The following is a 57,671-nucleotide window of genomic DNA, read 5'->3' as shown; positions in this document are numbered from 1 at the left end:
CGCCTGGTGCGGAATGTTAATGATCAGCCCAAAGCCCAGCACCGCGACGTACGCTAAAATTAATTGTCCAATAATGTTCATGGGGGCCTCCTAAGACAGCGTGATGACAACGGCAATGCCGAATCCCAGGGCCGCCGCGCTGATCAGGGCTTCCACGCCCCGCGCCGGGCCGCTCACGAAGTTGCCCGCCAAGGTATCGCGGACCGCGTTAGTCAGCGGTACCCCGGGTACGAGGGGCATTAACGAGCCAATAATGATGTCGTTGACGTTGGTGCCCCAGCCGATTTGAACCGCCCATTCGGCCCCAAAACCGATGATCAGGGCCGCGACCAGTTCACTTAAAAATTTAATTTTTAAATAACGATTTAATAAGTAAAAGACGAGGTAACCAAGCGTCCCGATGACCACGGTCGGCCAGGTGTTAACGATTTCCTGCCGGAACATGATCATCAGCGGGCCGCTAACCAGGGCCGCCCCAACCAGCTGGAGCCACAGTGGAAACGAACGGGACGCCGCGTCCAGTGTGTTGAGCCGCTGGTGCAGGGTCGGCAGGTCAATGGCCGACGCCGCAAACTCCCGGGAAAGCTGGTTAACTTGGGCGACCTTTTCTAAGTCGATCGTCCGTTTATTGATCGCCATGATCTGCGTGGCGTTGCGCCCCTGAATCGACATCATGACCCCGGTGATCGTCACGTAGGTATTGGCGGAGATCACCCCCGCGTTTTGCGCAATGCGCATCATCGTATCGTCGACCCGGGAAATTTCTGACCCGTTTTCAACCATGATCTTCCCCGCCTTTAAGCAGGTCGCGATAATTAATTCGTCGGCCGTCACTTTTTCGCCCCCTACACTAATAAATCCTACTTTAATCAAAGTAGGATTCGAAGTAAAGGGTTATTTATCCGCGGGCAGTCAGGGCGCTTTGGTAAACCACCGGTGCGCACGGTAAAACCAGTTAAACGATTCTTGGTAAACTAACGTCGCCAGCATCAAAAACGCGGGTAAAAATTGAATCAGGTACCGGCTACGGCCGCCTTCAAAAATCAGCAGGTAGCTAAACCCACCGATAATGGTCAGTCGGAGCGCCTGCACAAAGGTTCGCTGGTCACGCCAGGCAAAGGCAATCAGCGCTAACCAAACGACCCACCAGACTTGGGACATAAACCGCAGATCACCGAGGCGGGTCCCGTACAAATAAACAAACGACCGCAACCAGCCGCTAAAGCCACCCCGTTTGGGAATTGGGTTTTCGTTAATAAAATGGCCCTCCTTGACCCAGGCAAAGGTGCCGTCCGCCGTGTTATTACGGTGTTTGGCAACTAAAAAGCGCGCGTAACCCCAAGCACCCCGGCGTTTTAAGCGCTGAATTAAGACGCGCTTGGAATAGGCCACCCGGGCTTGTTTATTTGGCAGTTCCGCCATTTTTAACGCGTCCTTAGCGTTGTAGCCCCCGTCACCGGACACACCCATACTAATAAAGTGGATCGCCGGGATCTCCCGACTTTGATCAACTTGAATGTAGGTCTGCCGTTTTAACAACTGGGCCGTTGCTGCGTAGCACCCCGCCGTTAAGCCAGCGGCCAGTAACAATACCAGCGCGGTTTGGCCGACTGAAGGCCATGCCAACCGCCGGGGCCGCAGGGCGAACAATCCCCCCACGATGACCAGGGCCACCATGGCAACGATGGCCGACGGTTTCAACCGGTAGGCACCCACTAGTCCCACGCTGAACAGTAACGCGCCTAACGCCCGCCACCCAAGGTTCAAGCGGGGTTTAACCATCACAACGGCGCCGAGCAGGTACAGTGACACCAGCGGTAATACCCAAGCGTCGGTGTACGGCACGATGATCGTGGGGAACAGGAGTAGCCAAACTGCGTGGATATTCATCCCCGCGACTAGTTTTCGCGGCTCAACCAGAACAATGCAAATTAAATTCAGCAGGGCCGATAAATCCACCAAAACCAACGTGACTAAGTCAAAAAACAGCCACGAGGTGGTGCCAAACCACTTCGCCAGTTGCACTTCCGCCAGTAACATCGGCAAGTTGTTATAGTTCAGGCTAAAGTAGGCCCGAATCTCCGCGCTAGTCGTATCGTGGAGGGCTTGGTGGATCGCCCCGGCATCAAAGCCAATTGGGGGGTGCACGGCTAATACAAAGACCAGTTGCCAGCCGACCGTTAGCGCTAATAACACCGTCGCCGTCGCCAGGGCGTGGGTCTTAAAGAGCCACTTCATTAGGCGCTTAACACGCCAGCTCGTTTGCCAGCTAATTAAAATGGCCGCGGCGGCGATCAAACAGCCGGTCGTCCACATCGTGGTTCCCGCGCCCGTCACCTTGTTATCCCCTAAGATCAAATTGGGCGACGTCACCGCGTCAAAAAGCGTCAGGAAAAACAGCCCGTTAAAGAGCGCGATCAGGGCCCAGTTGCCGATCCGAAATAGTCGTTTTCGCATACCGGTCCCCCTAACGTACCGTGATACAGTACGAGCGGGTCGGGGATTCCCCGACTTCGAGGCGGACCAGTTCGGCCCCGAGTTCTTCTAACGCCGGTGAAATCAGGTTAAATAACCAGACCGTCACGTTTTCAACGGTTGGGTTAACCGTTTTAAAGTATGGCAGGGTGTTTAAAAATTGCCCCGCGAACGTGTCAAAAATACCGTTTAACTGTTTTTCAATCTGATTAAAGACAATCATTTTATTGGATTTACTGTGCATTTCGCTAACAATTTCCCAAGTGTGGTTATGCTGCTTGCCCTCGCCACCGGCCCAGCGCATGGCGTGGCTGGCGTTAACGTACGATTTCATTTTGTAGGTATAGTATTTTTCCGTCATTTTAACGACTTCCATTTCCGTATAAATTCTTTCAAGTCCCGTTTCAACACGAACCGGACGCCGCGCGCTTCCGTGCCAAATTTAACCGAATTCCAGCTCGACGTTTGGGTCATGCTATTAATCAGGCCCACGAAACGGATCCACGCACAAATCAAGTTATAGACCGGCAGGGTCAGCGCGACCCACCACTGCCGGCGATAAAACTGACGCTCCTGCGGAAAGGTCCATAACAGCTGTAAGACGCAGACGTAGTTGAGTAGCCCCACCAGAATGTACAGCAGGTAAATAATGACGTAGGACATCGCCATCATGACCACGGAGTAACGGAGAAACAACAGCGCGATACTCGCGAACATCCAGATCATCCGCGGGAATAGGAAGGTGTGGTCGATCAACATTCGGCGAACCAGAAAGCTCTTGAAAAAATCCACAAACTTGAGTTCCGTAATTTGCTGGTGGACCACTTCGACTTCGCCCCGTTGCCAGCGCTGACGCTGCGTGTATAACTCCCCGAGGCCGGAGATTGGTTCAATGTAAAAGATCGCGTTGTCGCAAATGGCGACCTTGCGTTTTAATTTGTCCCGGATTTGAAACGTCATGTCGGTATCTTCACCGATCGTCGCGGTATTATATAGAAACGTGTTGAGGACCGCTTCCTTGCGAAAGGCCGAAAAGGCGCCCGACATGGTAAACAGGTGGTTGCTATTGGACTCGATCACCCGTCCGGACAAAAAGGCCTGGGCGTATTCAAAGTACTCGTTATGTTGTAACAGTCCCCGTTTTCCCCGGGCAATGAGTTGGTGCTGCGGCAAAATCGTGCCCGTTAGTGCGGACACTTCGTAATCATTTTCAAAGTTGAGGACCATGTTCATTAGCGCGTGCTTTTCTAGAACCCCGTCACTGTCAATGTTGATGATGTAAGTCCCGATGGCAGCGTATAACGCCGCGTTTAACGCCGACGCCTTCCCCTTTTCCGTGTGCATCAGTTGCATATTCATGTCCGCAAACTCATTTTGAGCGTGGTTAAACACCTCAAAACTATTGTCGGTACTGGCGTTGTCCGCCAAGATAACCTGCGTTAAGCGGTTCGGATACGTGGAATCGTGGATCGATTTAATGCACGCAAACAGGGTCGCTTCCGAGTTATAAACGGGCACGATCACCGAGATCATTGGCATTTTATCCGGCATTTCCAATTTCGGCCGGTGCAGGTTGCGAAAGAAGATCCGGATTCCGGAAACCAACGCCGGAATAATTTCGACAACGATCGGGACGAGTGCCCAGGTGATCCAAAATCCCATTTTGAATAGGGTTAAGTTTAACCAGTAAGTCACGACTTGGGTTCCTTTCTTCTCAATCGTTTAAGCTGTGCCTGAAAGTTGAGGTATAAACTGTGTGATATTTGTGAAAAAGTAAAAACGTTGTAATACAACACAATCACCAGAACGTAAAAAATTAGGCGGCCCAGGATCGAATGGGCTAAAAAGTATAGCTGCCCCCCGCCAAAGTGCACGATCACGATGACCGTCGCCAAGCGAATCACGTTCGCCGCGTAGATCCACAGGACCCCAAACACCGAAAAGAAGACCCGCTCGTACTGATTAAAGATTGGAAAAAAGACGACTAAGCTTAAAAACGCGGCCGTTTCAATAATCCCGGAGCACTCGTAGTCGATCACCATCGTTACCGGGACAGTCGCGTTATGGATGCTGACCATGCCGTACTTGGTCATCACACTGCTCCAACCGGTCAAATCGCCAAACCAGCGGACCCCGTTGATCACGGCGTGGGTGGCAAACCAGATCCAGTACGGATCCGCTAAGCTAATTAGGACGAAAAAGAGCCCGGCACTCCCCACGATAAATGCAAACGCGGGTAACTGAGCTCTTTTCAGTACTGATAACACGTACGCCCAAATCACTAGGCCAATCAGTAAATAAACGTTCATAAAATTAGTGACTCCACTTCTTCGGTTTTAAACCAACGACCCCGATGACCGACCCGATGGCAATCACAAAACCGACACTGGCTAAAACGACCGGACCCGTACTTCCACCGGAAGACTGAACGCTCCCGGTCCACAAGTTCTGGTTAGCGAGGGTGATCGTTTGACCACTCGTTTTTGAAACGCCGGTGAGTTTATCAAACGGGACCTTAAATTCAACACTGTAGGCCGTGCCATCGTAATCACTGTCGTTACCGTTCTTCTGGGTGATCTTTGAGCGGGTCACGTAGGCCATCCCGGTCAGATTCGTGCTTTGATTGTCACCATAAATGTTCATGGTGACCGCTTGTTTTTGACCCACCGCTAAGTTGACGGTGGTACCGTTGTTAAACGTAATGTAGTAGGTTTTACCGCCAATGTCGATCGTATAACCGGACGGCATGAAATTGGTATAGCCCCCGGCGAGTTTCGGGTGCATACCCACGTAGGCGTAAATGGCCTGGTCATCGGTCAACAACGCCACGTTTTTAACGTTATCGTTATCGCCCTTAGACGTCATGGCCTGTTTATCCTTGTCCGCCCAATCACTCATATCACCGTCAATGGTAATGCCTAAACTTCCATTAACGTTGTTATTGTTAGCTTGCGACGAACTGCTGCTGGCAACGTCGCTAGCGGCACCGTCGACCGCCTGCTTTGCCGGGTCACTGGTAGTCGAACTGCTTTTCGTGGCCGAACTGCTGCTACTGGTTGCCGTCGAAGAACTGCTGCTGCTTGTGGCCGAACTGGTTGCCGTCGAAGAACTACTACTAGTTGCCGCCGAACTCGTCTCCGTGCTAGAGCTGCTACTGGTCGCAGTCGAATCCGTTTCCGTGCTGGAGCCAGTCGTCGTACCGGTCGTTTGATCATCAAAGACGCCCTGAACCGCTTCACTTCCCAGCTCAGAGTTTCCCAGACTGACCGGAACCGTTTGCTCAGCGGCTAGTCCCAGCGCCTGATACGAAATGCTTCCAATCAACACACCCAAACCATTTTTAGTGGTCAGCGTCCCGCTGCCCACCGTACCTAAATCTTTCCAGGTATCCGTATTCATGGCAGAGAAAGTGACCGTGGACCCGGATTGCTCATAATGAACCGAATAATGGTGGTTCCCAACGGTCAAATCGTAATTATGCGTTGGAATGTTATACCACGCTGGGTTAGTCCCCGTATCCACGTAAAAACTAACTTGGTGACTATTCTGGGTCACCGCCACGTTGGTCGTGTAGTACCAGCCCAGCTTAGTTTTAGTGACGTTGTCCCAGTTGACCGTCGCGGCCTGGGCATTCACGCACACCCCCGTAGCCGTCAACCCAAACAGTAATCCCACACTTCCTAATAACAAAGCCATCTTTTTTTTCATCATAAATTCCCTCTCACATCAAACAACTAACTCAGCTTTCACTTGTAACCAATTATCAAATCTTGACAAATTTTCCGTAGCCATTAAATTCTTAATGGTAGTAAATATTAATGTAGGTAACGATTATTTCAACCTAAGTATAGGGCCATTCGAACAGTAAAGTAAAGAAATTAATTAACAATTATGTAAATTTAAATTAACCCAGTTATTTTCTAGACCAATCCTTTCCAGTCGCGTTTATGCGCACAAAAAAACGGTGATTGGATTTACATCCAACCACCGTTTTTAGCCGTTTAAGCTGTTAATTAGTCTTTAGTAACGTTAACTGCTTGTGGGCCACGATCGCTTTCTTCAACGTCGAAAGTAACTGCTTGGCCTTCGTCAAGTGACTTGAAGCCGTCTTCTTGGATAGCTGAGAAATGTACGAATACATCGCTACCGTTTTCGCGAGTAATAAAACCAAAACCTTTGTCGGCGTTAAACCATTTAACTGTTCCATGTTCCATAATAAAAAAATCCTCCTAGTGCGTTTTGCACGTATAAATTAATGTAAATCATGATTCGGTGCAAATGGGGATAGTTTATTGAAACGATCTGACCAAAATTACCTAACCAAGCTACATGCATAATTGTAGCATATTGCACTAAAAAAGGGTAGCCAATCCCGGAATTTCCTGAGATTCTTTATGCCGTGATAAATAAAACAGAATAACAAACGTCGTCCTGAAAATTTTGTTCAGGACGACGCGAAGATTACATGCTATTTAACAAAAACGTTGTGTGCGGCCTTGTAACTAACTGGAATCCGTTGGCCAGTCGCCTTAACCTCGATCGTGACCGGACCTTCAAACGGGTCGTGCTTGATCACCGTTACCTGCTGACCAATCTGCAACGCGATGTCGTGCAAGTACATCAATAGGTCGTGGTTATCAATAAACCGTTCGATGGACACGTCGCTACCGTCTTCCGTGTCGGCGAGACTCGTATGACTATCTTCCTGGTAATGACCATCCTTATCCGGAATGGCACCACCGTGCGGACAATGCGTCGGGTTGCCGAGGAACGCTTCCAGTGAATCAACTAACCGTTCACTGGTCACGTGTTCCAAAACTTCGGCCTCCGAATGAACGTCGGGCAAGTCGTAATTCAACTTATCAACTAAGAAGTCTTCCCAAATGCGGTGCTTGCGAACTAGGGTTTCCGCGTACCGAATCCCCTTTTTAGTCAGCGAGATCCCGGCATACGGGGTGTGCTTAGCCAAGCCTTCCTGCACTAATTTACCGACCATTTCCGTCACGGAACCGGCCGCGATGTCTAAGCTCAGTGCAATTTGCTTGTTGGACACCTTTTTCTTCGTACCACCAAGTTCGAAAATAATTTTTAAGTAATCTTCCTTCATGGGGGTCATGAATATACTTCACCTCAACTAAATATTGACGTTTTAATCCGTCTTTAACGTTAATTCCACTATCTTACTACAATTGGTGCGGGCCCGCCACTAGTAGGCCACTAAATCCCGACAAACTTTTGAAAAACCCGCCTAATCGTGCCATAATTAAATTGTAGCGCAAACCAAGCAATTTTGGTTACACTTACCGCAATTTATTTGGGACCGTGCTTCAATACTAAGGAGGAACCGCATCGTGAACAATGATGCTCAATTATCAATTACCCAACTTAACGAGTCGTTACAACAAAAAGCCGTCGAAGATTTTGCTAAATTCTACATTCCGCTTTTTGACGTTAACAACCTCGAACTCATGTCAAACTATGACGTGGCCAACTACATGACCGACATTAACGAACACCTGACCTATGGCCGCTACCTGACCAAGCAACAGCGGTTAGCCGACAGCGTTAGCTTCTCGTTTGCCGATTACATCGGCCTGATCAGCAACCTTGATCAAAAGTATTTCGAAAGCGGCAATCCCGCCGTTGCCTGGAATGAATGGTACGCCACCCATTTCTTACAAATCGCTAACTCATAATTGACCACCATTTATTGATCATTGAGCCTCGGCCTGCGCCGAAGCTTTTTTTGTGCTTTCAAACACAAACGTAGTCAACCTACTTTAGATGGCCGAAACGTGCAAATCAGGACAGCTTTCTCCGCTTGCTACGTCTAGCGACCGATTGGAAAAACCACCAATCACACTACCTGACCTTTGTAGCCGAAACGTGTAAATCGAGACTGCCCCTTCCGCTTAGCTACGTCACGACGTCAATTGACACAATTCGTCAATCAACGCCGTGACTAGGCTATGCTCAGTGGCAACCCGTCTCGCTTTACACTCTATAACAAAGGACCCAAGCTTTCCCGCATCACTTGGGCCCCACTGGTAAGTATCATCACCGGGCGATTGAATACTACTACTAGTTTCAATTACACGTTGTTTTTATGCACGATTTCTACCCGGTTATACCGGGCTTCTCTCAGCGCTGCTTCGCGCTCCGTTGTAAATCCTTTTGCAAAGTTAAACTTCAAAACACGACCAACATGACAACGGTCAATCCAGCCATAAGATCGATTGACGAGCGGGAAACTTGAATGCCCGAATGACTGACCGACACTTACCGTCTTAAATCTACCATTAATTAACCGTTTTCACAAGTTAGAAGTCAGGTCACCCCAACTTATTTCACCGGATAAACCCGGTAGTGCGGCTGATTGTCCTTAATATAGCAATATAATTCTTGGCGGTGGTCCTCGTCAAAATACCCTAAGTTGATCATGTGGTGACCATCCCGCTCTTCGATTCCCTGAAACGCGCTCATCACGAACACCCGCATCATTTCCATCTGCAAGCCGTGCTCCTCCGCCCGCTGCGTTGCCGCCGCCAGCGTGAAACCTTCGTCCAGCATCGTTTTGATAAAATGGACCCGCATCAGCGTCCCGTACGTGTAACGGTGCACCGTATTTTTTTCAGTCATTTTAATACTATGAATGTAGTTTTTTTGCTCCCAGTAGCGCAGTTGCGTCTGTGAGACCCCGGTCATCTTAGCAAGGTCACTGATGCCGATCGTAAACTGGTGCTTGTGAATCTGCGCCTTGAACTTTTTGAAAAAGGCTGCGTCTTGATTGTCCACTTTTTTACCTCTTTTCTAATAATTTCAATATTCAGTATATATTTTTTGATATTAATGTCAAGTTTGTTGACAAAAGTACCCAATCCGATTATATTAGACAACGTACATTTTTTAGAGAGAAGGGATCCACTTGTCAACAACTGTTGATACGCACGGCAAGCCGTATAAACGTGGCCTGCTGATTGCAATCTTACTTATCGGTACCTTTTGTACCGTCCTTAACCAAACGATCTTAACGACGGCCTTTCCGACTTTAATGAAGGATTTCGACATCACCACGTCGACGGTCCAATGGTTGACGACCGGCTTCATGCTCGTCAACGGGATCATGATTCCCGTTAGCGCCTGGCTGAGTTCCCGTTTTTCAACGAAGTGGCTTTACCTATCCGCGATGACGATTTTCGAAATCGGGACCATCACCGCCTGGGTCGCGCCAAACTTTCCAACCCTATTATCTGGCCGCCTGATTCAAGCGGTCGGGGTCGGCGTGACCATGCCGTTACTGCAAACCATCATGTTAACCATCTTCCCCGCTGACAAACGGGGGGCTGCCATGGGGATGGCCGGGATTGTTGTCGGCTTAGCCCCAGCGATTGGGCCAACCCTCTCCGGCTGGGTCATTGACAACTTATCGTGGCGGGACCTCTTCGGTTTGATCGTGCCCATCGTTGCCGTCGTGTTAATTTTAGGGTTCTTCTTCATGGCCGACGTGTTGGAAACGTCTAAACCAAAATTAGATTTTTGGTCCCTCGTCCTTTCAACCATCGGGTTTGGGAGCCTGCTGTACGGCTTCTCTTCCGTTGGGGATAACGGTTGGACTTCCACGGTCGTTTTATCCACGTTAATTGTCGGGGTCATCTTTATCGCCCTGTTCATTTGGCGCCAGTTGACCATGGAAAATCCGTTCTTGCAACTACGCGTCTTTAAACACACTGAGTTTACGATTGCCGCCGTCTTAAGCTCCGTTGCCAACATGGCGATGGTCGGGGCAGAAATGGTGATTCCACTCTACCTGCAAATTATTCACGGCTTTTCCGCCTTTGAATCCGGCCTCTCGCTTTTAGCCGGGGCCCTTATGATGGGGATCATGAGTCCCATCACCGGCCGCGCCTTTGACCGCTTCGGTGCTCGCCGGTTATCCATTCTGGGGATGTTCCTGCTAACCGCCGGAACGTTACCGTTCGTCTTCATTACCCGGGATACGGCCACAATCTACATCGTCTTCCTATACGCTTTACGGATGTTTGGGATTGCGATGGTCATGATGCCCGCAACGACCGCTGGGATGAACGCTTTACCCGTCGCCTTAATGGGTCACGGGACCGCCGTCAACAACACCACCCGGCAAATTGCCAGTTCGATTGGGACTGCCATTTTGACTTCCGTGTTATCGAACGTGACGGACAGTGCCAAACCGGCGCACAGCCTGATTAAAAGCAACCCCTTGGGCTACAAGGACAGTTACCTAAACGCGACCCTGAACGGTTATCACGCCGCTTTCTGGGTAGCCGTGGCGTTCTGTGTGATTGGGTTAGTCGTCGCCTTCTTCATGAAGGACAAGCAGCACTCAATTAAACCCGTTACTGAGGAGGTGCACGACTAATGATTTTAGTTCTGTTAGTATTTAGTGCGGTTGCGTTGTTCCTTTCCTTCGTTTACGTTCACCGCAACGCGTTACGGTTGACTCTGACCGCGATCTTTGGTCTTTTACTGGTCGCGTCACTGGTGTTCATTTCTAAAAATGACAGCCAACATTACGGCATGGTCAAAACGACCACGACCAAAACGACTACGCTGGCCTCCGCTAGTGGTAACAAACAAATGAACCTGTTGTTATACCAAAGCGTGGGAACGGCCGACAAGCACCGCGTTTACGTTTATAAAAACACGGCTAGTCAAAAAAAGGTTAGCCACACCAAGGCCGATACCAAGGTCGCTAACCACGTTAAAACGACTAGTGGGTCCCCACGGATCGTCACCAAAACGACCCGTTGGACTTATAAGAGCAACGCCGCCAAGTTCTGGTTTGGCATTGCCGATAACGACCAGGAGCTCGTCAAAACGACCCACTACTTCTACGTTAACAAGGACTGGGTCGTCCTGAGCACCAGCCAGGCTAAACAGTTTAGTAAGCTGATGAAGGCCCAACAGGCGACACTCAAGGCCCGGGCCAAGGTCTACGTTCAAAATCAGGTCAAGGCCGCCATGGTCAAGAACCCGACGATGAGCCAAGCCCAAATTGCTAAGATTAGTAAGGCCGCAGCCGCGCAGTACCAGGCTAACGCCATTCAAAGCATGTTGGCTACCGTTAAAAAAAGTAAATAGTTAAGTTTTAAAAAATGCGTTCACCAGGGCTACTCTGGTGAACGCATTTTTACCGTCAAGGGGACCGGCTGAAATTGCGTTTCAACCGGTCCCCTTGACATTTGGTTATTTAAATTAGTTTGTCGCGCACTGTTCACACAGCGGCATCAAATCTTTTAAGTCCTCAACGGAGGAGCCATTTTCTAAGAAGCAATTGACCATATCCAGCCAATATTGATCGTCAGCGCTAAAGTTAGCGTGCGCGTCTTTACAAGGCAGTAAACCCGCCTGCGTATAAGTAACGATTTTATCAGCAGCGACCCCGCTTTGGGCTGCTAATTGTTCCAGAGTCATTTTGCTCACCATTTGTCCTTTCAAAAAATCAATGAGCTTATGTTACGCCCCCACCGTTTGAAATGCAAGCGACAATTTCGTGACGCTGAGATTAAATTTCGATGAAAATCTTCTTCATTATTTTCACCAAAAGGCGTACACTATAATTTATCAAATTTTTTTCGTCGGGGGGCGGACCTATGGATTCCAGTTTAACTTTTAAAAGTGGCCTCAAAGACGTCGTACCAACCGTTTTTGGCTACGTTGGCGTGGGCCTGGCAATGGTCATCGTGGCTAACACCAGCCACCTTTCCGTGTTAGCCGTCCTATTGATGTCCCTGATTGTTTACGCCGGTTCCGCGCAATTTATCATCATCAGCATGGTGTTAGCAGGCAGTCCGGTTTCGGCCATCGTACTCTCAACGTTTCTCATTAATTCGCGGATGATTCTCATGAGCCTGTCAATCGCCCAGTACTTTAAAAAGGATAGTTTAGGCCAAAATATCGCCCTCGGCTCACTGCTAACGGACGAAACCTTCGCGCTGAGCATGAATAAGCTGAACCAGACCGGTCAAAAATTGCGACCAACCTGGCTGCACGCGGCTAACGTGGTCGCCTACCTGGTGTGGGCCGCCGCCACGGTGGTGGGCTGCCTACTGGGTAACCTGATCACCGACCCCGATCAGTTCGGCCTCGACTTTGCGGTGGTCGGCATGTTTATCGGGTTACTCTACTTGCAAATGATCACCGACCGCAGTAAACCGTTGCTAACGCAGTTATGGGTGGTGCTGTTCGTGGCCGTGGCAATGTATATTTTAATGCGGTTTTTCCCGGGCAACGTTGCGCTGCTGATTGCCACTTTGCTCGGTTGCGGTTTCGGAATGGCGGTGAGTCCTAAGTGAGTCCTTATATTTTCGTGACCATTTTACTGTGCGGTCTGGTGACCTGGTTATCCCGGGTCATCCCGTTTGCCGTGATCAAAAACGTCACGGTCCCGCGCTGGCTGATCAGCTTTCTGTCGTTCGTCCCGGTAGCCATCATGACCGCCATTTTCGTGGAAAGTTTACTGACGTACCACGCGGGCCACTGGCCGGGGGTCAATTTACCCAACGTTTACGCGTCCCTGCCCGCGATTCTCGCCGGGATCTTAACCAAGAGCCTGCTGGCCGTCGTCATTACCGGCGTGGTCGCCATGGCCGTTTTACGGTTGGTCGGTTGGGCCTAAACTTCACTAAAAAAGCTGGTTTCACGGCACGTCATGATGCCTGAAATCAGCTTTTTTAGTTTGGTTAACGATCGGTGGCGCGATTAAAGTGCCGGTTAAGAAAATAGAAGGGAACGGCAACGACTAGGCAGCCTAACCCCATCACGAGCTGAAAACCGGACGCCTTGGATAACAACCACAGACTGACCAGGACGGCAACGACCGGTAGCACTGGTCCAAACGGGACCCGGAAATGGCTGCCACCCGCGGCCAGTCCCCGACGTCGAAATACCAGGACGGCCAGGATCGTCGGGATGTACTGGGCAAAGCGGGACACCACCGAAATGGCGGCCAGGGTTTGAAAGGTACCGGAAATCGCTAGTGGGAAGGCAATCAGAAACGAGATCACCATCGCAACGGCCGGTACGCCGCGGCGATTGCGGTAGCCCACGATTTTAGGCATGACGTCGTTATCAGCCATCGACGACCCGATTCGCGGCAAGTAAAACGACTGAGCGGTCGCGATGCCCAGAATCGAAATAATGGTGCCGATCGCCACGATGGTTTTACCCACGGGACCCACCATCTTTTCCAGGCCGTCTTGAATTGGCGCGGTGTTACCGGCCAAACTGCCACCCAACACCCCGATGGAAACCACCTGAATCAAAATGTACAGTAACGCAACCACGCTTAAAACGACCACGATGGCCAGCGGGATCGTGCGTTGCGGGTTCCGGAACTCCTGCGCGGCAATTGCAATCGCTTCAAAGCCGGTAAAGGCGTAAAAAATCAAGATGGCCGCCGATCCAAAGGCGCTGTTAAAGTTAGTCGTCGTCACCACGAACGGCGTAAAGTGCGCGCCGTTAATAAAGAATAGCCCGACCACCACGAACAGGACCAACGGAACGAGTTTGGCAATCGTCACAACGTTATTGACGAGCTTGGTCAGCGTGACCCCCGAAATATTGATCAGCGTGAGCGTTCCCAGCAGTGCAAAAATCGTCACGTCCTTCCACAACGGTTGTTGCAACACCGGAAAAATGGCGCCCAGCGCGGTCGTAAAGGCCGTGGACATCGTCGCCCACGCAATGATGCTGATGGCCCAGACACTGAACCCGACTTCGTAACCCACGAAGTCCCCGAACGCGGCCTTAGCGTAGAGGTACGGCCCACCGTTATCTTTAAAGTAAGTCGCGTCTTCCGCGTAGCACAACGCAATCGAGATAATTAATAACATATCAAACACAAACACTAAAATACTGGCGGGACCAATCAGACTTTCGGCTTGGCCGGGTAACAAAAAGATTCCCGAACCGATTATCGAATTGATGCCTAGTAGAATTACACTCCACATGCCAAACTTGGCTTTCACAATCATCTCACCCTTCTTTGATGCCCTTTCCATTATTAACGAACTTGGTCCAGCTGGCAAACTGACCGGCTTTCATCCCACCGGCCCACTAATTTTGGTTTACTTTTGCCATAAAAATTTAATTAACGCTTGATCCACCTGCGGATTTTCATGGAGTTTGCTGTGCCGCGCCAGCTTACCCGTAAACTCCTTTTCCTGATAAGATCGAGCTCGGGGTGCCACGAGGTACTTTAGCGCTAACGACGAGACGTTCGGCACCGTCCCATCGGTGTGGCCGCCAACGTTGCCGTACAAGTTCAAAACGGCAACCTGCCGATTCGGTAAAACCCGGCGTAACTTAGTCATCTGCTGATACGTTGCGTTCATTTTATTGGGCTTGCCATTAGTGCCCAACTTAAGTCCGGCCGGCTGTTTAACGCTCGCGGGGACGCCTTTAAAGTCCAGCCCCGCAAAGTGCCCCGCAATGTCAACTTGTTTGCGCAGTTTCGGTAACTTAGTGTTTTGGCTATTTTGCAGCGAGTAGTAGATCAGTGAAATATTTCCTAAAGAATGCCCGACCATGTTAAAGGACGTAAAGCGGTACTGTTTTCGGACGGCCACCACCACGTTTTTGGCCCACTGCCCGTGGTTAGCAAAATTTAATTCACGGTTATCAGCGTAGTTAACCTCCACGATCGGGTTAACGGCACCCTTTTTTAGTTGACCCACTAGTTTGACCGTCCCGTCCTTAGCAACCATCGCCCGGATAACCGTATTGGTTGCGCCGGCCTTTTTAGCCGCGGCCACCATGTGTTCTTCGGCGTGGTAACTACTGCCGCCACCGTGGAAAAAGAACGTTGGTGCGCTAGCATGCACGAATTTTCCCATCACCTGCTTCCGACCACAACCACTTACTCCTGCGGCCAGGAGCACGATTAAGCTAATTAACCCCAACCTCAATTTTTTCATGATGCAATCATCCCCCTTTAGCTACTGCCCAGTATACCGGCTTCGAGTAGGTCGAGGGCAAGCCCCAATGACAACTATTTCATATATATAGAAGAAAAAAACCACCAGTCGCGAATCGACTGGTGGTTCAAATTTAAATTTAAGTTAGGTTAGGCTAGAATTTTAGTACCAGCCGTTTGCTTGCCAGAAGCTTTGGGCTGCAGCCCATGAACCGTAACGGCTTGAAACGTAGTTTTCGGCAACGCGTTCTTGGTTAGCAGCGGAGTAGTCACCGTTCAAGTATGATGAACTTAATTGGTACTTACCGATGTACTGACCATTCCGGGCTGAGTATGAGCCACCGGATTCTTTGTTGGCGATCCAAGCTTTAGCGGCGCTATCGCTGGAGTTCGTCGTGCTGGCAGCTTGGCTAGCAGGAGCGGCGGATTGTGCGGGTGCCTGACTAGCAGCGGATTGAACCGGTGCTTGGGAAGCGGCACTGGCAGCGGATGCGGGTGCTTGGCTTTGAACCGGCGCTGTGGATTGTGGTGCGGCCGATTGGACCGGTGCTTGGCTAGCAGCTGATTGTGGCGCTGCGGATTGCACTGGCGCTTGGCTAGCAGCCGCTGATTGCGGTGCTGCGGATTGTGGTGCTGCGGATTGTGCTTGAACAGCAGTCGTTGAAGTTGGCGTGGTTGCGCCGTTGATCTCTAACTGTTGGCCAACGTAAATTAAGTTAACGTTTTTTAATGAGTTAGCTGATTCAATGGCAGAAATCGTCGTGTTATGAGTTTCAGCAAGGGCACTTACCGTGTCGCCAGCTTTAACCGTGACGGTGTCGGCATTTGCAGCGGTTGCCCCTAAAACAAACAGACTTGCTGCGGCGGCAGTTGATAATAATAAACTCTTGATCTTCATAATTTAAATTCTTCACTCCTGTGATTTTTGTATGAGTAACCTTCAGCACTTCACCCGTTAATGTTCCCCGTGGGCTGTCGTACTTAACAACAGGGATTAGTATACCGGCTGAATGTAACAGCCCAATAGCAGCTTGATTACTATTTCGGCCGTTTTTTGTAATAAAGCGGGCTTTTTGTAATATTTTGTAATATTAAAGCCGGTATTGGTTGGGTAAGTTAATTTAAACCCAACTCGTTAATTAAAATTAAATTCCCGTGAAACCGCTCTAAATTAACGCTCGTGGCTTTATCTTATGCCTTAAAGCAAGTATAATGATGAAAGTATATTCAGCGGCCGTTAAGTCCACCGTTTAGTCGTTTAAACGCAATGAATTCGCTAAGAATCCGTTATAATTTTTCGATAACCTTTACGGTGCACTTAAAAACGGGTTTAATTAACGGCGAACCACCGAATCTACTATTGATAACTATTTTAACCATTCAAACTTAAAAGATTGAGAGATGAACATACATGTGCGGTTTTGCTGGTTGCTTAACTGATCGGACGAAGACGGATAACGCCGCTTACGATCAGACCATCCACGAAATGACAAAGATGATTGTCCACCGGGGTCCCGATGACGATGGTTACTTTGCCGACGACAACATCACCATGGGGTTTCGGCGTTTAAGTATCATTGACTTGGCCGGCGGGCACCAACCATTGTCTTACGATAACGAACGTTACTGGATGACATTTAATGGGGAAATTTATAACTACGTTGAATTGCGGGCGCAATTAAAACAAGAAGGTTATGAATTCAAAACCAACTCCGACTCCGAAGTTATTCTTGGCATGTATGCCAAATACAAGGAAAACGCCACGAAGTACTTACGGGGAATGTTTGCCTTTGTCATTTGGGATAAACAGGAAAAGACCCTGTTTGCGGCCCGGGACCAATTCGGGATCAAGCCGTTTTACTACGCCATTTCCGGCGATGATTTTTACTACGCTTCCGAAAGTAAGGCCATTTACAAGATCTTAAAGGATAAGACGTTTGATAAAAACGCCCTGCAAGACTACATGACCTTCCAGTTCGTCCCCGAACCGGAAACGTTGACTAAACAAATTAAAATGCTCGAACCCGGTTGTTCGTTAACTAAGAAATTAGGCAGCGCACCGCGGATCGAACGTTACTACCACCGTGAATTCCACCCGGTCAAGCGTTCCGAAGACGAGTACGCTCAAAAGATCAAGGACGCGCTGATCGACTCGGTCAAGATTCACATGCGTTCCGACGTGCCGGTCGGTTCCTTCCTGTCTGGCGGGATCGATTCTTCCATTATTGTGGCCATTGCCAAAAACTTTAACCCGAACTTGCAAACCATTTCGGTTGGCTTTGAACGTGAAGGTTACAGCGAACTAGACGTGGCCCAAGAAACCGCCGAAAAACTCGGCGTGGAAAACTTCAGTATGACGATCACGCCGGAAGCCTTCATGAAGGCCTTCCCGCACTTCGTTTGGAGCATGGACGATCCGTTGGCTGACCCGGCGGCCGTGCCGCAGTACTTCTTGGCTAAGGAAGCCGTTAAACACGTGAAAGTGGCCTTGACCGGTGAAGGCGCCGACGAACTCTTCGGTGGCTACACCATTTACCACGAACCGGAATCGTTGAAGCCGTTCCGTTACACCAAGCCGATCAACGGCGCGTTGAAACGGATCGCCACCATGATGCCGGAAGGAATGCGCGGCCGCTCGTTCTTGTTGCGGGGGACTACGCCGCTCGAGAACCGCTACGTGGGGAACGCCTTTATTTTTGGCGAACAGGAAAAACAAGCCTTCATTAAAGACTATAACCGCAACCACCCGTTCCAGTCGATCACCCAACCGTTCTACGATGAATCGGTCGACTACGATCCCATCAGCCGGATGCAGTTTATTGACATGCACACCTGGTTAAACGGCGACCTGTTGCACAACGCCGACCGGACGACCATGGCACACAGTTTGGAACTGCGGACCCCGTTTGTGGACCGCGAAGTTTACAACTTAGCCGCCGAAATTCCGGCCGACCTGCGGATCAGTCACGGCACCACGAAGTACATTTTACGCAAGGCCGTTGAAGACATCGTGCCCGCCCACGTTTTACACCGTAAGAAGTTGGGCTTCCCGGTACCAATTCGCTTCTGGCTGAAAGACGAAATGTACGACTGGGCCAAGCAGATCATCAACGACTCGCAAACCGACCAGTACTTCAATAAGGACTACTTCCTGAAGTTATTGGACGACCACAAAGCCGGCGTACGGGATAATTCCCGGAAACTCTGGACCGTTTTAACGTTCATGATGTGGCACAAGATCTACGTCGAAAGCGACCACTTAATGGATAGTCCGGAAGCCAACGCCCACGCAGCCACAGTTGAGGAATAGTATCCCATGGAAATTATCGTTGAAAAATTTGGCGGCACTTCCGTAAAGGACGTGGCTGCCCGTAAACAAGCTTTAAAGCACGTTCAATACGCGGTCGACCAGGGCGATAAAGTCATCGTCGTGGTTTCGGCGATTGGTCGTAAGGGCGCGCCCTACGCCACCGACTCCCTATTAGGATTAGTTGGGGCCGAACAGTCCCGTTTGACCGACCGGGAACTCGACATGTTAGTTTCCGTTGGTGAGACCATTTCTACGGCGGTCTTTACCGAGCTCGCCCGTGAACAGGGTCTAAACGTCACGGCGATGACCGGCCACGACGCCGGGATCGTCACGAACGACGATTACCAAAACGCCAAGATTCTCCGGGTCGACCCGAAGCCCATTAAGGACGCCTTCGTTGATAACGACGTGGTCGTCGTGACCGGTTTTCAAGGCGCGACTGAGAGTGGCCACATTACGACGATTGGTCGCGGGGGTTCCGATACTTCCGCCGCCATTCTTGGTGCGGTCCTGCACGCCAAACGGGTGGATATTTTCACCGACGTCAACGGCATGATGACCGCCGATCCGCGGCTTGTGACCCACGCGCGCTTCATCAAGAGCATCAGCTACGAAGAATTAGCAAACATGGCTCACGAAGGCGCCAAGGTGATTCACCCGCGCGCCGTTGAAATTGCCGAACAGGCCCACGTTCCCATGCGCATCCGCTCCACTTATCAGGAACCGGACGAACTCGGGACGCTGGTTTGTGACCGGACTAGTAACCAGATCGAACACTACCGGACGGTCACCGGGATCGCGCACCAAACTGATTTGACCCAGTTTACCGTGCCGACCACGCGCCTGAGTTCCAGTGAGATCTTCCAGTTGATGGCTCAACACGGGTTAAGCGTTGACTTTATCAACATTACTCAGGACCAGGTCGTCTTTAACTTAGTTGACGGTGACGCCGCGGTAGCCAAGGACCTGTTAACCAAGGCCCACGTAGATTGTCAGGCGATTAGTCACTGTGCCAAGGTCTCCGTGGTTGGGGCCGGTATTACCGGGACGCCCGGTGTGACCGCTCGGATCGTAACGGCGCTCAGTGCCCAACACATTGACATTTTGCAATCAACCGACAGCTACACCACCATTTGGGTGCTAGTTAAGGAAGCCGATTTAAAACCCGCCATGAACGCGTTACACGACGAGTTCTTAGGCGTTGAAAAATAATGACGTTGTCATAAAACGGGTAGCCCGCTACGGGTTGCCCGTTTTTATGTAAGCGATGAAAGTTCAATTGCTTTAAGAACGGCCCTTTTTAGCCGCTTAGGGTTTCAGAGGCGTGTTTTTCAGCGTCACGCCGCGACCGTTAAGGGTAAACTGAACTCAACACAAGTTGCCCCGCCCCACCTCGACAATTCGTGAATTTGCATGTATTCTAGTAACAGTTATTGACGGATTCTATTGAAAAGGACGTAACTAAAAATGAAAGCAAGCGTATTAATTAATAGTTTAAAATTTAAACAGGTCAAGCCGGCCTTAACCACCGACTTTGACGTCACCATGCTGACGCAGGACACCCGCGAAATCAAGCCGGGCGCCATGTTCATCTGTGTGGACGGCTACCACGTCGACGGTCACGACTTAGCCGGTCAAGCCGTTGACAAGGGGGCCAAAATCCTGGTTGCCCAAAAACCGCTCGACGTTAACGTTCCGGTGATCTACGTTCAAAATACGGAACGCGCCATGGCGATCCTCGCCGACGTCTTTTACGACGCGCCCAGCCAAAAAATGCGGATGATCGGGGTTACCGGGACCAACGGTAAAACGACCGTGACTCACTTGATCGAACAAATTTACCGCGACCAACAACAGGCCACCGGTTTGATTGGGACGATGTACCGCAAGATCAAGGACGAAAAACTGCCAACCGCTAACACGACCCCCGACGCCATTACGACCCAACGGACGCTGGCCGCGATGCGCGATGCCGGTGTCGAAACCGTGGCGATGGAAGTTTCCTCGATTGCGTTAGTCCTTGGCCGGGTTTGGGGCATTGACTACGACATTGCCGTGTTCACTAACCTGACGCAGGACCACTTGGATTTCCATAAAACGATGGAAAAGTACTCGGAAGCTAAGGCCATGCTGTTCGCCCAGCTCGGTAACAAGTACGGCGCGAGCGGTACCCGCAAAGTCGCCGTTTTAAACACCGACGACCCGGTCGGCCGGGAATTTGAACAGTACACCGCCGCTCACGTGTTGACGTTCGGCTTAAAGCCGGACGCGATGATCAACGCCCAAAACGTTCAGATCAAGAGCCACGGGACCGAGTTTGACCTCTCCGTCTTTGGTCACGTGACCCACGTGACGATGAAACTGATTGGTCAATTTAACGTGTACAACATGCTGGCCGCCTTCGCTGCCGCTTACGCTAGCGGGATTCCCGAAGAACAGATCATCGCCTCGCTGGAAAAGGTCACCGGCGTGAAGGGCCGTTTCCAAGCCGTGCCTTCCCACACCGGTGTCAGCGTTATCGTGGACTACTCCCACACACCCGACGGCCTGCTGAACGCCCTGGAAACTATTCAGGACTTCGCTAAAAAGGACATCTACTGCGTGGTCGGTTGTGGTGGTGACCGTGATAAGGGCAAGCGGCCGAAAATGGCTAAAATTGCCGTTCAACGCAGCACCAAACCCATCTTTACTTCCGATAACCCGCGGACTGAAAACCCCACGGCCATCTTGAACGACATGGTCGCCGGCGTGCCCGACGCCGGGGTACCGGTTTACGAAGACCGCCACGTGGCCATTGCCAAGGCGATTGAAGCCGCGCAACCCGGTGACGTCGTTTTAATAGCTGGTAAGGGGCACGAAGATTACCAGATCATCGGCCGGACCAAGCACCACTTCGACGACTACGAAGAAGCGGCCAAGGCCCTCGCTAAAAAATCGACTATCGATTAATTAAAAAGGTGCTTATCCGGAAAATTTCATTTCCGGGTAAGCACCTTTTGCGTACACTGTTCTTAATGTAAATAGCTGGTTTCATTCCAGCGCTTGATGGTAAACGTTTGGTTATCGTGGGTTTCCAGCACCGTCAAACTATCGTTGTCAACAATGCCGGCACCGTTCGCGTTTAACGCCTGACCATTGACCACAAACGGCTTGCGTAAATCCTTGATAGGAACGTTCATTAACGCCTTGATCCCAAATGTCGTGGTCAACCCGTGGGAAACGATCAGCAGTGGCAGCGGGCAGTCCAACCCGACCGTTGCGACCGCGTCGTACACGGCCGCGGTGACCCGTTCCAAAAATTCGGGGTAACTTTCCCCACCAGCCGCCAGTTCCGGTTGGTACTTTTCGGGCCGCTCAACGCAGAGATCGTACTGGTCACGCGGTTCGGCAGTCCTTTCGATTTGCCCTTCCCAGCGACCAAAATCCATTTCTTTAAAACGTGAATCGAGCGTAATCGCCGGTTGCCAGCGGTTGGGCGCCACCACGTACTTAGCAGTGTTTAGGGCCCGCAACTGCGGACTACTGTAGACTTTGGCAAAGCGAGTATCCTTTAAGTACGCGCCCGCCTGCTTGGCTCCGGTCACCCCGCTAGCCAGCAGTGGCGAATCACAACCACCCCCCTGAAACCGCTGTTCAAGGTTGTACTGTGTTTGGCCGTGACGAATAAAATAGATCTCCATGGCGCTGCTCCCTTCAGTCCCCAAGAAAATGCGTGTCGTTCCACTTCTTTAACGTAAAGTTTTGGTTATCATCGGTCTCAATGACCGTTAGACTATCGTTATCAACGATGCCGTTGCCCACCGTTTTGAGGGTGCGCCCGTTAACGACCATGGGGGCCCGCAACTTAGCCACCGGTACGCCGAGTAAGGTCTTAACGGTCATGGTGGTCACTAACCCGTGCGCGACCACTAAAACGGGCAACGGGTTCGCGACCCCGGCCGCGGCCACGACTTTACGCACCGCCGCGGTTGTCCGGGCAACGAAGGTTGCGTAGCTTTCACCGCCACCGGCCCGTTTAGGATCGTAATCTCCCGGCTGATTTAACAGCACCTGGGCGTACGCCCGCGGCCGAACTTCGGCTTCTTTTTGCCCGTCCCAGCTGCCAAAGTCAAACTCCTGAAAGCCGGGTTCGACGGTAACGGTCGGCTGCCACTGATTTTCCGCGACCACGTACTTCGCAGTGTCTAAAGCACGTTGCTGCGGACTACTGTAAACCCGGGCAAACTGGGTGGCGGCTAAGTACCGGCCGGCTGCCTGAGCGCCCGCAATCCCATCCGGGAGTAACGGCGAGTCGGAACGGCCGCCCTGAAAACGGTGTTCCAAGTTAAACTGGGTCCGGCCGTGCCGGACAAAATAAATTTGCATGGGTCTAAGATCCTTCCTACAATCATTCTTTCTCCATTTTACCCGTGTTAGTCAAATTGATAAAGCATCCGCTTACAAAAGTTCCTAATTTTGGTCGTTACATTAAAGCGCCGGCCGGTAACTCGAACGGAGTTAACGCGGACGACGCTTGAATAATCGTTTGTTTAAACTTTAAGCGGTTTTACCATGTGTTCGTACGGGTGCACGCCAATCATCAGCTGGCCGTCGACCGTAAAACCCTGGCGGTGGTATAACTTAGCCGCGCGGGGATTCCCATCGTCTACGTTGAGGCTCAGTTGTCGGCCTAGACCCCGCACGAGTTGCGGCAGGGCTTCTAATAACCGACTCCCCACACCGTGGCCCTGAGTTTGCGGGTCAACCGCCAGCATACTCAAGTACCACTCACCGGGACGGGCCTCGCCGCCCAGTTCCAGCGGCGCGTCAAAGCCGGCGTGTTCACCCGAGACCCGTTTTAACAAGTCGTTGACCGCCACTTCGTTTGCGGCCGGGTGCCCGAACGCCACGCCCACGACCTGATCGTGTAACGTCGCCACAAAGGTTTGGGCCAGGCCGTCCAGGTTTTCCGGTAACGAATAGAGCTTCGTCAACATATCCTGCAAGTCGGTCTCACTAACGTTTTTTAACACCGGCATTTCCATGTCGCGGTAAATCATGGCGATCAGCGCCGCGATTTTAGCCCCGTCTTGCGGTTGTGCCTTTCGAATCTGCATATCAAAACCTCCCGTAATTTTTCCCACCGTACCAAATTTCACCATTGACCGTCAATCTTTAAGCTTAGACTGACCGCGCCGGTGCTCCAGCGTCATGACCCAGGTCGTGACCGGTACCGTCAAAATGACCCCAATCAGTGAAAACAGGACCATGATCACTTCCGCCACGAAGATCTTATTATTAATGACGCTGCCAAACGAGTAGTGCAACCCCGAAAACCAGATAAACAGCGCTAAAAAGCCGCCGAAGAAACCGAAAAACAGGGTGTTAAAGGTCGTACCAATGATTTGTTTGCCAATACTGATGCCGTCGACGTACAGGCGTTTAGTCGTGACCTGCGGGTGCTGCTCAATGATCTCACTGAGACCGGCCGCAATGGCAATGCTAGCCTCGGCAATCGCCCCCAGCGTACTGAGGATGGCCTCGGTCACCGCCACGCCAACGAACGAAACGCCGATGGTCAAAGACATGCCTTCAAGGTCCTCACTGTCTTCCAGGCTGAAGCCCTGCGCCATGATCCAGTGTTCGACCGGAAAAATAATGAGAATCAAAACGACCATCACAATCAGTGCCGCGACGTAGGCGGTTTTGGCCGCCAACTCGTTATCCTCACCAAAAAAGATCGTAAACGCTAAGATGATCGTCCCGATAACTAGTGAGACGCCCATCGCGGGAAAGCCCCACGAAATTAAAACGACCGCTAAAAACAGCAGGCCAAAGTTAAAAATCAAACTAAGAAAGGCGGTCGCCCCGGTTTTGCCACCGATAACCGTCATTAAAATAAAGAGGATTGCCCCTAAAACCGTAATGGTATTCATCGTGTTGACACCTCCCCGGGCATTAAGCGACTCGCTAACCAGCTCGCGACCGGAATGGCCAACACGATGCCAATCCCGGAAATCAGGCTTTGAACCATCCCGAGCGACATGTTCATCGTGAAGGTGTAGCCCCAGTTATTGCCATTGCGTAAGTATAGCAGCGTCATTGCGAAGGTATCGGCCATGAAGATCAGGAACAACACGTTGATCAGGGGACCCATGATGGAGTGCCCAATCTGAAGTCCGGATTTAAAAACCTGATTAGCCGCGATGTCCGGGCGCTCGGTCTTTAACTGAAAAAGCGACGCCACGATGTCGGTCGACTCGTCCATGACCGCTCCCAGTGAGCCTAAGACCGTTTCCACTAAGAACAACGGCCGCGGGACCTGGGTCACGTACTGCATCGACTCGTAGGTCACGCCGCGTTCGTGGGTCACCGCAAACACGGTCAAACTAATGATCACCGCCAAGCCGGTTCCAACCAGCGTCGCGCCAAAGGTCACCAGCATTTGCCGGCCCCAGCCCAACACTAACCAGAGCGTTAACGCGGCAAAAATCACCGCTAACACCCCGAACAGCGTGTAAACGTGCCCGCCGTTAGTAGCTAGGTCAACTTGAATTGCCCCGTAAAACAGGACCGCGTTCAAGGCTACGCTCAAAAGCGCCATTAAGCCGTTAAAGCGCATGATCAGCAGCAGCAGCGCGATGGCTAACCAGGCCACGAAGGCCAGCGCGGTGTCGCGTTTGAGCCCCTGAATCGTGACCGTGCTGTGGCGGTCCGCCGGAATCCGGACGAAGACCTGGTTGCCGCGGTGGTAGGCTTGGTCCATCGCGCCCGACTGGGTATAGTTATTTTTAATTTGGTAAGTTTGCCCCCGGTGCTGGTGGTTTAAGATTCGCACCGTTACCATTTGAACGTCGTTAACGTCCTTGTTTTCAAATTCATCACTCGTCGCCGTGTGACTAACGGCCGAAACGTGGGTCACCTGCGCGACGGTTTGCCGGTAAAGCCCGGCGTTTACGCGGGTCAGTCCGACCCCAATCAGGCCCAGTAAAACGACCGCCAACGTTAGCCAAAGCCCCCAGTGTTGTTGCATCCGCTGTTTCAAAATTTCACCCTTTTTCGTTCTAAACTAACTTTAGCTTAGCACTTTGGTGACCCGGTCAACGGGTTAAACGCCGATTCTTTACCAGAAACTAAGTTTCTACGCGCACCTTTAAGGCTTTTAACCAAACTAACTCCGCGGTCGCGTTGCTCCGCCGGGCGTACTTCATCCCGGTCGCAATCAATTCTAGGGCCCGTTGCGGCTGTTGGTTGACTTGCCATTCATAAACGGCCCGCAACTTAAAGTTGGCGAGCGGTTCGTAACGTTTTAGTAATTGTTGCACACCGGTGTCCTGCGCCCAGCCGATGATTTGGGGTGCCGGGTGTTCACTGTACAGGTTCCAATACAACGTCGCCGTCATGTAGCGGGCCAAGTCGGCCGGGGGCAGCGTGTTGAAACTCGGTTCCAAGCGGCTCAGTCCCGCCAAGAGGTCGGGGGTCGTTAACCCGTGCTGTAAGCCCCACTCTAAAATCAAGAAGGCCTGCCGAACCACCAAGTAATTCTGGTTACCACCGTGGCGGGGCATCACGATCATGTTGGCGTCCAAGCCGGCCACGCTGCCGGTCTGCATTTTTAACGCTTGCGCGCAGGCGGTCACGTACGCCGCGGTCATCGCCGCGTTCGATTCACGGGCGGCGCGAAACTCGCGCGCGGCGGTGGCCCGCCCGTGCAGGTTCATCGGTAATAGCTGGCCAACTTTGAGTGTATTGGTCCAGACCCAGATAATAAAAATAAACAGCCACAAGTTAAAGCTCCACGTAAATTGCAACATCGTCACTAAGCTTAAAACGACGGCCAGTAAGTTAAATAACCCGCCGCCAAAACAGTACAGGGCGTGGTTAAAGCGGCGCGGATCAGCCGCCGGCATGGCGACGAGGTGTGGGTAAGCCGTTAACGGGCGCTGGAATTTCCAGTGGCCGTCGACCTTACAAAGCTGGTAACGAAAACCCACGATGGCGACGACCCGTGCACCGATGAGGCGAAAGCCGACCCACTGGCCCACGTCGTAAATGAGGGTGGCCGCCAATTCACTAACGATCAACGCCAACCCGAGCCACCCAATCGTGGCAATAAATGGTCCAACGACCTGCATTGTCATCCCTCCAAAACTTTTTTCACGTTGCTTTATTATAACAAAAACGGCCCACCCGTCACGGTTTTCCCGTGCCAAATGACCGTCTTAACTGACTGATTAAACTGGGTGGTACCGACTTACCGCGCTTTAAAAATAACGTGCAACAATTGTGACAGTCCGCTGATCACAACCACCCCAACAATACCCCGAGACCACGTACTGGCACCCCACTTGATCCAGGCTGCCAGTGCAACTAATTCCACGCCAAAAATCCAATTCTTCACCGGTAGCACCCCCTAATCAGGTTGCGACATAGTATAGCGGCCCCGGTCACAATTTCAAAATTTAACGCACAAAAAAAGCCGGTCCGTACCGGCTAGTTCAAACATGCGTCCCCTCGGAATCGAACCGAGATCGCAAGGACCGAAATCTCGCGTGCTATCCGTTACACTAAGGACGCCCGTAATTTAATCCTACCACTTTTTAGCGGCGCCGGTGCTTGACCACGGTGAAAAAGTGCAAAATACTGGCCAACAGAACGTAAAAGATCACAACAAACACGCCGTAGTAGGCCCAGAAATTCGTCAGCGGGAACAACCGGCCCACCCCGGCTTCGATGCCCATCGTGATTAGGGCCATAACGGCAATCATAAAGAACAGCTGAATATAACGTTTCACGGTATTATCATCCCTTTCAACTTTGTGGGCGGCCGCTGCGCCAACCCGTTCACCCTCCGCCTGCTTTTTCGCGGATAACGTCTGCATCCCCCAAGTACCGGTCACCACGATTTCACGGGACTTGATCAAACCGCCCATCGTCAAAAACTTATCCATCGTTTTAAACGCGGCGTCGGTCACCCCGGTCACGTAGTTTTCCAGGCCACCAGCGTAACAATCGGTAATCGTGACGTAGTGTTTGTTTTTAAACCGGTCCGGGACCGCCTCGCCCACCGCGTTATAGCGGGCAATTCGGTTGCGAAAACAGTCTAAAAAGTTTTTCATGACGCCCGCTAAACCGCCTAAGTACGTTGGTGCCGCTAGCACCCACACGTCGGCGGCTAACATTTTAGTTTCCAACGCATCCAAATCCGGATCAGTTAATCCGTCGTGATCCGGCGTCAACGCGTAGTCGTTAAGGTCGACCCACTCAGTATCCGCGCTAATCGCGGCCCCCTTTAGGACCGCTTGTAACATTTGACCAGTGACGCCGGCCGGATTATGCGTCCCCAGAATGCCTAAAACTTTCACAGCTATCACCCCTAAATTTGATACCTTTATTTTACCGCACTTTTACGTTCAAATACGTATACAAAACGAACACAAACTATTAAAGTGGCTAATGATGTTTACTTTTAATAAAAACGATTGACAATCATTTACGGTCTTGCTTTAATAAACGTAAGTACAAGTTTACCGAGCTTGTGCAGTCCGTTCGACAACTTGCAGACTCTAAATCGACCAACCCGTTTCGGCCTAATACGCACGAACGGGCCGGTTTTAATTGCTGCTTTCGGGGTAGCAAACGCCGGGATGGCGTAGTTGTTCACTTAGAGGGGCTAACTGCCGATTCGGCGTACGTACCAATGGGGGAACTGGCCCTTAGTCACTCTAAATCGAAGCTGAAAGGACACAGTCAGATATGGCTAATTATCAACAATCCGAAGTCGCACTCGCTAAGAGCGCCACTTTGATCAACATTTTTGCCGACAAGATTCGGCGCCAAATCATCATTGCTCTGGGGAACAGTGATGACGGCTTAAACGTGACCGACATTACCGCCATGGTCAACATTTCACGGCCCGCCGTTTCACACCACCTGCGCTTAATGCGGGAGGCCGGCGTGATCGACATGCGCAGTAACGGGGTAGAGCACATCTACTTTCTCACGTTGAGCGAACCGTTAAAGCAATTACAAGCAACGTTTGCGACGCTCGCAGCGGATACTAGCGCGGCGGGTGGTCAATAGACCGTAATTAAAATGCCACTGGTTTCCGATTTGGGAAGCCAGCGGCATTTTTCCGTTTAAACGGGTAATTGACTTAAATCATTGGGTAACGGCGCTTCAAAGTGGACAACTTGGCGTTCAAACGGGTCGTAAAATTCTAACGTGGCGGCGTGAAGGGCCTGCCGGGTCAGCAGCTGCTGGTCACCACCGTACAGCTGGTCGCCTAACAACGGGTGGCCTAAGCTCGTTAAGTGGACCCTGATCTGGTGGGTCCGGCCGGTCACCAGTTCGAGTTGCAGCCGGCTAACGTCTTCAGCCGCGGCGTACGCTTCGACTTGGTACTTAGTCACGGCCCGCTGCCCCGTTGCCATGACGGCCCGGCGCGGACTTTCCGTTGGTCGGCCAATTGGCTGATCAATAATTCCCTCAGCCGGTTGTACCTGACCAGTGACCCAGGCTAAGTAACTTTTATGCAGGGTCGCGTTAAGCTGCGGGTCGGCTAAAATACTTTGGGCAACGCGGTGCTTGGCAACCAGGACCAAACCGCTCGTATCCCGGTCGAGTCGGGTGATCAGGTGCGGACGCTGGTTGGGCGCGCCGGTTTGTAATAAGTAGCCCTTGACCCGGTTGACCAGCGTATCCGTTCGGTCACTCGGTCCCGGGACGCTGGTCAGTCCCGCCGGTTTATTGACGACGAGCCAGTTTGCGTCCTCAAAGACCACGTTTAACGGCTGGTGACTCACGGCGATCTCCGGGTCGGGCGCCTCGTTTGCCAAGCGCAGGCCGGCCACGTCCCCGTTGTTGACCGTGATGGTGCCAACTTTGACCTGATCATTGACCACGAACTGGCCCTCACCGTGCTTGACGGCCTTGATCAGGCGCATACTAATCCCGTGGGTGGTCAAAAAACGTTTCATGGAAACCGGAGTTCCCTGGTGTTGCCAAACAAATTGCATGCTGCGAGTCCTTTCTAAAGTTCAAATTCAGCGCCGTTCTCCGGCCCGTTTACCTATATTAAATCTTAACAATTATTCGTGTACAGCCATGGTATAGTAGTGATACACAATGCCATGATTTTGGGGGAATTCACTGATGCATTTCACACGTCACACGGGGTTTTACTACCTCGTTATCAGCCTAGTTACCTTGGGGGGACTGGGCCTGCTCTTTTACATGATCAACGACCGTTTCAACACCGACAAACCGGCGGCCAAGGCGACGTCCACCACCGTAGTTGCCCGAAAAAAGCCGCAGCCCAAAGCAACGAAGACTAAGCCGGCCGCCCCGACCGTGGTCAGAAACGCCACCATCGACCGCTACCTCGCCGAACGTCACTTTTCGGGAACCGCGCTAGTTGTCCGCAATAACCGGGTGATCTTACGCAAGGCTTACGGGGAGCGCAACCGGGAGCACAAGCTTCCCAACCAAACGACCACGCCCTACTATATCGGTTCGGCCCAAAAGGCGATCGTCGCGACCGCCATTTTACAGTTACAGGACCGTGGCAAGCTCAACGTCAATGATCCGGTCGCCAAGTACCTGAACAACTTTCCGAACGGTCACAAAATCACGCTTAAAAACTTACTGAACCATACGTCAGGGTTAGTCGGTCACCACGAAACTGGTAAAGTGATGACCCCCGCCGCCCTCGTTAAGGACATCAAAAAGCAGGGGATCAACGCCCAACCGGGACAGTGGCACTACCTCGACGGCAACTACACCGTTTTAGCCTACCTGGTTGAAAAGCTCAGTGGTCAGTCCTTAATGCAATATTTACAAAAAAACATCTTCACGCCCGCGGGAATGACCGGAACCGGAACTTACAAAACCTTTAAGGCGGTCCCGAACCATTCAACCGGTTACCAGGTCAAAAACGGCCGCTACGTGATCCCCCAAATCGGCAGTTTGTCACAACTGTTCGGGGTCGGTAACCTTTACATGCCGGTCGACGATATGTACCGCTTCGACCACGCGCTGATGACCAACCAGCTGATTTCTAAACGCGCCCGCAAAGCCATGCTGACTCCGGGAAGCTCGTCAACGTACGGGATGGGCTTTTATTGCAACCCCGGGAGTTACAGCAGTCACGGGATCGTTAGCGGCTGGAACGTCGCCAACAGTTTCAGTCCCAGTGGTCAAACCTACATCGTCCTGATGGCAAACGTTCAAAACAACATCCCGTCGTTTGGCCGCTTAACGGGAGATATTTACGGGATGCTCAACCAGGCCGACGACGCCTCAACCGCGGCCAGTTCCGCTAAATAGCGGTGATTCTCAGTCGGCCGTCGCTGAATCCGCCGTTGCCGGTTCGTGGGCCGCGGCCCGAATGGTCGCCATAAAGACCTCACCGTATTTTTCAAGCTTACTTTGCCCCACTCCCCGAACACTGAGGAAGGCGGCATCGTCTTCGGGCATCACGTCGCACATGGAATGTAACGTTTTATCCGAGAAGATCACGAACGGCGGCACCTGTTGCTCTTCCGCCAAGTTACGCCGCAACGTGCGTAACTGTTCAAATAACGCACTGTTTTCCGGCACGGACTGTTGTACAGTTCGTGCCGTTTTGCGTAGCACGGTGGCCTTGCCCCGTAAAACGTCGGCTCCCAGTTGGGTCACCGTGAGCGTGGGGTACTGGCCGCCAACGGCTTGTAAATAGCCGGCCGCCGTCAAGAAATCAATCAGTTCGGCGACGCTTTTTTGGCGCTGGTTCGCCATCAAACCGTACGTTGACAGTTCACTTAAATTGGATTCGCGAATCCGCTGGTTATTGGCCCCGGTCAGTACCTGCGCCACCACGCCCTTACCAAACCGCGAGTGTAACCGGACCACGCAGGAGAGCACCTTTTGAGCGTCGGTAGTAATGTCCATGGCTTCACGTTCATCGGTACAGTTACTGCAACGGCCACAGGGCTGGGAGGCTTCACCGAAGTACTTTAAGATAAACTGTTGCAAACAGCCCTGGGTGTTCGCGTACTGCGTCATCACTTGAAGTTTACGGTAGGCCCGGTGTTTATGCTCGTCGTCCATTTCGGATTCATCGATAAAGAAGTGTTGCAGCTGGGTATCGGCCGGACGAAAAATCAGGATGGCCTCACTGGGCAACCCGTCCCGTCCCGCGCGCCCGGCTTCCTGGTAATAAGCTTCCAGGGTCCCAGGAACCTGCGCGTGGATCACGAAACGGACGTTACTCTTATCAATGCCCATTCCAAAAGCGTTGGTTGCCACCATCACGTCCACCCGGTCAAACAGAAAATCTTCCTGGTTTTGCCGGCGGACGTCGTCGTCTAATCCCGCGTGGTACGGGGCCGCCTTAACGTGGTGTTTTTGTAACAATTTGGTTAAGCGCATGACTTCCTTGCGGGTACTGGCGTAAATGATCCCGGCTTCGCCCTGGTTTACTTTTAAGTAGTCTAAAATGTAGCGGTCGGTATCCTGATCCTTAACGACCGCTAAGTTCAAGTTATCACGGGCAAAGCCGGTGTTGACCTCTTCGTTCGGGTCAATTGAAAGCTGTTGGCAAATATCTTGTGCCACCTGTTCCGTGGCGGTCGCCGTTAAAGCGAGCACCTGCGGATGGGTCGGCAACTGTTCAATGGCGGTACTCAATGCCAAGTAACTCGGCCGAAAATCGTGGCCCCACTGCGAAATACAGTGGGCTTCGTCAATGGCTAACAGGTCAATTGGCAACTGCCCCAACGCCTGAATGAAGTATTCGGAATCTAGCCGTTCGGGTGCCACGTACAGCAAGGTGTAGTCGCCCGCGCGCAGTTCTTGAAGGCGCTCGTTAATTTCCTGATTATTCAGGGAACTATTGATGAAGGTCGCGGCGATCCCGTTATCGTTGAGCGCGTCCACCTGATCCTTCATTAACGAGATCAGTGGTGAAACGACCACCGTTAATCCCGTAAACAACAACGCCGGAATTTGGTAACACAGGGACTTTCCGCCCCCGGTCGGCATGATTGCCAACGTGTTTTCACCGGCTAAAACTTGTTCGATGACCGCCTTTTGACCGGGCCGAAATTCATCGTACCCAAAAGTCGTTTTTAATACTTGTTGCGCCGCCGCTAAATCCATCGTTCACGAGCTCCTTTTCCTATCACTAATGGTCCCATTTTACAGGGTATTCTAACGAGATACAACTAAGCTCCCCGGAGTTGCTCCCCTTCTAATTCCGCAAAAAATACCTTTAAAAAACGAAAAAATCCAACTTCAATCTGCGAAGTTGGATTTCGTATGTAAGCTTACTTAACCTGCTTAGGCCGGCCCCGATGATCGACTAAGCCCTCCATGCCGCTTTGACGATACTTGCGTACCCAAGTATAAACTTGCGGGTAGGAGACGTTAAACCGGTCGGCTGCCTGCTGATAGTTGTTTTCATGGGCCAACGTATACTTTACGATGGCAATTCGTTCCTCTAGCGTTGCGCGTCGTCCACGCTCCATGGCAAGGTCCCCTTTCATTCGTCCAGATTTTATCATACCAAGAGTTACCGTATTTTTGTAGCTTTTTCCCCAGAACTTTACCGATTCGTTCATATTTTTAAGTTTAGCGTTCCAAACGGTTCGGCAACGGTCCGTTCGAACTTAACTTTTTTCGGTTCACTTTTCAGTTGCAAATCAGAACGTATGTTCGTATAATGATTTTGAGGTGATTAACATGCACGAACAAAGTTTAACGGTTAAGTACGACAACCAATCCAAGATTCTAAAATGGGACCCCCTAATGCTCTACGTCCGGGTCCGCCCCCTTGAGGAAGACGCCGCCCCGATCCACTGCATCGTGGTCAAGCACGCCCTCACCCTATTTTACCAATTACAGCCGGACGCCCGCCTAGCCCTCTACGGTCACTATAACCGCCGGCACCAATTTGTGATCACTAAATTCATGGTCGGTACCCCGGTGCAATCATTGGCAAGTTAACGAACAATCTGCGTACAATAAACGTAACCAGACCAGAGGAGTGATGTACATGTCATCCGTTTTGACCATGTTAGAGCGCAAGAACCCTAACAACCTCAACAGTCTTTACTTGCTAAACCGTCCCGTTTACAAAATTCAGCCCGACCACCGGCTGACCCTGGCTAAGGAATACGCGACTGCCGGCAACGTCACCGCGATTCAGCGCGACGATCAGGAACGCTACCACGTTAAATTCGCTCAGCGTAACGAACTCGTCATTACCGCTAAAAAAGTGGTTAATTGCACGACCGCCGCGATCACGCCCAGTTGTCACGCCTTCTTACAGTCGTTTGGCTTCCACCTGCCCACCAACGAGCCGCTTGGGACGAAGGGCCCCCTTGACCATCCCGAAGTGCTCCTGCCCATCACGCTGTTAACGACCATGCCGACGCACTACGTTGTGGTGGACTGTGAATTTGGCAACCTCTTTCGCCGGACCAGTGCGTCCAACACCATTAACTGGCAGGTCTACAAATTCTTAGGTCTCAAAACCAACGTTTTCCAGCTGAGTGCCATCAGCTTTAACGCCCACCGGCAATCGACGATCTTTTTTAACCGTTACTTTGATAATCCCAACTTTCTCCCCGAAAAGAAGCTCACCGGGCTGGCCGAAACCGGCCTGACCTTGGCAGAATACGAGCGTCAGGGCGCGCCCCTCGCCATCATTAAAGCCTTTACCAATCAAGTTTTACAAGCCCAGTTACCGCTCGTTTTCTGGGACCAGACGCAGGATGTCAAGTACTTACGGCGCGTCATTGCGGCCCACTACGCGGAACTCACGCCAACCGAACAAAAAATTGTGACGACTCCGGTCAGCATCTTTGACGCCCAGGCGTTTACGAATACGATCATCAACCACGGTAACCACAAGTCCGGTTACCACGACCTCCCCCTAAACGGCCTAGCCGCCCTTTTTAACCTGACCAACTCACACCAACATAACGCGATTTGGGACGTTCAAACGACCGAGGCCGTCATGCGTAAAATGGATCACTTGTACCAGCAGCCCCCCGTTCAAACTGTCCAACCCGCGCCCATTTATACCCCGACACCCCAGACACCGCTGCCAACGCGCGATAAACAGCAGAACCGGCACGCTAAGTACGCTCTGGTTCATAAACTCCACGCCCGCGGTAAAACTTACCGGGAAATTGCGGCGGTTACGGGCATTAGTATCAGCGGCGTCAACTACATCCTCAAAAAGGCCGTGGCGACCAGCTCGGCTAACGGTGTTACCCCCGGCTTAGAAAGCGTATAATGGCTTTAACAGCATATAAGGAGTGGATACACTTATGGAAAAACGTATTAAAGGCTCTTGCACCACGATCTTAGTCGGTAAGAAGGCTTCGATTGACGGCTCAACCATCATTTCACGAAACGACGACGGTCACGAAGCGCTCGATCCCGAACGGTTAGTGGTGGTCAATCCCGAAGACCAGCCTAAACACTACCAGTCCGTCATTAGCAAGGTTAAAGTGGAATTGCCGGATAACCCGTTACGTTACACGTCAATTCCGAACTCAATTTTAACTAACGGGACCTGGCCAGCCGCCGGGATCAACAGTGAAAACGTCGCGATGTCCGCGACCGAAACCATTACGACCAATTCCCGGATTCAAGGGGTTGACCCGTTAGTCGCCGGCGGGATCGGTGAAGAAGACCTGTGTACTTTAGTCTTGCCTTACATCCACAGTGCCAAGGAAGGGGTCACCCGTTTAGGCGCCCTGCTGAAAGAATACGGGACCTACGAACCAAACGGTATCGCCTTTTCGGACCAAGACGAAATTTGGTGGTTAGAAACGATCGGTGGGCATCACTGGGCCGCTAAACGCATTCCGGACGACGCTTACGTAGTCGCACCAAACCGGATGAACATCGACGACTTCGATTTTGACGCCGACGACACGCTGGCTTCCGATGACTTGGAAGCTTTAATTGCCAAGTACAACTTGAACCCCGACTTTGACCGCGTTAACTTACGCCACATCTTCGGCAGTGCCACCATTAAGGACACGGTTTACAATAACCCGCGGGCTTGGTTTGGCCAGAAGTACTTCACACCCGACGTGGAACAGGACCCGATGGAACAGGACTTACCGTTCATTTGCCACGCTAACCGCAAGATTTCCATCGAGGACGTTAAGTTCGTTTTAAGCTCCCACTTTGAAAATACCAAGTACGACGTTTACGGCAGCGGCTCCGAAGCCGACAAGAAGTTGTTCCGGCCAATCGGGATCAACCGGAACCACGACGTCCACATTCTGCAAATTCGCAACAACGTGCCCGCTGAAATTGCTGGGATTCACTGGTTAGCCTTTGGCGCCAACACGTTCAACACGGTGGTGCCGTTCTACGCCAACGTTAACGACACCCCGGCTAGTTACAAAAACGCCAACGGGACCTTTAACCTCAATGACATGTACTGGTTAAGCTGCACGACCGCCCTGCTTGGTGATACCGACTACGACTTCTACGTTGACATGCGTAATAGCTACGAATTAGAAGCCATGAGTGCTTACCGAAAGATTGAAAACGACACCGACGCTGATTTGAGTCACCACCAGGACGTCACGACGTACCTCGAAGCCGCCAACCAACAACTGGCGGACACCGCGATGAAGTTACAGACCAAGTTACTTGGTGAAATGGTGATCGCTGGTTCCGAAAAAATGAAATTACGTTATAATCTGAACGACTAAACAAGCCCGTTAAATCAAGCGTTCGCGTTAAATTCAAATGATGGATTTATGAGTGCGTACTAATTTAATTTTAATTTAGTGGTTTACAAACCGAAAATAAGTGCTAGTATAAATGGCACAAGATAAAAAACGTAGGAAAGAGGAGTACGATTAATCAACCTGCCAGTGAATCGGGGATGAGTGGAAACCCGACCAGTACTTGATTAGTCCGAATAACACTTTCTTAGTTGCTAACTGAAATAACTTCGTTAAAGTAGGATTAGCCGTTAACCGGTACGTTATCATCGGTAGAGTATGTTAGTACTCTATTTTAAAGCTGGTCTGCATCTGGCAGACAACTTGGGTGGTACCGCGAAAGAAGCCTTTCGTCCCTTGATAATTCAAGGGATGGAAGGCTTTTTTTTATCTTGCTAATTACTGTCCGTCCAACTAAAAAATTTTAAAGGAGCTCCGACTTATGCATTTAATTATTCCAAAGGATTACGATCCAAAATTATCCGTTAAAGAAACCCAACAAGCCATCCGTTACATCCGTGAAACTTTCCAAGAAGAATTTGGCAAGCAGTTAAACCTTTCCCGGTTATCCGCCCCAATGTTCGTTGAAAAGAAAACTGGTTTGAACGATAACTTGAACGGGGTTGAAAAGCCGGTCTCCTTCACCATGAAAGACATGGGCGACGAAACCATTGAAATTGTCCATTCATTAGCCAAGTGGAAACGGGTTGCTTTGAAACGCTACGGCTTCGGCATGCACGAAGGCCTCTACACCAACATGAACGCCATTCGTAAGGACGAAGACTTAGACAACTACCACTCCGCCTACGTTGACCAGTGGGACTGGGAAAAAGTCATTGCCAAGGACGAACGCAACGTCGAAACCTTAGAAAGTACCGTTAAAACCATTTTTAAAGTCATCAAGCACATGGAACACGAAGTTTGGTACAAGTTCCCGCAGGCCGTTTACCACTTACCCGATGAAATTCACTTCATCACGACTCAGGAACTGGAAGACATGTACCCCGACAAGACGCCCCGCGAACGGGAAAACGCGATCACGAAAAAGCTTGGCTGCGTGTTCTTAATGCAAATCGGCTGGACCCTCGACAGTGGCGAACGTCACGACGGCCGGGCCCCCGACTACGACGACTGGAAGTTAAACGGTGACATCTTATTCTGGTACGAACCGTTGGATCAAGCCATCGAAATTTCCAGCATGGGGATTCGGGTCGACGCCGATTCCATGAAGAAACAGTTAAAGGACGTGGACGCCGAAGACCGCTTAAGCCTGCCTTACCACAAGATGATTTTGGACGCTTCGGTTCCTTACACCATTGGTGGTGGGATCGGTCAATCACGCCTATGCATGTTACTACTCGGCAAAGCCCACGTTGGCGAAGTCCAAGCCGCCCTCTGGCCACAAGCCATGATCGACAAGTGCGAAGCTAACAACATTCACTTACTTTAATTTTTAACAATCCAACGTAAAGGAGCATCAATGTCATGGAAAAAATCAGCATTATCAACGCGGCTAAACATACCGACGAACGGGTCAAAATTGGGGTGTGGCTAAGCAATAAGCGCTCCAGTGGAAAAATCGCCTTTTTGCAACTGCGCGACGGGACCGCCACTTTTCAAGGTGTCGCCCTCAAACAGGAGCTCGGCGCAGACCGCTTCGCGCAACTGGTTGATTTAGCACAGGAAACTAGCCTCTGGGTTACCGGCACGATTCACGCGGACACCCGTTCCAAGTTCGGATACGAACTAGCCATCAGCGATTTTGAAATCGTCGGTACCAGTCACGACTACCCGATCACGCCGAAGGAGCATGGCATTGATTTCCTGTTGGATCACCGCCACCTGTGGCTGCGGTCGTCCAAGCCCAACGCCATTATGCGCATTCGCAACGAGGTCATCCGAGCGGTCTACGAATTTTTCAACGACCGGGACTTCATTAAAGTTGACGCGCCAATTCTGACCGGGTCCGCACCGGAAGGCACCACCGAATTATTCCAAACGGACTACTTCGGACAAGACGCCTACCTCTCACAATCTGGTCAACTGTACGGGGAAGCCGCCGCAATGGCCTTTGGTAAGATTTTCACCTTTGGACCAACCTTCCGGGCCGAAAAGTCCAAGACCCGCCGGCACCTGACCGAGTTTTGGCAACTAGAACCCGAAATGGCCTGGATGCACCAAGCCGAGAGCCTGGAAGTTCAGGAACAACTAGTCGCGTACTTGGTGCAAGCAGTCATTGACCACTGTACCAACGAATTAGCGGTCCTGGACCGCGACGTGGCCACGTTGAAAAAGTACACTAAGTTACCGTTTCCCCGAATTTCCTACGACGATGCCATCACGCTGCTGCAGCAAAACGGCTTTGACGTCGACTGGGGCGTTGATTTCGGCTCACCGGAAGAAACGTTCTTGGCGGAACACTTTGACCAGCCGGTTTTCGTGCTCAACTACCCGAAGGCCATTAAAGCCTTTTACATGCAGGCGCACCCGACCCGGGACGACGTGGTAATTGCCGCCGACTTGCTGGCGCCGGAAGGTTACGGTGAAATTATCGGGGGTTCCGAACGCTCAACCGATTACGACTATTTAAAACAGCGCTTATTAGCGTCCGGACAGGACCTCGGCAACTACGACTGGTACCTCGACCTGCGCAAGTACGGGGCCGTGCCGCATTCCGGGTTCGGTATGGGCCTTGAACGCTTCCTCGCGTGGATTACACTCCAAGACCACGTTCGGGAAACGATTCCGTTCCCGCGGATGTTACACCGGCTCTACCCGTAAAGTAAATAAGTCTTACTACCACTAAGGGCGGTCACGCAAGCAATTGCGGACCGCCCTTTGACATCGAAAAGGAACCCGGTACATTTTTGACTGACGGTCATAACGTTTACCGAGAATCATTCACAAATCATATAATCCATTATATGAAATTTTGATGGTTTTATGGACTGAATTGCTTTATAGTTAAGGTGATAAGTTTATTAATATAAACAAAGGACTGATTAATATGTCTTGGTCGCTATGGCTTATTCCGCCCTTCTTAACTAGTATTTTCTTTTTCCTTGGCGTTATTACGCTTTACTGGTCCGTTTATACTTGGGTCACGACTAAACTTGAAGCTCGGCAAAAAAACACCACCGATTTAAAAAAGATTCAAACGATTGTCGGTATCACTTGTGCGGTCATTTCCATTTTTGGTCTGCAACTGATCGTGCGGGCCAGCAGCCTTTCCTGGGCGTTTACCAGCTTTAACTTACTAATTTTGATTTTTATCGCGTACTTCCTCCAAATTTGGATTCCGTACTGGTTAGTCACGCTGGCGGGGATTGGTTTCATGGTCTTAAACGGCAACGTCGACCAGCCCCTTTCCTGGGGGTACACGGTCATCTTCGCCGCGTTTTACATTATTTCGTACTTTCAAAGTGTCGCCATGGCACCACACCCGTTTCTCCGCTACTTTAGAACGGCCATCATTTTCGGCGGTCTGCTGTGGGCAACGGTTCGGTTGCGCTTTGATTTGTCGTGGGCAACCTTCGCGGAGGAGTTCTTTAGCTACCTGCTTTTAGCCGTGATGATGTACGGCTACTTTCGAATTCAGGACCGCAACCAGCGGATCAAGGACCGCTTATTCCAAGCCGCGAATTGGGACGCGCTGACCCACGTCAAAAACTACGCGGCGTACGACCGTGAAATCGCCTACCAGTTTCAGCACTGCGCGAAACATCACCAACCGCTGTCGATGATCATGTTTGATATCGACCACTTTAAACAAACTAACGATACGTACGGACACTTGGCCGGTGATCAAGTACTTGAAAAGGTGGCCGCAGCCGTCGCGACCGTTTTAAAGTCGTACGGCGAACGGACCAACCTTTACCGCACCGGTGGTGAAGAGTTCAACGTGATCATGCCCAACTTGAACACCGCGGTTGCCGGTAAGGCCGCCAAAGAGATCCTGGATACGGTGGCACAGTTGCCAATCGTTTACGATGGAACCACCCTACACGTTACCGTTTCAATCGGTGCTTCCGAAGTTATTATGAAAGACCACAACCCGCTTGATTTTTACCGGCGTGTGGGCGCAAACAAATTACCATTGACGAGGCCCCTAAGGAGTCGCACCGGCCGCATTCCAAGCCGTCGACCCCCTTCGCGTCGGGTCCCCGCTAAACTATAAAACGCTGATTACCCCAGCGTTTTTTCATGAAAATATTCATATACGGATCGTCCACTAACAATTACGGGTAAAATCGACTGTTCATCCAGTACTGAAACGCCTTTACGCGTCAATAACCCGATCAATTGCGGGAGGTAGTCCGGCACTTGCGCGTTGAGATTAACGGAGCGACTCATACCGGTCGTTGTCAACACGAGCTGAAATAAATCGGGATTAAAGTCAAACGGGGACGGTCGCTGCCGAACTTGATACCTTAACGTTACCCGCTGGAGCTGCGCGTAATCGAACGTCACTTTTTCCGGGTGCCCGCTCACCAACTGCCGCAGTTTTAGTCCCAGTTTGTCGGAATACGAATAAAGTTCAATTCCGCGCGTTGTAATGATCCAGTAGTCGTTGACCGCGACCGGTACTACGACCACTAGTCCCAACCCAAAAACAAGCGCGAACAACCACCAGGGCTGGTAGCCAAATCCGGTAAAGAACAAACTGATCAGCAGCCACCCTAAGGTTAATACCAGGCCCCGCTGAAAGCTAAAGCGCCGTCCAACTATGTACGGCTTTTTAAAAAACGGACTGCCCTGGACCAATTCATCTAATGAAACGTTGTAAAGATCCGATAAAGCTAACAAATTATCAATTGACGGCACCGCCTTACCCGTTTCCCACTTCGAAACGGCCTGTGTCGTTACGTACAATTTTGCGGCTAACTGCCCCTGCGTCAAATTGTGCTGGTGACGCCGTAATTTCAAAAGCGCTGGTAATAACATTTTATTCGCCCCCTACACCGTTTATGTTAGTTGTTATCGCACAAATAGCCAATCAACTCATGGTTGAATTCACTTTAAGCCGCCTAATGGTCGTCGTACGCGCTAATAACTTTGAGCCGGCCCGTTTCAGTTTGTCATCGAACCACCCACAGCTCAATTGCTAAATTTCCCGGGAAATCATACCTACTGCGGCCACCGGCTACGTTTACCCTTATCGTACCCCCAGGCCAGCAATAATCCTAGGGTGATTTTTCCAAAACAATTGACGCCCGTTAAACTCCATCAAGGAATTTAGCGGGCGTCGCTTGTTATTTACTTTTTTGTAAGTTGCGCCGGTAATCGTGCAAAACTTTTAACGCCCGTTTCCGGGACTTCAAATTGGAACTCTTCAGGCGCCGCCGCGCACTAGCTAAATCCTGCTTTTCCACGTTCATAACTCCTTTACTTTAAATAGTAATTATTACTATTTAAATATATCACGGGGATGCACAATCACCAACTAGTTTGCCTACGGTGCGAAATGTCCGGCTCGTTACCGCATCAATATCTCGAAAATATCGTTTTGATTTTTTCGTTAATCTTGACGACGTTTGCGTATAATTAAGATAAGGTTCAAAATATCAATCACAACGGTCAACGTGGCAATCCACAAAGTTACTTTACGAGTTTTCACCATCCCACCACCCTCCTTACCACCATTATAAACTGAACGCCGACTAACAATGTTCGCCAGGTTAATTTGAAAGAAGTTTTAATATGAAAGTTTACTTAATCCGCCATTCCGAACCCACCTACGACCAAGTCACCGCTGCCAATTTACATGGTTACGGCCGTGAACTCGGTGCGCTCACCACCCGGGGCATCCAGATTGCCCGCAAACGGGCCCACGACCCACTATTTAAAAACGTGCAACTGATCCTCGCTTCGCCCTATACCCGGGCCTTGCAAACCGCGTTGGAATTCGTTCGTTACAACGACCTGCCATTAAAAGTCGAACTTGACCTGCGGGAGTGGCAACCGGATAATACCGGAAAACGGGCCGATAACGATCAACAAGCTGCCGCCGCTTACCAGGCTTATTTGGAGCACCCCCACGTTCGCCCCGCTGACTGTCCCTTCCACTACGATACCGCTGAAGAAATGCGCACCCGCTTTACCAACGTTTTAAAGCGGTACGCCGCAAACTACAACTGCATTGCCTGCATCAGCCACGGCGAAATTATTCACCAGCTCGGTGACTGGAACGCTCTCGACTACTGCGACGTACGGGAAATGGACGTCAATTAGGAGGCCGCCATCTTGAAAGTTTATTTAATTCGGCACTTGGTCCCTGGCAAAAAATTGCTTATGGTGAAATTAAGACCATTTCGTTTTAACGTTAAGTAACACAGCCTCCCAGATACCCGGTCTTTATTTGCCAATTTTCACCCAAGAAAAGATACCTTTCCGGGTAAATTTAGATATCCTGCAATATTTTTCCCACGTTCGATTGCTAGTATACTGATCCTTGAAAGGGACCGTAGTCGCGCAAAGATGTAAGCGCTTTTTAAATGCGTATTACACTCTGCCACACAGTCTCCGTTGGCTTGTGACTATTTGATCATGAGTGCCGTCAAACTTTGAACGGAGGTTTTAATAATGGGATTACCTAAACAAGCAAGGTATGATTTAGTCATTGTGGGCGCCGGTGCGTCCGGCTACACCGCGGCGTTGGAGGCCAGTCAGCGCGGGCTGAGCGTGTTAGTACTCGAAAAGGGACGCACGACTGGTGGTAGCGGTAACTACATGGACGGCGGCTTTGCCGTTAACTCCCAGGTTCAGCGGGATGAAAATATCCATTTGGACGGTCAGGCCATTTTAAATAAAGTCATGGACTACACCCACTACCGCGCGGACAACCGCACGTGGCACCATTTTATTCAACAGAGTCCTAAAAACATCGACTGGCTACTTAATCTAGGCGTCAAGTTTGACGGCATCCTGCCCGTTGGCGACGGCGACCACACGATGCACATGTACACCGGGCGTGGTGAACAAGTCATTCATGGCACGCTGGAACCGCAAGCTAAGGCGGCCGGTGCCGAAGTTGTCACTTCCGTTGAAGCCCAACACTTACAAGTTAATGATGGACGCGTGACCGGAATCATCGTTCAGGACTTTAGTAGCCGCGACACCGTCACGATTAAAACGGGTGCCGTTATTTTAGCGACTGGCGGTTACTTGAATAATCCGAAATTGACCCGCTCAATCAGTAAAAACCAGCACCAGTTAATTCCGGTTAACTCTGGGAAAAATACTGGTGACGGTTTGACTATGGCTTGGGAAGTCGGCGCGCAAAAATACCACTTAGGTACCGGCCAACTATTTGGCGGTCAAATTCTTGATGATACCCGGCCCTCTTACGAAAATTGGCAGACTCAGCTTAACGGAGCCGCAACCCAGCAAGCCATGCTCTGGGTCAACCAACGGGGCGAACGCTTCGTCAACGAACGCACCGCACTGGACAACTTTTCACACGCCGGCAACGCGCTGCTCACCCAGCACCGCGTTTTCACGATTCTTGATCAGCACACCGTCGATACTTTTATTCACCAGGGACTGTTAAAGGAAATGGGAACTTGGTCCTACATGGATGACAAGTTACCAGACTTACAACAGGAATTGGACGCCGCACTGGCTCGGCATGCCAGCTTTATTACCAAAGCCGACTCCGTTGATGCCCTGGCTCAAAAAACGGGCTTAGCTAATTTAGCCGCCACCGTGACCCACTATAACCAGTTAGCAGTGAACGGTGTTGACACCGAATTTGGCAAAGATCCTAAGTTCCTTCTCGGTTTAACCAGTGGCCCCTACTACGCGCTAGAAATTGGGGTTGGCTGTTTCTGCACAATGGGCGGTCTCAAAGTTGACGACCATAACGGCGTGCTGGATGATGACGATTTACCAATCAAGGGGCTGTACGCCGCCGGCAACGACGCTTCCGGTGTGCTCGTTGGCGATACTTACACCGTCAACATGCCCGGTACCCAGTCAGGCTATAACTTTTACTCCGGTCGTAACGCCGCGGCCAACGTCGCAACTTACCTTTCAACTTCTACTAGTTTAGCCTGATCACCTAGCTGACACCAAACTAGACCTAAGGCCTGTTCACTCCCCCAAGTGAACGGGCTTTTAATGTGTAACGACTCAAAAACGGGGCCGGTAAGCTGAAAAATCAGTTTACCGGCCCCGTAGTAGTACTTATTGATTCTTTAACCAAGTGAAGCTTGAACCAAATTCTTTTGGAACTTCACGCCGTAGCAGACCACCGCTAAAATCAAAGCGATGACGCCGCTAACGGCAAAGACGTTCATGCCCAATCCTTGCAAGGCACTTGTCAACGGGTTAACAACGAACGGGCTGACCACACCACCAATTGAATAGATGGCAACGTAAACCCCTAGCGCCATCGACACACTGTTTTTACCAACGGCAATTGAAATCAAGTATGGGAACTGCCCCATGGCAATGCTCATTGCGGCTCCCACGAAGAAACTGCCAATAAACGCGGCAATTAACGAGTGACCGTAACCAACGACGAGGTAGGAAACACCGTACAGTAAGTAAGAAATCGCAATTGACGAGTACTTGAACCGTTTGCCCAGTACCCCGACGATCAAACCACATAGCATCCCGCCAATCAGTGAAATCGTGGAAGTCAAAGCGGCTTGTGACGTGGCACCCAGCTTTTGTTCGGCAATGAATAACGAAATGTTATTGTTTAAAACGTTATTCAGGAGCATCACGCCAAATCCCCAGGCTGCGCAGTAAAAGACGTACTTATTAAGTTTGATTGCGCCGCTAGTTTCACCATCGTCGGTACCGTCTAAGGCTTCCGGATGTAACGGTACGAGTGCTAAAACGACTACTAACACTAATAGCGAGAACAGGTAGATCCAATAATTGCTGACCCAGCCGCTGGAAGCGGCCAACTGCCCGCCGCCCATGATGAAGACGATCCCACCAATATTAGTAAAGGTGGTGGTTAGGCCCATCGTCGACTGCCGTTCCTTTTCCGGCAACATTTGTGAAATCAGGACTTGTGACAAATTGGTGCAGGCCCCCTGTCCGAGCCCCACTAGGCAGGAACAGAATAGTAGAAAGGTAAAGCTGGTGTGAAACGCGAGCGGTAAGAATCCGCCGATAACGACTAGGACGACCGCGCTCAACGTCAATGTTTTTAACGGAATCTTGCTGGCAGTGAGTTTCCCGATAATCAGACCGGCCAGCATCATAAATAGGTTCGGCAACGACGTCAACATTTGGACACCGGTATTGCTTAACGCAAAGTTTTTCGCGATTGCGGCGTACGATGGTGTGATGGCTAACGCTGCCATCCCCATCGAACTGACGGCGAGGACCCCGATACGGGTCTTTGAAACGTATGATTTACTCATTGGCGCTACGTGATGCGACGTATCCATGGTGAACATCCCCTTGATTTAATTTTTTATCTTAATTTTATTGTGCGGTGACTGCGTGGGCGCGAACGTAATCCGCGGCGTGCGTACCGGCAATGCGACCCGAAGTCCAGGTGAAACCGGATGCTAGTCCTTCAAAGGCCGGGTAACTATGACCTTCATAGTAACCGCCAGCGTTGGCACCACCGGTATAGAGTCCCGGAATCGGTTCAAAGTTATCGTCCAAGACGGCGAGGTTTTCATCAACCCGGACACCCCCGACCGTGCCTAAGTAAGCGGCCTGGGCAATAAAGGCGTAGAATGGTCCGGTTTCAACCGAGTAAGCTAACGACTTAGTCGACTTGCTAAATTCCTGATCGTCCTGAGCATGGATGGCGTCGTTATACTGAGCGACCGTTTGAACGAAGCGTTCCGGATCCATGCCCGCGTTGGCCGCCAATTCTTCCAAGCTGTTGCCTTTAAACGCTGTACCACCCTGAACGGCTTCTTCGGCTAACGCGGTGAAGTCACCCGTACCAGTTGCCGCGCCGGGACCCGCTTTAGAAACTTCCTCGGCGTTTTTCCCAGCGGTAAATTTATCCAAAGTGGCTTTATCCACAATGAATAGGTACTTACCACCCTGCGACCAAGCGGCGTTGGCCCATTCAACCGTATCGTAGACCACGTCTTCGTTGGCAAAACGCTTGCCTTTCATGTTGACCCAGAGTTGCGGCGTTAATAATAATTGCGTTAAAACGTTCGTTGAAAAGCCGGCTAAGTGCTTCTGGGACGTTTTTTGCGTTACTTTCGATTTGGCTAACTGTGCGGCGTGAATCAACGCGTGGCTGTCAATGTCGGTCGCGCCGGCCTTGACCATCGCCCGCATGCCTTCACCCATGTTCGGAACCCCGAGTGTCCGTAAATTATGCGTGTGCATCGTTTTGGCAACCTTTTCCTTATCGGCACCATAACCACCAGTCGCCACGACGACGGCCTGTGCGTGAATGATGAGCTCGTCGCCAGCCGCGTTCGTAGCCGTTGCACCGGTCACCTTTCCGTCAGTCGTTAGCAGGTCGGTCAACGTGGTGTTAAATTTAAATTCAACCCCGGCGTCTTCCAACGTCTTTTGAACCCGTTGATAACTTTCGTCTTTATGCTGGTACATGTGGTAAGAACCGCCACGGTACGGGTTATCGCGGTGTGCAAATTGAGTCGTATTGGCGGTTGGATTTAATTTGATTTCCATCCCCATACCTTCCAGCCATTCCAAGGTACCGGCGGAGTTATTTATAATGTGTGACAACAAGGCCCCGTTAGACAAGTAGTGGTTATAATCAGCTAATTCGGCAATTGCTTCCTTAGTTGATAAATGCATCCCAGCGGCGCGTTGTTCCTTCGAGTTAACGGCGAAAAAGCCACTTGAGATCTTAGTGTTCCCACCCACTTGGGGTTGTTTTTCAATGACCAAAACTTTCAGGCCCTTTTCCACGGCGGCGTAGGCAGCGGCTAACCCGGTCCCGCCAGTTCCAGCAACTAAAATATCGGTATTCAAAGTTTCTTTTGTCATCTTCATGCACTCCCTATCTGAATTTTCAAATTCAGTATAATGCTAAAAAATACACAAGTAGATAGTGTATAATATCTTTATAGTTACTGATAAGTATCTTTTCAGAAAAGTGAAGTGATTTTAATGGCTCAAACGGTCACCATAAAACAAACGTTATCTATGAAAGAAAGCGATTTCTACAACTATCCAGCAGAATCCCAATTCTTTATTGGGGGTAGCAGTGCACATTTTCACATTCGTTTTATTGAAAGCCTTTCAATTTGTGAATTACGCCTGAACGGACAATACCTTTCGCTCAGCCCCTACGACATCGTCATGATTTCTTCCACCGCAACGGTGACCCTCGAAAATCTGGGCGCACCGGCTAAACTGAACATTCTCACCGAACGACTCCACGCGCCGAGTCCGTTAAACCTGGTGGTGGTCGGTGACAACCCGATGGTCCACGACCTGATGAACGGCGGTGAGCACGAGTTGCACTACGTTGTGTACCGAAATTTAAATCAGCAGCTCAAGCACCGTTACGTTGAGTTGATCATGGAACTGGAACGCCATGATCTAACGGACAATTTCATTGATTACCAACGGGAAATGGCAGTCGGCCTGCTCATGACTGAATTACTGCGCAATCACGAAGCCACCATTTCGATTACGGATTCCGACTTTCCGGGTAGTAACATTCACCACGCCAGCGCCGACACGCAATCCGGGATGATTTTTAATTACCTCGTCCTTCACAGTCAGGACGCGACTCTAAGGGGAACCGCTGCCCACTTCGGCTACGATAAAAACTACTTTTCACGTCTCTGCCGGAAGTTATTTAACAAAAGCTTTACCGAACAGTTAGCCTTCGTGCGTATCGAATTGGCTAAGCGGATGCTGGGCCTTTCCAATAAAGGGATTGAAGAAATTTCTTTCGAACTTGGTTATAAAAACATCAGCAGCTTTTTTGCCATTTTTAAACGTTCCGTGAACATGACACCGCGGGAATATCGGGAAAGCCACGGGTACCGGCCAGCGAGAGAATCTTCCACTCCACTAAAATAGCGCACTGCCCTAGCATTGTGGCTCCACCACAATAACTCGTAACACTCACAAAAAACGGTAGTCGATCTAAGCCGACTACCGTTTTAACTTGCTATTATTGCCTAATTCTTCCGTTTACGTGCATCCCGTTTTTTAGCACCGAGACCCAGTAAACTCAGACTCATCACGAGCCAGCCAAGTACGCTGGCCGCTTGCTTTTCTTGTTCATCGGTCCGTGGTAACTTCCCAGTTGCCGCGGACTTAGGTGCTGGTTGCGTAGTCGTTGGCTGGTCAATAACGGCCGCGGTTCCCGGTAAAACTTGCGGTTTCGTTAATAACCCTTGTTGTTTCATAGTGGTTGCACCACCATGTTGCTGGTTATCAACTTTTCCGTTACCGTGACTGCCAGTTTGGGAACCAGTAGGCATCTCGCCATTATGGTGATTACCAGTATTGGAACTAGTGCCCGTACTACCGTTACCATGAGCACCAGCAGTCGCACCATGATGATCCTGGCTGTCAGGATGTGTGCCAGTATTAGTACCACCGTTACCGTGATTGCTACTGCCTGAACCGGTATTCATACCGCCATTATCATGGTTACCGGTATCCGTACCAGTGGTTGTACCGCCATTACCGTGATTGCCAGTGCCTGATTCAGTATTCGCACCGTCATTATCAGGATTGCCGGTATCCGAGCCAGTGGTTGCACCACTGTTACCGTGAGCATCACTATCTGGACCAGTAGTCGTATCACCATTGCCATGATTATTGTTGTCTGAGCCGGTGTTCGTACCACCGTTACCGTGACTGCCAGTATCGGTTTGCACCAATTGGTAGACCACCGTCTGCACGTTGTCGGCACTGTCAGGCGTTACGCGAACCACTTGTGACTGGTTCTGAACAGCTTGATAGCCCTTAATCGTTGGCGTGGTGACCGCGTTGAACTGGTCTCCGTTGACCGCCAGCCAGTCCGTATAGGTTACCTTTTTCGTGACTAAATCGACGGTGGCCGTCCGGTTAAACTTCACGGTCGCCACGTGGTCAGCCGCTAATGGTTGCCCGTTTTGATCAACGTAGTGAACCCGCTGGGTGATCGTCCGCGTTAACGCGTCCGCACCGGTACCGGCCGGGTAATTCACTTGTGGATAAACCGCGACCGGTTGACCCGGTTGCCCCGGCGTCGCTGGCGTCACGACCACCAGCTGATGACTCAGGGCTACCACGTAATTAGCCGTTCCGGTCAAGTCCGTGAAGACGTTGCCGTCACCCGGGTAGTTCGACGTTTCCAAAACGTACCCTTGTTGTTGATAAGCCGCGACGGTTGGCCGGTAAGCGCTCAAACTGCCATACTTACCCGTTAAATCTTGGTGGGCCAGGACCGTTTTAGCGGTCGCGTCCAGGTAAGTGACCCGGGCGCGGACCGTCTTGGCCTGATAATGGTAGCTGACGGTGCCGCCCACTCCCGTTAAACGCCCGTTCGCCGGTAGCCCGGTTGGTTCGGCCACAACGTCGTAACCTTGAATGGTTAACGGTTGAGTCGTGTAGTTGAGCTGGGCGTCATGGCTGGCAGTGGTTGCCGGCGCCAGGGTTCGACCCTGTTCGTCCAAATAGTGAACGGCAACCCGTCCAACCGTTACGGTACCGGGAATTAATTTAACGTGGTAATTCTGGTTAGTGGCATTCGCAGTGTCCAGTTTAGCGTTCACTTGCCGCGTACCCACGTCAGTTTGACCAGCTGACAAGGCGTAACCTAGCTGGTCGTCGTTGACGAGGCCGGTCACGCTGACCGTTGGTTGGTGTTCCTGCCCGTCGTACCAAGCCAATGCGTTATGGACCTGAATCGTCGCGTCGGCGGGAATGATCGTTAACAACGCGCTCGGGTTATTTTCAAACTCATAATTTTGACCACTGCCGTCCGTTGGCAAAACTAACCGAATCACGTACTGGCCAACTTTAGCATCGGCGCTCTTCGTTAACTGGTAATTCAGTTGATCCCCGTTAACGAGGCCTTGGAGCTGAACGTCGCTCGGCTTAAGTGTCTGGCGCTGACCGTTGTAAACCACGGTGTCGTTGGCCATTTTGATAACGACCAGTTTGGCCTTAGTAATCGTCAGCGTGGCACTCGGCTGCTGACTGTCAGCGGCTAAAACGTAGTTCCGGTTCATTAGCGCGTCGGTCAGTTCAAAGTGAATCTGGTACTGACCAGCCGTTTTGCCGGCGCTTTGCGTTAGGCGGTAATCCAACTGGTCACCGTTAAGCAGTCCACTAATGATAACGTCCCGCGGGTCAAGCGTCTGGGTTTGCCCGTCGTACGGTTTTTGTGCGTCCCGTAATTTCACGCTGATTTCCGCCGGCTTAATGGTCAGCGTCGCGCTGGGTCCCTGGGTGGGAATCAGCACCAGACTCTCCGCGTTCATTCGGGCACGGCGAGCCGTTCGGGCGGTTGCAGTCCCCGCCGTAGCAACCTCGTAGTTTTGATTAACCGAGTTGTTCAGCAAGCTGAACGAAATTTGATACTGCCCAGTATTAGCACTCTGGCTAGTGGTTAGCCGGTACTGAATTTGTTCGCCTGGAACGTTGCCGGTAATTTCCACGGCACTAGCCGGTAAACTCTGTTCGTGACCGTTGTAATTAACCGTCGCGTTCCGTAACCGGACGGATAGTTTAGCCTTCTTAATATTCAGTAATGCGTTCAATTTCGATTCCGGGGTCAGCTGGTAATTACCGTTAACGCCGTTGTCCGCCAGTATCAAATTAATTTGATACTGCCCGACTTTTGCGTCGCTGCTCTTGTTTAAAGCGTAGCGAATCTGTTCACCATTCACGGCACCCGTAACCTGAACGGCGTCACCGCTAAGGGTTTGCTGCTGACCGTTATACGTTACGGTTTGGTCCGTTAAGGCAACCGTCAGCGGGGCCGCCGTGATGGTTAACGGCGCGCTGGTTGGGCCCGTAATGGTGTAGTTTTTCATCATTGCCGGGTCGTTAAAGGTCAAGTTGATCTGGTAGCGACCAACGCCGGCGGCACTCTTTGAAAGGCTGTAAGCGCCCCCGTCGCTGCCTTGTAAGCCGTCAACTTGAACGTGATCGGCCTCAAGGGTCCGTTGCCGGCCGTTATAAACGACACTCTGCCCCTGCATCTTAATGGTCAACGGTGCCGGCAGTACGTCAATCGTGGTACTAGTCGGGCCCGTCAAAACGTAGTTCGCGTTAATGTCGTTTTTAGCTAACTGAACGGCAACGTCGTAATGACCGACGCCGGCCTGAGCAGTGCTGCCACCGGTGTATGCAATCGCTTCGCCCGCGACGCTGCCTAAGATGTGAACGTCCGCCGGGTCTAAAACCTGTAACTGGCCGTTGTACGTCCGCTCCTGGGCTTTCGGCAACGTAACCGTCAGCGGTGCCTGCGTGATCGTCAGTTGGGCCGTGGCTTTCCCCGTAACTTGGTAATTCGGGTTATCAAAGTTCAAGCTGATTTGATATTGACCGACGCCCGCTTTGGCCGTTTTGGTCAGGTGATACGTTGAATCGACGTTAGCTAACAGTCCCGTAATAGTAACGTCCTTGGCCGCTAGCGTCTGCTGCTTACCGTTATAAACGGCACTCGCATCGTTTAGATAAACGGTTACTTCCGCCGGCGTAATCGTTAAAACGGCGCTAGTTGGGCTTAGATAATAATTCTTTTCCGTCGGATCCAGTGTCAGGCTGATCAAGTGGTCGCCAACGTCGGCCGAATCACTCGTCGTCAGATTATACTTGACGTGCTCCGTTGGAACGTTGCCCAGAATGTGAATTGGGCCGCGGTCCAGCGTTTGCCGCTCACCGTTGTAGGTCGCCGTTTGGGCTAACATCCGCGCCGTTAACTCGGCCGGGGTAATTTTAAGCGTTGCGCTCTGGTTACCGGTGATGGTGTAGTTATTAGCTAAATCAGCATTATCAAACGTTAACTTAATTTGGTAAGCCCCCACGTCCTTGGACGTACTCGTTGTTAACGTGTACCGGGCATCTTGCGGGTTCACGGCGCCTAAAATCTGAACGTCGCTAGGCTGTAAAGTTTGTTGCTGGCCGTTATAAGTCACGGTGCTGCCGTTCATGATCACGGTCATGGCCGCTTTTTGAATCCATAAATCGCCGCTTAATGATTGTTGGTCATCGTCGGACAAGCGGTAATTTTTATTGACCTTGGCGGTTGGGTCCAGGGTCAAATGAATCTGGTAGTGACCGGCATCGGCGCTGTCACTGTTCGTCAGCGTGTAAACCGGCGTTTCCCCCGCGACGGCCCCGCTAACCACGATTTGATTACGGTCGAAGGTTTGTTGCTGTCCAGTATAAACGGTCTGCTGGTCCACCATCGCCACCTTCAGCGTGATCGGCGTAATGGTCAGCTTGGCCGTCGTCGGGCCGTCGACCTCATAGTTCGCGTCAGAGTCGTTAAAGTTCAGTTTAACCGTATACGTGCCAGCGTCCGCGCTGTTGGACTTGGTCAGCGTGTAGGCCGTGAACAATTGATTATTTTGATCTTGGACCACCACGTCACCGGCAGTTAAGCCCTGCCGCAACCCGTTATAACTAACGGTCCGATCCTTCATCGTGACCGTTAAGCGGGCCTTTTCAATCGTTAAGGTGGACTGGGTCTGCCCGGCCAAAACGTAATTCTGGTTAATCTCATTTTTAGCAAGGCTCAGGGTAATCGGATGGTCCCCGACCCCCGCGTCGCTCCGTGATAAGTCGTATAAAATTTTCTCGTTGTTAATAGCGCCCGTAATGCGTACCGCCGTTTGCGGCAGCGTCTGGGACTGACCGTTATAAGTCACGGTTGCATCATCCATTCGGGCTTGCAGCTTAACCGGCGTAATTGTCAGCGTCGCCGTCGCCTTACTATTGACCGGGTCCAGTTCGTAGTTTTTCTGGCTGGCCGGGTCCAAACTGATTTGGATCGTGTAATCGCCAACGCCGGTTTTAGTACTCTTCGTGAGTTTGTAACCAATTGTTTTATCGTCGACCGGGTTCAGGAACGTGACGTGATCGGTGGCAAGCGTTTGCAACTCACCGTTGTAGGTCACCGTTTCATCCGCCAGGTTAACGGCTAATTTAGCCTTATTAATGGTCAGCGTGCCGGTACGCGGGTTGGTCAACGTGTAATTGTGATTAACCTCGGTGTCCGCCAACGTCAAAGCCAGCGCGTGCTGACCAACGTTGGTCGTGTCGTTATCCCGAGCGGCCAGAGTGTACGTGACGTCCTCGCCGTTAACCACGCCTTGCAGCTGTATGGCATCTTGATCGATGGCTTGCGTGCGGCCGTTATAAGTCAGCGTTTGGTCGGGGACCACCGCCGTTAATTTAGCGGGCACGATCGTCAGGGTACCGGTCGGGTCACCGTTTAACTGGTAGTTTTTGGCCTTAGCAGGGTCTAGTTTGAGGTGAATGGTGTAGGTCCCAATTCCCGTTTTATCACTCATGCTCGTCTCAAAATCAATCACGTTGTCCAAAGCGTGACCATTGAGACTAACCACGCTTTTAGCCAGCGTTTACTGCTTGCCGTTGTACGTCACGGTCTGGTTTGCCAGCGTGGCGTTAACTAGGACCGGGTCAATCGTTAGGTAGTCGCTGCCGCCCGCCAACACGTAGTTATCGTTAGCGGCGTTGGCGTTTAAGTGCACGCCCAATTGGTACGTCCCCGCGTCCGCGCTCGCCGTTTGGTCAACGGTAAAACTGATTGGATCGTTGTTCAAAACACCGTTTAGCTTAACACCATCAAATGTGTGGGTCTTCCCGTCATAATCAATAACCCTAGTTGCTACACCGCTAAAGTCCGGCGTTAAAACGGCCGGCGTAATTGTCAGCGTGCCAGGTTGGTCTGTGCCCGTGATGGCGTAATTTTTCACCGTCTGCGGGTCCGTGAAGGTGATTTTAATGTCGTGGGTGCCGACACCCCTTCCGCTGCTCAGCGTGTACGGCACTTCGTCGGCACCCACGATTTGATTGGTATTACTGTTGGTTACCTCAACGTCGCTTGGGAGTAACGTCTGCTCCCGGCCGTCGTACTGCACGGTGCGCGAATGCATCTTCACAAAAAGTTGAGCCTGCTTAATGGTCAAATGACCAGCAGCGTCCGCTGGTAACTGGTAGTTTTTACTAAAGTCATCTTTGACTAGGCTAATTTTTATTGGGTAGACCCCAACATCCGCGCCCGCGCTATCTGCAACCGTAAAGGCTAAAGTATCGCCACTATAAATCCCACCGAGTTTCACTTTACTCTTGCTAATGGTTTGAACCTTGCCGTTATAAGTAACGGTGTCATCCGGAATCGTCACGTTTAAAGTGGCGGGCGTAATGGTTAAGTTTGCGGTAGTATTGCCAACCACGTTGTAGTTCTTAAGATTATTCGGATAAGTGAAGTGTAACCCAATTTGGTATGTCCCCGCGTCAACCATCCGCGGGTCATCCACTTTGTAATAACTTAGATTATCATTGGAGACCCCGTTAGTGACTGATACGTTCGCCACGTTATAATGAAACATTTGACGGGCGTAAACTTCCTTTTGCTCCTTCATGTCAACGTGGAGGTCCCGTTTTGCAATCGTGTACGTGGTTGAATAGGTCTGATCACCAATCGGGTTCACCGTAAAGTCGTAGTAAGCGGCCTGCGTTCCTAACTGTTGCTTGAGTCGTGCAATCACGTTGGACATCGCAAAGGTTAAGTCGTACTGACCAGCATCGCGAACAACACCAACCGTCTTATTATCTTGAACGGCCCGGTAATCATCCTGAATCGTTGGCACGTTGATCGTGTTACCATCCCAAGTTTTAAAGGTTAGCGTTGGGTTGGCCATGATTTGACCATCGTAAGTCTTGTTTGCGGCAAACTGGAAATGGAAGTCATTAATCGTTTCGGGTTTAGGCAGGATGGTGTAAGTTCCGGTGATTTTAGTATCCAAGTTCCAGTTATAGGCCTTAAACTTTTGCTGTAACTTTTGAACGGCCTGCGTGGTCAGTTCAACGCGGTACTGACCCGGGTGCGCCAACTGAGCACTTTGATAACGAATATCGCCCTTTTCCAGTTGATAACTAATTTTCTGATTATCAGGCGTGGTGACCGCCAGTAAGTAGCCACTAGGGTCCAATTCAGCTGGTCCCGGTTGACCGTCAAACGCCTTGATGGTGACCACCGGATTATCGGCATTATTTTGCAGCCCAGCCGTAGCTTGCATGACTTGCTGTTTCCAAACGTAAGTTTCCACGTTTTGTGGTCGGGGTTGTGAATCCTGATAAAGCGCCATCAACTGTGCCGAAGTATAGGTCTGATTCCCCTTAGGCCAGTGCACGTCACCGTCACCCAGGGTTTGCCAAACTTTGCTACTGTCGGCGCTGTAATAGTGCTGCGTTTTGGGGTCATAAAGACTGCTACTACCAACTGTCGGTAACATCCCACCGACTAACGTTGAATGGGGGCCTAATTTTAGGTACCAGAGATTTTGACACTGATTCAGCATTGCGTTCGCGCTCGTCACGTGATCCATGTTCCAAGTGCTTAGATCTAATTTGGCAACTTTAGAATTGAAAAACATGGCCGCAACATTTTGGACACTCTTAACGTTCCAAGTTCCCGTATCACCAACATCTTTTAGTGCGGTGTTATATGCCAGCATATCTTCAAAACTCGTGACGTTTTCAGCGTTCCAATTATCTGCTTTAAAAGTCGTCATATTGATGTTATTTTCAAAAGCAGAGGAAGCACTCGTTAACTTAGGCGTATTCCAATTACTAATATCAATACTCTGCACGCCGGAGCCGTCAACCATAATATAAATATTAGTCAAGTTTGCAACGTTCCAATGGCTAAGGTCCAGTTTAGTTAAATATTTATCACCATAAAACATTTCTTGCGTCGACGTTAATGACGACGTGTCCCAGTCTTCCAAACCAATGATCTGATTAAGTCTTGATTTTTCAAACATGCTTGCCATAGTCGTGACGTGTTTAGGTTGCCAGCCAGTTGTATTCACGGTGGCTAAGTTCGAACCCCAAAACATCGACCGCATCGTTTTGAATGAACTAACATCCCAGCTCGTTAAATCTAAGTTTGTAAAACCACTCGTACTCTCAAATAAGCCGTCACCATTTGTTACGTTCGAAACGTCCCAACCGGACACGTTAACACTAGTTGCGTTGAGACCGTCCAACATACTTTCCATGTTTACGGTTTTACTCGTATTTAACTTAGTTAAGTCCAGATTTCCTAACTTATCCATACCACTAAATAAATATGAAGCGTCCGCGCCCGTATAAACGGTCCCGTCAACGTTAACATCAATACCTTTAATGTCCGCAACGTGATCTTTCCACGGACTTCCTTGCACCACGTTATTCACACGCTGAGAACCCTTAGTATCAGCCAACGTTCCCCCGTGTATTTTTAAAATACCTTTACTATTGATTTCCCAGTGGGTCCCAAAGTCCCCGCTCGCGATGTCATCGGCTTCGTCGGGCACCGTGACGGGTTCCGCTTCCGGTACCGCCGCTAAACTCATTCGATTAAGTTTTAAATTGGACCGGGTTAACGGTTGTGGCCGGCTTAAACTAGTGGTGGTAACTGGTTGAACGTTCTTGGTTGCATTGTCCGGAGTTTCCACCCCATCCGTTTTATCAGGTGTCACTGCCGGCGCGGTACCGGACTTAACGTTCTGATTCGTTACGGGTGTGGTTGGTTGCGTGGTGTTCGTCCCTTGATTGACAGGCTTAGTTTCCGTCCCCGCCGCTGCCTTTGGCTGTACCGGCTCAGCTACCTTTTGACCATTGGCTGGCTGCGTCGCGTCCTTAGCAGTCGTATCTGATACGCCCGGTGTCGTTGGTTGTGTGGCATCCGTGGTCGCTGGCTTGGACGTCGATTCAGTGGCGGTCGGCGTGCCGGCTGGTTTCGATTCAGGTGTAGGCGCTACGGGTTGACTTCCAGTCTTTAACACGGTCTGGTTTGATTGACCGTTAGTTTGGACTGGCTCAACGTTGGTGGTTTTAACTACGGCTTTAGGATCGGCAGTCGGCGTCGTATCGGCGTGGGCCGTTATGTAATCCCATCCTAAACTCGCTGAAAATATGGTGACACCAAGAAGCGCTAACCCCTTGGAACTTGCTCTACTTTTATAACGCATCACGATTCCCCCATCGTTCTGAATTAATGAACAGCTTCATAATCATATCCATTTATCATTGAATTTAATAAATTAATATTACTAAC

Annotated in this window: 50 protein-coding genes, 1 tRNA gene and 1 other annotated feature (1 of these 52 running past the window's edge); of the genes, 19 read left to right on the top strand and 32 right to left on the bottom strand. The window is 50.9% G+C overall.

Features of this window, described 5'->3' with window-relative positions; translation table 11 throughout:
- From D1831_RS00975 to D1831_RS00935, 9 genes are all read right to left on the bottom strand, one after another.
- A protein-coding gene (locus D1831_RS00975; protein ID WP_125070790.1) for a threonine/serine exporter family protein crosses the window boundary here: on the bottom strand, positions 1–81 show its beginning. Its footprint begins 378 nt before the window's first position; only the first 81 of its 459 coding nucleotides appear in the window; its start codon is at positions 79–81; its stop codon lies beyond the left edge, outside the window.
- Positions 82–90: 9 nt separating this feature from the next.
- Entirely contained in the window at positions 91–834 is a 744-nt protein-coding gene (locus D1831_RS00970) for a threonine/serine exporter family protein (protein ID WP_125070788.1), read from the bottom strand.
- Positions 835–912: 78 nt separating this feature from the next.
- On the bottom strand, positions 913–2,457 hold the full coding sequence (locus tag D1831_RS00965; protein ID WP_125070786.1) for a TIGR03766 family XrtG-associated glycosyltransferase: 1,545 nt from the start codon (positions 2,455–2,457) through the stop codon (positions 913–915).
- Between the two features lie 10 nt (positions 2,458–2,467).
- On the bottom strand, positions 2,468–2,836 hold the full coding sequence (locus D1831_RS00960) for a 6-carboxytetrahydropterin synthase (RefSeq protein ID WP_125070784.1): 369 nt from the start codon (positions 2,834–2,836) through the stop codon (positions 2,468–2,470).
- Positions 2,833–4,137 (bottom strand): TIGR03111 family XrtG-associated glycosyltransferase, encoded by a 1,305-nt coding sequence (locus D1831_RS00955; protein ID WP_404819875.1) that lies wholly within the window; start codon positions 4,135–4,137, stop codon positions 2,833–2,835. Before D1831_RS00955 ends, D1831_RS00960 begins: the two co-directional genes overlap by 4 nt.
- Positions 4,138–4,166: 29 nt before the next feature.
- Positions 4,167–4,784 (bottom strand): exosortase family protein XrtG, encoded by a 618-nt coding sequence (gene xrtG / locus D1831_RS00950; RefSeq protein ID WP_125070781.1) that lies wholly within the window; start codon positions 4,782–4,784, stop codon positions 4,167–4,169.
- Positions 4,785–4,788: 4 nt separating this feature from the next.
- Entirely contained in the window at positions 4,789–6,183 is a 1,395-nt protein-coding gene (locus tag D1831_RS00945; protein ID WP_158610629.1) for a Firmicu-CTERM sorting domain-containing protein, read from the bottom strand.
- Between the two features lie 305 nt (positions 6,184–6,488).
- Entirely contained in the window at positions 6,489–6,689 is a 201-nt protein-coding gene (locus D1831_RS00940; protein WP_125070778.1) for a cold-shock protein, read from the bottom strand.
- Between the two features lie 254 nt (positions 6,690–6,943).
- Positions 6,944–7,591 (bottom strand): metal-dependent transcriptional regulator, encoded by a 648-nt coding sequence (locus D1831_RS00935; protein ID WP_125070776.1) that lies wholly within the window; start codon positions 7,589–7,591, stop codon positions 6,944–6,946.
- A gap of 235 nt (positions 7,592–7,826) precedes the next feature.
- Between D1831_RS00935 and D1831_RS00930 the strand changes: the two genes are divergently transcribed.
- Positions 7,827–8,171, top strand: coding sequence for a hypothetical protein (locus D1831_RS00930; RefSeq protein ID WP_125070774.1), 345 nt, complete (start codon positions 7,827–7,829; stop codon positions 8,169–8,171).
- Positions 8,172–8,817: 646 nt separating this feature from the next.
- On the opposite strand, the gene D1831_RS00925 is transcribed toward D1831_RS00930, so the two are convergent.
- A complete protein-coding gene (locus D1831_RS00925) occupies positions 8,818–9,270 on the bottom strand; it encodes a MerR family transcriptional regulator (protein ID WP_125070773.1) in 453 nt (150 codons plus the stop codon).
- A gap of 130 nt (positions 9,271–9,400) precedes the next feature.
- Between D1831_RS00925 and D1831_RS00920 the strand changes: the two genes are divergently transcribed.
- Together D1831_RS00920 and D1831_RS00915 are read left to right on the top strand one after the other, a co-directional pair.
- Positions 9,401–10,873 (top strand): MDR family MFS transporter, encoded by a 1,473-nt coding sequence (locus D1831_RS00920; protein ID WP_125070771.1) that lies wholly within the window; start codon positions 9,401–9,403, stop codon positions 10,871–10,873.
- Positions 10,873–11,595 carry a DUF4811 domain-containing protein gene (locus D1831_RS00915; RefSeq protein ID WP_125070769.1) on the top strand — a complete coding sequence of 241 codons (723 nt, stop codon included), beginning with the start codon at positions 10,873–10,875 and terminating at the stop codon, positions 11,593–11,595. Before D1831_RS00920 ends, D1831_RS00915 begins: the two co-directional genes overlap by 1 nt.
- Positions 11,596–11,709: 114 nt before the next feature.
- Here D1831_RS00915 and D1831_RS00910 read toward each other — a convergent pair whose 3' ends face one another.
- A complete protein-coding gene (locus D1831_RS00910) occupies positions 11,710–11,928 on the bottom strand; it encodes a MerR family transcriptional regulator (protein WP_125070909.1) in 219 nt (72 codons plus the stop codon).
- A 179-nt stretch (positions 11,929–12,107) separates the two neighbouring features.
- Between D1831_RS00910 and D1831_RS00905 the strand changes: the two genes are divergently transcribed.
- The gene (locus D1831_RS00905; RefSeq protein ID WP_125070767.1) at positions 12,108–12,809 is read left to right on the top strand and encodes an AzlC family ABC transporter permease; all 702 of its coding nucleotides are present in this window, start codon (positions 12,108–12,110) and stop codon (positions 12,807–12,809) included.
- Positions 12,806–13,132, top strand: coding sequence for an AzlD domain-containing protein (locus D1831_RS00900; protein ID WP_125070765.1), 327 nt, complete (start codon positions 12,806–12,808; stop codon positions 13,130–13,132). The genes D1831_RS00905 and D1831_RS00900 overlap by 4 nt, the downstream gene beginning before the upstream one ends.
- A 64-nt stretch (positions 13,133–13,196) precedes the next feature.
- Here the strand turns inward: D1831_RS00900 and D1831_RS00895 are convergent, their stop codons facing one another.
- From D1831_RS00895 to apf, 3 genes are all read right to left on the bottom strand, one after another.
- The gene (locus D1831_RS00895) at positions 13,197–14,489 is read right to left on the bottom strand and encodes an APC family permease (protein WP_125070764.1); all 1,293 of its coding nucleotides are present in this window, start codon (positions 14,487–14,489) and stop codon (positions 13,197–13,199) included.
- Between the two features lie 93 nt (positions 14,490–14,582).
- The gene (locus D1831_RS00890) at positions 14,583–15,431 is read right to left on the bottom strand and encodes an alpha/beta hydrolase (RefSeq protein WP_125070762.1); all 849 of its coding nucleotides are present in this window, start codon (positions 15,429–15,431) and stop codon (positions 14,583–14,585) included.
- Between the two features lie 162 nt (positions 15,432–15,593).
- Positions 15,594–16,328, bottom strand: coding sequence for an aggregation-promoting factor (apf, locus tag D1831_RS00885; RefSeq protein ID WP_125070760.1), 735 nt, complete (start codon positions 16,326–16,328; stop codon positions 15,594–15,596).
- Positions 16,329–16,841: 513 nt separating this feature from the next.
- Here apf and asnB point away from each other — a divergent pair.
- The 3 genes from asnB to D1831_RS00870 all read left to right on the top strand — a co-directional run bounded on the left by asnB (position 16,842) and on the right by D1831_RS00870 (position 21,689).
- Positions 16,842–18,740 (top strand): asparagine synthase (glutamine-hydrolyzing), encoded by a 1,899-nt coding sequence (gene asnB, locus D1831_RS00880; RefSeq protein WP_125070758.1) that lies wholly within the window; start codon positions 16,842–16,844, stop codon positions 18,738–18,740.
- Between the two features lie 6 nt (positions 18,741–18,746).
- Positions 18,747–19,952 carry an aspartate kinase gene (dapG, locus tag D1831_RS00875; protein ID WP_125070756.1) on the top strand — a complete coding sequence of 402 codons (1,206 nt, stop codon included), beginning with the start codon at positions 18,747–18,749 and terminating at the stop codon, positions 19,950–19,952.
- Positions 19,953–20,207: 255 nt separating this feature from the next.
- Positions 20,208–21,689 carry a UDP-N-acetylmuramoyl-L-alanyl-D-glutamate--2,6-diaminopimelate ligase gene (locus D1831_RS00870; RefSeq protein WP_125070755.1) on the top strand — a complete coding sequence of 494 codons (1,482 nt, stop codon included), beginning with the start codon at positions 20,208–20,210 and terminating at the stop codon, positions 21,687–21,689.
- Between the two features lie 62 nt (positions 21,690–21,751).
- On the opposite strand, the gene D1831_RS00865 is transcribed toward D1831_RS00870, so the two are convergent.
- The 9 genes from D1831_RS00865 to D1831_RS00830 all read right to left on the bottom strand — a co-directional run bounded on the left by D1831_RS00865 (position 21,752) and on the right by D1831_RS00830 (position 28,084).
- Positions 21,752–22,420 carry a histidine phosphatase family protein gene (locus D1831_RS00865; RefSeq protein WP_125070753.1) on the bottom strand — a complete coding sequence of 223 codons (669 nt, stop codon included), beginning with the start codon at positions 22,418–22,420 and terminating at the stop codon, positions 21,752–21,754.
- Positions 22,421–22,433: 13 nt separating this feature from the next.
- On the bottom strand, positions 22,434–23,105 hold the full coding sequence (locus D1831_RS00860; protein WP_125070751.1) for a histidine phosphatase family protein: 672 nt from the start codon (positions 23,103–23,105) through the stop codon (positions 22,434–22,436).
- Positions 23,106–23,269: 164 nt separating this feature from the next.
- Positions 23,270–23,836: a GNAT family N-acetyltransferase gene (locus D1831_RS00855; RefSeq protein WP_125070749.1), complete on the bottom strand. Its 567-nt coding sequence runs from the start codon at positions 23,834–23,836 to the stop codon at positions 23,270–23,272.
- Positions 23,837–23,887: 51 nt separating this feature from the next.
- Positions 23,888–24,655, bottom strand: coding sequence for a YibE/F family protein (locus D1831_RS00850; RefSeq protein ID WP_125070747.1), 768 nt, complete (start codon positions 24,653–24,655; stop codon positions 23,888–23,890).
- The gene (locus D1831_RS00845; RefSeq protein ID WP_125070907.1) at positions 24,652–25,752 is read right to left on the bottom strand and encodes a YibE/F family protein; all 1,101 of its coding nucleotides are present in this window, start codon (positions 25,750–25,752) and stop codon (positions 24,652–24,654) included. The genes D1831_RS00850 and D1831_RS00845 overlap by 4 nt, the downstream gene beginning before the upstream one ends.
- Before the next feature lie 100 nt (positions 25,753–25,852).
- Positions 25,853–26,854, bottom strand: a complete 1,002-nt coding sequence (locus tag D1831_RS00840) for a hypothetical protein (protein WP_125070746.1) — start codon at positions 26,852–26,854, stop codon at positions 25,853–25,855.
- Positions 26,855–26,973: 119 nt separating this feature from the next.
- A complete protein-coding gene (locus tag D1831_RS14340; protein WP_158610628.1) occupies positions 26,974–27,120 on the bottom strand; it encodes a hypothetical protein in 147 nt (48 codons plus the stop codon).
- A gap of 104 nt (positions 27,121–27,224) precedes the next feature.
- A tRNA-Arg gene (locus D1831_RS00835) sits at positions 27,225–27,296 on the bottom strand.
- A 23-nt stretch (positions 27,297–27,319) separates the two neighbouring features.
- Positions 27,320–28,084: a flavodoxin family protein gene (locus D1831_RS00830; protein ID WP_125070744.1), complete on the bottom strand. Its 765-nt coding sequence runs from the start codon at positions 28,082–28,084 to the stop codon at positions 27,320–27,322.
- Between the two features lie 391 nt (positions 28,085–28,475).
- Here D1831_RS00830 and D1831_RS00825 point away from each other — a divergent pair, with 391 nt between their 5' ends.
- Positions 28,476–28,802, top strand: a complete 327-nt coding sequence (locus D1831_RS00825) for an ArsR/SmtB family transcription factor (protein ID WP_125070742.1) — start codon at positions 28,476–28,478, stop codon at positions 28,800–28,802.
- A 56-nt stretch (positions 28,803–28,858) separates the two neighbouring features.
- Here the strand turns inward: D1831_RS00825 and D1831_RS00820 are convergent, their stop codons facing one another.
- A complete protein-coding gene (locus D1831_RS00820) occupies positions 28,859–29,737 on the bottom strand; it encodes an RluA family pseudouridine synthase (RefSeq protein WP_125070740.1) in 879 nt (292 codons plus the stop codon).
- Between the two features lie 136 nt (positions 29,738–29,873).
- On the opposite strand from D1831_RS00820, the gene D1831_RS00815 reads away from it, so the two are divergent.
- Complete coding sequence (locus D1831_RS00815; protein ID WP_125070739.1) at positions 29,874–31,046, top strand: serine hydrolase domain-containing protein; 1,173 nt, start codon at positions 29,874–29,876, stop codon at positions 31,044–31,046.
- A 9-nt stretch (positions 31,047–31,055) separates the two neighbouring features.
- Here the strand turns inward: D1831_RS00815 and recQ are convergent, their stop codons facing one another.
- Both recQ and D1831_RS00805 read right to left on the bottom strand, forming a co-directional pair.
- Positions 31,056–32,858, bottom strand: a complete 1,803-nt coding sequence (gene recQ / locus D1831_RS00810; protein WP_125070737.1) for a DNA helicase RecQ — start codon at positions 32,856–32,858, stop codon at positions 31,056–31,058.
- Between the two features lie 167 nt (positions 32,859–33,025).
- On the bottom strand, positions 33,026–33,226 hold the full coding sequence (locus D1831_RS00805) for a helix-turn-helix domain-containing protein (RefSeq protein ID WP_158610627.1): 201 nt from the start codon (positions 33,224–33,226) through the stop codon (positions 33,026–33,028).
- A 214-nt stretch (positions 33,227–33,440) separates the two neighbouring features.
- Here D1831_RS00805 and D1831_RS00800 point away from each other — a divergent pair, with 214 nt between their 5' ends.
- From D1831_RS00800 to D1831_RS00775, 6 genes are all read left to right on the top strand, one after another.
- Positions 33,441–33,704 carry a hypothetical protein gene (locus D1831_RS00800; RefSeq protein ID WP_125070733.1) on the top strand — a complete coding sequence of 88 codons (264 nt, stop codon included), beginning with the start codon at positions 33,441–33,443 and terminating at the stop codon, positions 33,702–33,704.
- 49 nt (positions 33,705–33,753) lie between these two features.
- The gene (locus D1831_RS00795; RefSeq protein WP_125070731.1) at positions 33,754–35,001 is read left to right on the top strand and encodes an RNA polymerase sigma factor sigma-70 region 4 domain-containing protein; all 1,248 of its coding nucleotides are present in this window, start codon (positions 33,754–33,756) and stop codon (positions 34,999–35,001) included.
- 34 nt (positions 35,002–35,035) lie between these two features.
- Entirely contained in the window at positions 35,036–36,442 is a 1,407-nt protein-coding gene (locus D1831_RS00790; protein WP_125070730.1) for a C69 family dipeptidase, read from the top strand.
- Between the two features lie 123 nt (positions 36,443–36,565).
- Positions 36,566–36,818 (top strand) — a binding site (T-box leader).
- Between the two features lie 81 nt (positions 36,819–36,899).
- The gene (gene asnA, locus D1831_RS00785) at positions 36,900–37,907 is read left to right on the top strand and encodes an aspartate--ammonia ligase (protein WP_125070729.1); all 1,008 of its coding nucleotides are present in this window, start codon (positions 36,900–36,902) and stop codon (positions 37,905–37,907) included.
- Between the two features lie 35 nt (positions 37,908–37,942).
- Entirely contained in the window at positions 37,943–39,238 is a 1,296-nt protein-coding gene (gene asnS, locus D1831_RS00780; protein WP_125070727.1) for an asparagine--tRNA ligase, read from the top strand.
- Positions 39,239–39,464: 226 nt separating this feature from the next.
- The gene (locus D1831_RS00775) at positions 39,465–40,634 is read left to right on the top strand and encodes a GGDEF domain-containing protein (protein ID WP_125070725.1); all 1,170 of its coding nucleotides are present in this window, start codon (positions 39,465–39,467) and stop codon (positions 40,632–40,634) included.
- A gap of 8 nt (positions 40,635–40,642) precedes the next feature.
- Here the strand turns inward: D1831_RS00775 and D1831_RS00770 are convergent, their stop codons facing one another.
- On the bottom strand, positions 40,643–41,401 hold the full coding sequence (locus D1831_RS00770) for a helix-turn-helix domain-containing protein (RefSeq protein WP_125070723.1): 759 nt from the start codon (positions 41,399–41,401) through the stop codon (positions 40,643–40,645).
- Between the two features lie 308 nt (positions 41,402–41,709).
- Positions 41,710–41,829, bottom strand: a complete 120-nt coding sequence (locus D1831_RS00765) for a putative metal homeostasis protein (protein WP_179950275.1) — start codon at positions 41,827–41,829, stop codon at positions 41,710–41,712.
- Between the two features lie 328 nt (positions 41,830–42,157).
- Between D1831_RS00765 and D1831_RS00760 the strand changes: the two genes are divergently transcribed.
- Complete coding sequence (locus D1831_RS00760) at positions 42,158–42,688, top strand: histidine phosphatase family protein (RefSeq protein WP_125070719.1); 531 nt, start codon at positions 42,158–42,160, stop codon at positions 42,686–42,688.
- A gap of 351 nt (positions 42,689–43,039) precedes the next feature.
- Entirely contained in the window at positions 43,040–44,512 is a 1,473-nt protein-coding gene (locus tag D1831_RS00755; RefSeq protein ID WP_125070717.1) for an FAD-dependent oxidoreductase, read from the top strand.
- Positions 44,513–44,652: 140 nt separating this feature from the next.
- Here the strand turns inward: D1831_RS00755 and D1831_RS00750 are convergent, their stop codons facing one another.
- Together D1831_RS00750 and D1831_RS00745 are read right to left on the bottom strand one after the other, a co-directional pair.
- Entirely contained in the window at positions 44,653–45,864 is a 1,212-nt protein-coding gene (locus D1831_RS00750; protein WP_125070715.1) for an MFS transporter, read from the bottom strand.
- A 37-nt stretch (positions 45,865–45,901) separates the two neighbouring features.
- The gene (locus D1831_RS00745; RefSeq protein WP_125070713.1) at positions 45,902–47,407 is read right to left on the bottom strand and encodes an FAD-dependent oxidoreductase; all 1,506 of its coding nucleotides are present in this window, start codon (positions 47,405–47,407) and stop codon (positions 45,902–45,904) included.
- 159 nt (positions 47,408–47,566) lie between these two features.
- Here D1831_RS00745 and D1831_RS00740 point away from each other — a divergent pair, with 159 nt between their 5' ends.
- On the top strand, positions 47,567–48,454 hold the full coding sequence (locus D1831_RS00740; protein ID WP_225422743.1) for a helix-turn-helix domain-containing protein: 888 nt from the start codon (positions 47,567–47,569) through the stop codon (positions 48,452–48,454).
- A gap of 101 nt (positions 48,455–48,555) precedes the next feature.
- Here D1831_RS00740 and D1831_RS00735 read toward each other — a convergent pair whose 3' ends face one another.
- Together D1831_RS00735 and D1831_RS00730 are read right to left on the bottom strand one after the other, a co-directional pair.
- On the bottom strand, positions 48,556–53,895 hold the full coding sequence (locus D1831_RS00735; protein ID WP_125070709.1) for a mucin-binding protein: 5,340 nt from the start codon (positions 53,893–53,895) through the stop codon (positions 48,556–48,558).
- Positions 53,896–53,964: 69 nt separating this feature from the next.
- The gene (locus tag D1831_RS00730; RefSeq protein ID WP_125070707.1) at positions 53,965–57,585 is read right to left on the bottom strand and encodes a BspA family leucine-rich repeat surface protein; all 3,621 of its coding nucleotides are present in this window, start codon (positions 57,583–57,585) and stop codon (positions 53,965–53,967) included.
- Positions 57,586–57,671 lie beyond the last annotated feature (86 nt).

The organism is Lactiplantibacillus garii (genome assembly GCF_003885105.1).
GTDB classification, from domain to species: Bacteria; Bacillota; Bacilli; order Lactobacillales; family Lactobacillaceae; genus Lactiplantibacillus; species Lactiplantibacillus garii.
This window is presented reverse-complemented; position numbering and strand designations above follow the sequence as displayed.

Bases quoted from the DNA above. Each gene is read 5' to 3' on its own strand.
- D1831_RS00965 (WP_125070786.1), bottom strand. From the start codon at position 2,457: ATGCGAAAACGACTATTTCGGATCGGCAACTGGGCCCTGATCGCGCTC.
- D1831_RS00960 (WP_125070784.1), bottom strand. From the start codon at position 2,836: ATGACGGAAAAATACTATACCTACAAAATGAAATCGTACGTTAACGCC.
- D1831_RS00955 (WP_404819875.1), bottom strand. From the start codon at position 4,137: ATGGGATTTTGGATCACCTGGGCACTCGTCCCGATCGTTGTCGAAATT.
- xrtG (WP_125070781.1), bottom strand. From the start codon at position 4,784: ATGAACGTTTATTTACTGATTGGCCTAGTGATTTGGGCGTACGTGTTA.
- D1831_RS00945 (WP_158610629.1), bottom strand. From the start codon at position 6,183: ATGAAAAAAAAGATGGCTTTGTTATTAGGAAGTGTGGGATTACTGTTT.
- D1831_RS00940 (WP_125070778.1), bottom strand. From the start codon at position 6,689: ATGGAACATGGAACAGTTAAATGGTTTAACGCCGACAAAGGTTTTGGT.
- D1831_RS00935 (WP_125070776.1), bottom strand. From the start codon at position 7,591: ATGACCCCCATGAAGGAAGATTACTTAAAAATTATTTTCGAACTTGGT.
- D1831_RS00915 (WP_125070769.1), top strand. From the start codon at position 10,873: ATGATTTTAGTTCTGTTAGTATTTAGTGCGGTTGCGTTGTTCCTTTCC.
- D1831_RS00910 (WP_125070909.1), bottom strand. From the start codon at position 11,928: ATGACTCTGGAACAATTAGCAGCCCAAAGCGGGGTCGCTGCTGATAAA.
- D1831_RS00905 (WP_125070767.1), top strand. From the start codon at position 12,108: ATGGATTCCAGTTTAACTTTTAAAAGTGGCCTCAAAGACGTCGTACCA.
- D1831_RS00895 (WP_125070764.1), bottom strand. From the start codon at position 14,489: ATGATTGTGAAAGCCAAGTTTGGCATGTGGAGTGTAATTCTACTAGGC.
- D1831_RS00890 (WP_125070762.1), bottom strand. From the start codon at position 15,431: ATGAAAAAATTGAGGTTGGGGTTAATTAGCTTAATCGTGCTCCTGGCC.
- apf (WP_125070760.1), bottom strand. From the start codon at position 16,328: ATGAAGATCAAGAGTTTATTATTATCAACTGCCGCCGCAGCAAGTCTG.
- asnB (WP_125070758.1), top strand. From the start codon at position 16,842: ATGTGCGGTTTTGCTGGTTGCTTAACTGATCGGACGAAGACGGATAAC.
- dapG (WP_125070756.1), top strand. From the start codon at position 18,747: ATGGAAATTATCGTTGAAAAATTTGGCGGCACTTCCGTAAAGGACGTG.
- D1831_RS00870 (WP_125070755.1), top strand. From the start codon at position 20,208: ATGAAAGCAAGCGTATTAATTAATAGTTTAAAATTTAAACAGGTCAAG.
- D1831_RS00865 (WP_125070753.1), bottom strand. From the start codon at position 22,420: ATGGAGATCTATTTTATTCGTCACGGCCAAACACAGTACAACCTTGAA.
- D1831_RS00860 (WP_125070751.1), bottom strand. From the start codon at position 23,105: ATGCAAATTTATTTTGTCCGGCACGGCCGGACCCAGTTTAACTTGGAA.
- D1831_RS00855 (WP_125070749.1), bottom strand. From the start codon at position 23,836: ATGCAGATTCGAAAGGCACAACCGCAAGACGGGGCTAAAATCGCGGCG.
- D1831_RS00850 (WP_125070747.1), bottom strand. From the start codon at position 24,655: ATGAATACCATTACGGTTTTAGGGGCAATCCTCTTTATTTTAATGACG.
- D1831_RS00845 (WP_125070907.1), bottom strand. From the start codon at position 25,752: ATGCAACAACACTGGGGGCTTTGGCTAACGTTGGCGGTCGTTTTACTG.
- D1831_RS00840 (WP_125070746.1), bottom strand. From the start codon at position 26,854: ATGCAGGTCGTTGGACCATTTATTGCCACGATTGGGTGGCTCGGGTTG.
- D1831_RS00825 (WP_125070742.1), top strand. From the start codon at position 28,476: ATGGCTAATTATCAACAATCCGAAGTCGCACTCGCTAAGAGCGCCACT.
- D1831_RS00820 (WP_125070740.1), bottom strand. From the start codon at position 29,737: ATGCAATTTGTTTGGCAACACCAGGGAACTCCGGTTTCCATGAAACGT.
- D1831_RS00815 (WP_125070739.1), top strand. From the start codon at position 29,874: ATGCATTTCACACGTCACACGGGGTTTTACTACCTCGTTATCAGCCTA.
- recQ (WP_125070737.1), bottom strand. From the start codon at position 32,858: ATGGATTTAGCGGCGGCGCAACAAGTATTAAAAACGACTTTTGGGTAC.
- D1831_RS00805 (WP_158610627.1), bottom strand. From the start codon at position 33,226: ATGGAGCGTGGACGACGCGCAACGCTAGAGGAACGAATTGCCATCGTA.
- D1831_RS00800 (WP_125070733.1), top strand. From the start codon at position 33,441: ATGCACGAACAAAGTTTAACGGTTAAGTACGACAACCAATCCAAGATT.
- D1831_RS00795 (WP_125070731.1), top strand. From the start codon at position 33,754: ATGTCATCCGTTTTGACCATGTTAGAGCGCAAGAACCCTAACAACCTC.
- D1831_RS00790 (WP_125070730.1), top strand. From the start codon at position 35,036: ATGGAAAAACGTATTAAAGGCTCTTGCACCACGATCTTAGTCGGTAAG.
- asnA (WP_125070729.1), top strand. From the start codon at position 36,900: ATGCATTTAATTATTCCAAAGGATTACGATCCAAAATTATCCGTTAAA.
- asnS (WP_125070727.1), top strand. From the start codon at position 37,943: ATGGAAAAAATCAGCATTATCAACGCGGCTAAACATACCGACGAACGG.
- D1831_RS00775 (WP_125070725.1), top strand. From the start codon at position 39,465: ATGTCTTGGTCGCTATGGCTTATTCCGCCCTTCTTAACTAGTATTTTC.
- D1831_RS00770 (WP_125070723.1), bottom strand. From the start codon at position 41,401: ATGTTATTACCAGCGCTTTTGAAATTACGGCGTCACCAGCACAATTTG.
- D1831_RS00760 (WP_125070719.1), top strand. From the start codon at position 42,158: ATGAAAGTTTACTTAATCCGCCATTCCGAACCCACCTACGACCAAGTC.
- D1831_RS00755 (WP_125070717.1), top strand. From the start codon at position 43,040: ATGGGATTACCTAAACAAGCAAGGTATGATTTAGTCATTGTGGGCGCC.
- D1831_RS00750 (WP_125070715.1), bottom strand. From the start codon at position 45,864: ATGGATACGTCGCATCACGTAGCGCCAATGAGTAAATCATACGTTTCA.
- D1831_RS00745 (WP_125070713.1), bottom strand. From the start codon at position 47,407: ATGACAAAAGAAACTTTGAATACCGATATTTTAGTTGCTGGAACTGGC.
- D1831_RS00740 (WP_225422743.1), top strand. From the start codon at position 47,567: ATGAAAGAAAGCGATTTCTACAACTATCCAGCAGAATCCCAATTCTTT.
- D1831_RS00735 (WP_125070709.1), bottom strand. From the start codon at position 53,895: ATGAGTGATAAAACGGGAATTGGGACCTACACCATTCACCTCAAACTA.
- D1831_RS00730 (WP_125070707.1), bottom strand. From the start codon at position 57,585: ATGCGTTATAAAAGTAGAGCAAGTTCCAAGGGGTTAGCGCTTCTTGGT.